Origin of the sequence: Paucibacter sp. M5-1 (assembly GCF_027498415.2) — a bacterium.
GTDB lineage: Bacteria > Pseudomonadota > Gammaproteobacteria > Burkholderiales > Burkholderiaceae_C > Roseateles_E.
In genome coordinates, this window is the sequence record NZ_JAPZLM020000001.1 from 3,861,451 (window position 1) to 3,914,780 (window position 53,330).

Below are 53,330 nucleotides of genomic sequence, written 5' to 3' on the forward strand. Positions count from 1 at the left end.
CCGGGCGGCCGCGTCGGTGGCGATCACCTCGCCGAAGGGGGCGAAGGCGGCGGCGGTCAGCGGCTGCGGTCTCAGCAGGAGGGGCGTGCTCATGGCCACGACTCTAGCGCCGGCGCCGATTTCGGCGATCATCAGGGCATTGATCTCATCGCTGCAAAGGCCCTCCATGATGATCCGCCGCCTGCTCCTTTGCGCCGCCCTGCTGGCGGGCCTGCCCGCCGCCCAGGCGGCACTCAAGCCCGGTGCGCCGGCGCCCGACTTCACGGCCGAGGCCGCCGTCGGCGGCCAGCCCTTTCGCTTCAGCCTGGCGGCCGAGTTGAAGAAGGGGCCGGTGGTGCTGTACTTCTATCCCAAGGCCTACACCGGCGGCTGCACGATAGAGGCGCATCAGTTTGCCGAGGCCAGTGATCGCTTCAAGGCGCTGGGCGCCACCGTGATCGGCATCTCCACCGACGATATCGAGACCTTGAAGAAGTTCTCGGTCGAGGCCTGCCGCAGCAAGTTCGCGGTGGCGGCCGATGCCGGCGGCAAGGTGATGAAGGACTATGACGCCGCGCTGCGCCTGCTGCCCGGCACGGCCGACCGCATTTCCTACCTGATCACGCCCGAGGGCCGTATCGGTGCGGTGTTCTCAAGCCTCAGCCCCGACGGCCATGTCGACGCGATGCTGACGGCCGCGCAGCAGTGGAAGGCCAGCGCCAAGTAGGCCACTGAGATGCCTGGCGCCCCGCTCCTGCTGGCCCTGCTGCTGCTGCACGGGGTCGGGCTGGCCGAGACGGCGCCGGCCCCGCCGCCGCGCTTTCTGCTCGGCGCCTCGCTGCTCAGCGCGCCCGAGTACTCGGGGGCTAGGCACAGCGAGGCCAGGCTGCGGCCTTTGTGGGCCTATCAGCATGGGCGTTTTCGCATCAGCACCTCGCGGGCCGGCGGCCTGCTGGGCTTTGGCGGTGAAGCCGGCGGCTCTGGCGCCAGCGCGGATCTGATCAGCGGCGAGCGCATCAAGCTGGGGCTGGCGCTGCGGGTCGATGGCGGCCGCAGCAGCGGCGATTCGCCGCGCCTGGCCGGCCTGCCCGATGTCCGGCGAACGCTGCGCGGCCGGCTGTATGCGGGCTATGCGCTGAACCCGCAGTGGTCGCTGTCGGTCGGCCTGTCGCAGGACCTGATGGGGCGCGGTGGCGGCGCGACGCTGGGTCTGGGCCTGGGCTACCGGGCCCGGCTGGGCGAGCGCAGCGAATGGAGCGCCGGCGCCGGCCTGAATGTCGGTGACCGCCGCCATCTGCGCAGCTATTACGGCATCAGCGCGCAGGCCGCCGAGTCCAGCGGGCTGGCGCTGTACCGCCCCGGCGCCGGCGCCACCGATCTGTATGCCGGCCTGGGGCTGACCACCGTGCTGGGGCCGCACTGGGTGGCCTTCGCCAGCCTGGGCATGTCCCGGCTGCTGGCCGACGCGGCCGCCAGCCCGCTGACCGAGCGGGAGCGTGGCGTGACGGCCGCGCTGGGGCTGGCCTATCGCTGGCGCTGAAACCCACCGGTAACCGGCCGCAGCGGCTAGCATGCCGGGCTCCCGCTACCGCCGCCGATGTCCACTCCCGCCGCCCCGCTTGCCCGCCCCCGCCTGTTCTCGCTCGCCTGGCCGCTGTTCATCGAATTGCTGCTGGGCATTGCGGTGGGCATGGTCGGCACCCTGCTTGCCGCGCGCGTGTCGGACGCCGCCGGTGCCGCCTTCGCGCTGGCCAACCATGTCTCGGCCACGCTCTTCATCCTGTTTCGCATCATCGGCGCCGGCGTCAGCGTGGTGGTCACGCAAAGCCTGGGCGGCGGGCGGCGCGACCAGGCCCAGGCCCTGTCGCGTGCGGCCCTGGGCGCCAGCAGCTGGATCGGCGGCATCGCCGGTGGCGCGGCCCTGGTCGGCGCCGGCCCGCTGCTGCGCCTGATGAATGCGCCGGCCGAAGTGCTGCCGCTGGCCCTGCCTTTCCTGATGGCGCTGGCACCGGCCCTGCTGCTCGATGCCTGGAATGCCTCGATGGCCAGCGTGATGCGCGCCCATCTGCGCACCCGCGACACACTGGCCGTGCTGGTGACCATGCAGCTGGCGCAGCTGGCGCTGGCGATCCCGCTGATGGGCTGGCTGGGCCTGCCGGGCTTTGCGCTGGCCCTGGTCCTGAGCCGTGCGCTGGCGCTGGGCCTGCATCTGTGGCTGTGGCGCGCGCGGCTGGACATCCATCCGGCCTGGGGCGACTGGTGGCGGCTGCCGCGCCGCGAGCTGGCGGCGGTGCTGCATATCGGCCTGCCCGGCGCGGCCGAGAACATCGCCTACCGGCTGGCCTTCATGGTCAGCGTCGCGGTGGCCGGTCAGCTGGGCGCGACGGCGCTGGCCACCCACTCCTATGCCTCGCAGCTGATGTACTTCGTGCTGCTGTTCGGCCTGGCTACCGGCTTCGCGGCCGAGATCGTGGTCGGCCACATGATTGGCGCCGGCCAGCTGCACGCGGCCCATCGCCTGGTGCGACGGGCGCTGGCGCGCGGCCTGGTGGTCAGCGTCGCGGTGGCCACCGCGGCGGCGCTGGCCGCGCCCTGGCTGCTGCGCCTGTTCACCGCCGACCCGGCCATCATCGCGGCCGGCACCACGCTGATGTGGCTCACCGTGATCCTGGAGCCGGGCCGCACCTTCAATCTGGTCGTCATCAATGCGCTGCGCGCGGCCGGCGATGCGCGCTACCCGGTGATGGTGGGCGCTGGCTCGATGCTCATCGTGTTGGCCGGCGGCAGCTGGCTGCTGGGCCAGGTGATGGGGCTGGGCCTGGTGGGCCTCTGGATCGCCTATGCGGCCGACGAATGGATACGCGGCCTCTTGATGTGGCGGCGCTGGGCCACCCACGGCTGGGTGCCCCATGCGCGCGGCGTGCACCGGCGGCTGCGCCAGGGCGGCGCTGCCTGAAAGCGATTCAGTCCGGCACCGCGCCCGGCAGCAGCGCCAGCCGGGCGGCCAGAAACTCGACCAGCACCCGCACCCGCAGCGGCTGGTGACGGCGCGCTGCATAGAGCAGGTGGGCGATCTGCTGCGGCCCGGTGTGCTGCGGCAGCACCCGTTGCAGGCGCCGCTCGCGCAGCAGCTCGGCCACCGCCCAGCTCGGCTGCAGCGAGAGGCCGGCTCCCTGCAGCACGCTGTCCAGCAACGCGACGGCGCTGTTGACGCGGTAGCGGCTGCGCAGCGGCAGGCTGATCGCGCCTTCGGGCCCTTGCAGCAACAGACCGTCGGCGTCGCCGGCAGCGTAGCGCAGATAGTCGTGGCTCAGCAGCTGCTGCGGTTCTTGCGGCTCGCCCCGGGCGGCGAGGTAGGCGGGCGAAGCCACCAGCAGCCGCGGCCAGCGCCCGGCCGGCCGCGCCACCAGATCGGGCGGCAGCGTGCCGCCCAGGCGCAGCGAGACATCGATGCGCGCCTCACGCGGGTCGACGAAGCGGTCGTCCAGCAGCAGATCGAGCTCGATATCGGGGTAGATCCGCAGGAATTCGATCATCCAGCCGTTCAGATGGCGCTCGCCCAGCGCCACCGGCGCGCTCAGCCGCAGCAGGCCGCGCGGCTGCTGGGTCTGCTCGCGCAGCTGGGCCACCGCATCGCCATAGTCCTCCAGCAGGCGCCGCGCCTGCTCGTGGAAGCGCTGGCCCTCATCGGTCAGGCTCAGACCGGTGGCGGAGCGTCGCAGCAGCCGCACGCCCAGCGAGCGCTCCAGCGCGGCCAGCAGCTTGCTGATGCTGGGCTGGCTGGTGCCCAGCGCCCGGGCCGCGCCCGACAGGCTGCCGAGCTCGACGCTGTGCACAAAGGCCGAGAGCGCGCGCAAGGTGTCCATTGATGTATGCCCATATGGAATTCTGTTGATGCAATTTTGCCGTCTACCCAATAAATATGGCATGAATAACAGTGAGGCCCGACACCACTTCAACGGAATCCATCACCATGCGCTCTGTGTTTCAAGGCCTCAAGCAAGGCGCGGCCGCCTGGATCCTGGCCGGCATTGCCGCCGCAGCCTCGGCCAGCCCGTCGGCCGCCCCGCCGCCTGCGCCGACGGTCAGCCCGTACTGGAGCCCCAGCTGGATGGCCAGCCCGCAGCCGCTGTGGGGCAGCGACTTCGTGCTGCCGACCGGCCTGCCCGCCCAGTTCCGGCAGCAGACGCTGCGCCAGGTGCTGCGCCTGAGCGTCGGCGGGGCGGGGCTGCGGGTCGTCATCAGCAATGAAGACAGCCCGGTGCCGCTACACATCGGCGCCGCCCATGTGGCCCGGCATGCTGGTGGATCGGCCATCGAGCCGGGCTCGGATCGGCCGCTGCGCTTCGGCGGCGCCAGCGCGGTGACGCTGCCGCCCGGCGCGCGCCTGGTCAGCGATCCGGTCGATCTGGCGCTGCCGGCGCTGAGCCGTGTGGCCGTCTCGCTCTATCTGCCGCAGCCGACCCGGCCGGCGGGCTTTCATTTCGATGCGCGCGAGACCGCCTATCTCGCCGCCGGCGAGCTCGGTGCCGCGCCGCAATGGCCGGCCTCGGCCGCTTTGCTGGGGCCGCGGGTCTTTGTCAGCGCGGTGCTGGTGGCGACGCCCCGGCCACCGACGACCGTCGTCACGCTGGGCGATTCGATCACCGACGGCAATGGCGCGACCCCGGGTGCCGACCGACGCTGGCCCGACGCGCTGGCCGAGCGCCTGGCCGGCCGCGAGGTGGCGGTGCTGAACGCCGGCATCTCCGGCGGCCGCCTGCTGCGCGACGGCATGGGCCGCGCCGGTCTGACGCGGGCCGCCCGCGATGTGTTCGGCCAGCCCGGCGTGCGCGCGCTGCTGGTGCTGCTGGGCACCAACGACATCGGCTGGCCCGGCGGTCCGTTCGCGCCGCAGGAGGAGGCGGTCGATGCGGCGGCCTTGATCCAGGGCTTTCGCCAGCTGATCGCGCTGGCCCATGCCCACCAGGTGCGCATCGTCGGCGCCACGATCCCGCCCTTCGAGCGGGCGCTGCAGGGCACCCCGCTGGAGGGCCACTACAGCCCCGCCAAGGACCAGGTGCGCGGCGAGGTCAACCGCTGGATACGCGAGAGCGGGGCCTTCGATGCGGTGGTCGATTTCGATGCCTTGCTGCGCGACCCGGCCCAGCCCAGCCGCTTGCTGGCCCGCTTCGACTCCGGTGACCATCTGCACCCCGGCGATGCCGGCTACCGGGCGATGGCGGCGCTGATCGATCTGGAGCAGTTGCTGGGTCCGGAGCGTCGCTGAAAAGCAGGCGGCACTCGGGCGCGGGCATGGCACGCTTCATGCAAAACTCATGCATGGACCAACCCGCCGCTGCTATCGACGCCGATCCGAGCATCCGTACCCACACCCTGTTCGAGGACGCCCAGGCCATCTTCACCGGCGTGCTCTTCGTCTCGCTGGCGCTGATCCTGTTCGCCCAGGTCGGGCTGCTGACCGGCGGCACGGCCGGCGCGGCCTTTGTGCTGCACTACGCCACCGGCATCGGCCTGGGCAAGCTGTTCTTCGCGATCAACATCCCCTTCTACTGGTTCGCCTGGGTGCGCATGGGGCGGGAGTTCACGCTGAAGACCTTTGTCGCGATCAGCCTGCTGTCGGCGCTGACCGAGTGGTCGCCCCAGCTGTTCGCGATCGAGCGCCTGCACCCGGCTTATGCGGCCGTGCTGGGCGGGCTGCTGCTGGGCTCGGGCTGTCTGTTCCTGGCCCGGCACCGCGCCAGCCTGGGCGGTGCCACCATCGTCTCGCTCTATCTGCAGCAGGCCAGGGGCTGGCGGGCCGGCAAGGTGCAGATGGGCATCGACTGCGCCATCGTGCTGCTGGCGCTGACCGTGGTCGAGCCCTCGCGCGTTGCCTATTCGGTGCTGGCCGCCGTCGTGATGAATCTCTTCATCGCGGTCAACCACAAGCCGGGCCGCTACGCGGTGTTGTGATCGGCGCTTGCTTCAGACCGCCAGCAGCGGTGCCGGCGCGGTCTGCCAGGCCTGGGCGCGGGCTTGCAGAACGTCGGCCAGGATCTCGGGCAGCTCAAACACGGCGCGGTTGTCGATCAGGCGCAGATTGGCCTTGAACTCGTCGAGCCGCTCCAACAGCTCCAGCACCGCCGGCCGGATCTGGCGCGCCGAGCGGCTGACCACGCCCAGGCCCTGCTCCTGCACCCACTCGGCGTTGTAGCGCTCCTGCGGCAGGGTCCAGGCATTGCTGAAGGTGACGATGGGCAGGCCTTGCTGGGCCGCCTCGCTGAGGCAGCCGGGGCCGGGCTTGCCGATGAAGAAGTCGGCCAGCTGCAGATAGCGCCGCACCTCGGGCGTGAACTCCAAGACCGCGCGCGGGGCCGCGCCGGTCTGGCCGCGCAGCTGCGCGGCCAGGGCCTTGTTGTGGCCGCACAGCAGGATCAGCTGCACATCCGGGAGCTGGCGCTCGATGGCGGCCATCGCCATCGAGCCGTGGCCGCCGAACAGCACCACGCCGGTGGGCCGGTCCGGGTCGAGCCCGAGGCGGCGGCGCTCGGCGCGGCGGTCCAGCGCCAGAGGGCGGTAGAAGTCGGGCCGTATCAGCATGCCCGAGCTGCGGTGGATCTGCGCGTCCGGGTAGCCGGCGGCGCGGGCCTGGGCCACGGCCTTGGCCGTGCCGCAGACCAGATGGCCGCGGCCGCCGGGCTCGATCCAGAAATGCGGCGGCAGATCGGCCATATCGGTCAGCACGGTGACAAAGGGCGCACCCGGCATCACCTCGGCCAAGCCCTCGGCCAGCGCGCGGTTGAAGTTGGGCATCAGCGAGACGACCAGGTCGGGCGGTGCGTCCTGCCAGTGCCGGCGCAGGCGCTTGACGATGGCTCCGTGGCCCAGCCGTATCAGCGCCTGCAGCAGCCACAACTCCTGCGCCAGGCCCAGGGTCCAGCCCCGGGCCAGCCGCAGGTTGTAGAGGTCCTCGGGGGCGATGCCGGTGAGGCGCTGGAAGCGCTGCTGCGGGTCCAGCATATCGACCAGATTGACGCAGCGCACCTGCCAGGCGCGGCCTTGCTGCCGGATCACGGCCTCCAGGGCCTGGGCAGCGGCGCGGTGGCCGCCGCCGGCGTTGAGGTAGATCAGGTCAAGCGTTGTCGTCATCGTCGCTGCGGATCGGCCGGGCTGGGCCCATGCTCGCCGCAGGGAATGACCGGGCCGTGACAAGCAGCCCCGGCCGGCCTCAGCCGGTGCGCGCCGAACTGTCGCTGCGGGCCTGGGCAAACTCCTCCACCATCGACCGCCGCAGCTGATCCAGGGCCTGGATGCAGTCCAGCATCGCGTCCTCGAAGGACTCGGCGGGCGGCACATCGGCGGCCCGGCCGGCCAGCTGGGTCAGACGGGACTGCACCGCGCGGAACAGCACATCCCAATCCTCGATCGAGACATCCAACGCGGCCGGCGGCGGCTGGGCGGTGGCTGGCTGGGCGCCGGTCTGGGCCGGGGCGGAAGCTGGAACAAGTCGGATCATCGGGCGGCCCTCGGGGTGGCGAATGGTGGATGCTGGGATGTACGGTCTGCCGATGCAGCAGAATCCGGCCAGCGCAACGCAATGTAGGGTCACGCGCAAGCCGGGCCTGTGTCAAAAGATGTGTTGCACCGCCCCTGCCGTGGACACCCCCAAGAGAGGGATCAGCAAGAATGAGCGACCTGCCCTGCAGCCAATGTCCCTTGCGGCCACTGCCGCTGTTCCTGAGCCATAACGACGAGGAGCTGGAACTCGTGCAGTCGCTGAAGCGGCGCGAGCAGCGTCTGGGCCCCGACGAGACCCTGATCGACGAGGGCCAGACCGACGCGCCGCTCTACACGCTGCTGAGCGGCTGGGCCTACCGCTTCAAGACGCTCAGCGACGGCCGCCGCCAGATCCTGAACTTCCTGCTCGCCGGCGACTTCATCGGCGTGCAGCAGAAGATGAGCGATGCCGCCGCTCATGGCGTCGTGACCCTGACCGACGCGGTGTTCTGCGTGTTCCAGCGCGACTCGCTGTGGGAGCTGCACCGGCGCAGTCCGTCGATGGGCTTCAACATCACCTGGCTGACCGCGCACGAGGAGTCGATGGTGGACGACACCTTGCTGTCGGTCGGTCGGCGCAGCGCCGAGGAGCGCATCGCCAGCCTGTTGATCCTGCTGTTCAAGCGCGCCGCCGCGCTGCAGAGCGATGGCGGCGCCGACGGCGTGCCCTTCCCGCTGACCCAGCAGCATGTGGCCGACGGCCTGGGCCTGTCCCTGGTCCACACCAACCGCACGCTGCGCCGGCTCGAGCGCCGCGGCCTGCACCAGATCAAGGGCGGCCGCCTCTATCTGCGCGATGTGAAGTCGCTGGCGCGCATCGCCGATCTCTACGGCGACGGCCGGCCGCCGCAGCGGCCGCTGGTGTGAGGGCGGGACGGCAAGCGGTATCGATACCGCGAGACGAGGGAGCCAAGTGGGCTTGCGCAGCAGACCCTGTTCAGGCGAGCACTCGCTCTCGGCGGCCGGCCTCGAATGCCATCGCGGCCCGCGATAACGCCAGGCCAGGATTGCTGGCCTTGACGATGGCTCTACCCATCACCACATGGCTGGCCCCGAGCCGGGCCGCCATGTCCGGGGTCGCGACGCGCGTTTGCTCCGTGCGGCCCGAGTCTTGGAATTGGATACCCGGCGTGACGATGAGCAGCTCTGCCGGCAGCGCGTCACGCAGGTAAGCCGCCTCCTGTGCGGAGGCGACGAGGCCATGGCATCCGGCGTTTGCTGCCAGGTGTGCCAATCGCATCACCTGTTCCTTGACGGACGGCGCCAGCCCGATCTCCGGCAGGTCTTCATCACCCAGGCTGGTGATCACGGTCAGGGCCAGCACCTTCAACGCTCCAAAGGGCTTGGCGGCTTCCACGGCGGCCCGCAGCACGGCCGAACCCGCAGACGCATGCACGGTCACCATCGTGGCACCGAGCCTGCCGGCGGCGCTGACCCCGGCGGCGACGGAGCTGGGGATCTCATGCAGCTTGAGGTCGAGGAAGACCTGCTTGCCCTGAGCCACAAGCTCACGCACCAGCGACGGCCCCTCGGCCGTCAGCAACTGCAGGCCGACCTTGTAGGCCATGGCTTCTTGACCCAGCGTCTGCACGAGATGCAGCACCTCTTCTCTGCTGTCCAGATCCAGGGCAACGATAACGGAGGTGTTCATGTGGGGCTGCGGCAGCTGTGCTCGCGCCTCCTTGGTCAGATGCATCACGGTCACTCAATCGCCCCGCGCTTCAAAGAGTTCGACCGGGTTACCCGATGGGTCTTCGGCCAGTACCTGCTGGCCGCCAGGCCCTTGTATAGGCTCGCTGCGAAAGCGCGCGCCGGTGGCGCGCAGGGCCTGCATCGTGGCGGCCAGGTCCTCAACCTCGATCACCAAACGGTTCCAGCCGCCGGGCCTGGGCTGTGAGCCGTCGGCCAGGGGGCGCGATGCCGAGGTTCCCGGACCACTGAGCCAAAGCGTCAGTTGCTCGCGCGCCAGCATCACGAAAGGCGGCCCCCAGCGCTCGGTCTCGGTGAAGCCGAGCGCGGCATAAAAGGGCAGCGCGGCGTCGACATCGTCGACGAGGTAGCGAACGATAGCCATGGCTTCCTCCCCAGGAAAACGATGCACCGACCACAGCCGTCCCGGCTTGCAGCGGTGAACAGATCAGGATGCGCAGGATAAGCTCGAGGCTTGGTGACTGTCCATCTGCGGGCCGGGATCAGGCCGACTGGGTGCTCTGTTGCGCTCCTGTCCCCCGGCCTTCGGCCTCCTCCTTGACCTCGCGCCACAGAACACCCAGCCGTCCCGATCTGCAGGCACCGGTCTTCCTCGGCGAAGAACACAGCGCCAGTTGCAGAGTGCGTCGGGTGAGGGGCGCAGCGAGGTCAAGGAGGAGGATCGGGCGCAGCCCGGTCCGGGGGACAGGAGCGAAGTCCCTCGCCCGATGCGCTCTGCGCCCCCCGCCTCGTATTTCAGCCCGCGCTCGCGTGGATGTGCTCGCGCACTCGGGGATAGATCTGCTGCATCCATTTGCGGCCGCTGAACACGCCGTAATGGCCGACGCCGGTCTGGATGTGGTGGGTCTTCAGATAGGGGCGCACATTCGGGCAGAGGTCCTGCGCGGCGACGGTCTGGCCGACCGCGCAGATATCGTCGCGCTCGCCTTCGACCGTCATCAGCGCGGTGCGCCGGATCGCGGCCGGGCGTACCAGGCGGCCGCGGTACATCAGCTCGCCCTTGGCCAGGTCGTAGGTCTGGAACACTTTCTCGACGGTCTCTAGGTAGAACTCGGCGGGCAGGTCGTTGACGGCCAGATACTCCTCGTAGAAGTCCTGTATCACCTTGGCCTCCTCGCGCCGGCCCTCCAGCAGATGCTCGTACATCTGGCGGAACGAGGCCTTGTGGCGCTCCGGGTTCATGCTCATGAAAGCGGTCAGCTGCAGAAAACCGGGGTAGACGCGGCGGCCGAAGCCGGCGTGCGGCAGCGGCACATGGCTGAGCAGGTTCTGCGCGAACCACTCGATCGGTTTGCTGATCGCCAGGCGGTTGACCTCGGTGGGATTGACACGGCAGTCCACCGGCCCGGCCATCAGGGTCAGGCTGCGCGGCTGGGCGGGATGCATGTCCTCGGCCATCAGCGCGGTGGCGGCCAGCGCGGCCACGCAGGGCTGGCAGACCGCGATCACATGGGTGTCGGGGCCGATGGCGGCGATGAACTGCATCATGTAGTCGATGTAGTCGTCCAGGCTGAAGGCGCCGTGGCGCAGCGCGACATCGCGGGCGTTATGCCAGTCGGTGATGAAGACATCGTGGTCCTGCAGCAGGGTGCGGGCGGTCTCGCGCAGCAGCGTCGCGAAGTGGCCCGACAGCGGCGCCACCAGCAGCACGCGCGGCCGGGTCTCGGGCGCCGGACCGGTCTTGCGGAAATGCAGCAGGGTGCCGAAGGGCAGCTTCAGGATGGGCAGCTCGTCGACATCGGCGATCGCATAAGGCGGGCGCGTGTGGGTCAGGCGCATCCGCGAGATCACGTCGCTGGCGGCGGCGATGCTGCGCAGCGCCGATTTCTCGGTTCTCTGCAACCACAGCGATGCCGCCAGCTGCTGCGCCATCAGGCGCAGCGGCGACGTCAGGTCAGACTGCAGTTGATACGCCTGATACAGCATGGTGCTCGCCTCTCGGAGTCTGCTTGAGCTTGAGCAAGTAGCGGGCCAAGGCCTCGCGTCTTGGCACAGGGCTTGCGTCGCCTAATGCACAGCGGCAGGGGACGGCAATGAGCAAAGCGGTGTTGACGATCAGCAGCAAGAACTACGGCGCCTGGGCTCTGCGCGGCTGGCTGATGGCCAAGCTGGCCAAGCTGGAGTTCAGCGAGCGTGTGATCCCGCCCGACGATCCGGACATGAAGGCCGAGATGCTGCTGCTGTCGGCGTCGATGCGGGTGCCGACCCTGGAGCATGAGGGCGTCAAGGTCTGGGACACGCTGGCCATCGGCGAGTACCTCAACGAGATCAAGCCCAAGGCCGGCCTGCTGCCGGCCGATATCGCGGCGCGCGCGCACTGCCGCGCAATCTGTGGCGAGATGCACTCGGGCTTCAGCGCGCTGCGGTCTTCGCTGCCGATGAATATCAAGGCCTATTTCCCCAACTTCAAGCTCTGGTCGCGCGCGCAAAGCGATATCGACCGCGTCGTGATGATTTGGAACGAATGCTTGCAGCGCTACGGCGGCCCCTATCTGTTCGGTGCCAAGCCCTGCATCGCCGATGCGATGTTCGCGCCGGTCGTGACCCGCTTTCTCACTTACGACGTCAAGCTCGACCCCGCCTGCGCCGCCTACTGCCAGCTGATCATGGCGCTGCCGGCGATGCAGGAGTGGGTCAAGGCGGCGCGGGTCGAGCCCGACGAGATCGACGAACTGGATGCGGAGTTCTGAGGCTGGACCGAGGACCGTCCCTGCGGACGGTCCGACGCCAGGCGAAGGCCATGCTGCATGCAGGCAGCATGGCTGAAGCGCCGCCCGAGGGCCGCTGTCCGCCTTGGTGCGGCCGCGCTCACTTCCAGGGCGTCGGGTCCGGAATCGGGCAGACTGGGTCCACGTCGATGGACTTGAAGTCCGCCGGCGAGACGATTTCCAGGTACTCCATGTCCGGCGAGTAGTCGAACAGATAGTGGCGGATGCCTGGGCGCTGGTGCACGCAGTCGCCGGCCTCGACCAGGGTTTCCCGGTCCTCGTACATGAAGCGGGCCCAGCCCTTGAGCATGATGACGATCTGGAAGTCCGCCTCGTGGCGGTGCCAGCCCGTGCCTTTTTCGGGGGCCATATTGGCCTTGACCAGATGGGCGATCACCCGGCCGTGGGTGGCCTCGGCGATGCCGAGGTCGCGGTACAGGAAGAAATCGCGCAGGCCGCCGCTGACATAGCCGGTGTCGGCGGGTTTGACGTGCGAGAACAAGGTGTCCGTGCGATCCAGCATGGGAACTCCTTTCGAGGCATAGCGGCAAAACGCGCTAGGCTGCAGGCGTCGAGCAAGCATTTCCCGTTCCAGCCGCCGGGCTGGCCAGCAAGGCCGGGTATCCAGGAGTGGCCACGCCATGATCCGCATCGAGTTGCAAATCGACCTGAACTACACGATAGGCCCGCAGGGCGCCGACTTTGTCTTCAACATCCATGCCGCGCACACGGCCCACCAGCGCATCAGTGCCGAGAATTTGCGGCTGAGCCAGGCCATCGAGTCGCAGATCCACACCGACCCGCTGACCGGCAACCGCTATCTGCGCCTGCGCGCCGAGCCGGGGCCGCTGAGCCTCTCTTACGCGGCCACCGTCGACATCGTGCACCATCGCAGCGCGCCGGCGCAGATCGCCGAGGTGCCGGTGCGCAGCCTGCCGCCCGAGGTGATGGGCTATGTCTATCCGAGCCGCTACTGCCAGTCGGACCGGCTGCTGAAGCTGGCTAATGACGAGTTCGGCGGGCTCTGGCAGGGCTATAACCGCGTGCTGGCGATACGCGACTGGGTGCAGCGCCATGTGACCTTCGCGTCCAACACCTCCAACTCCAACACCTCGGCGGTGGACACCTTGATCGAGCGGGTCGGCATCTGCCGCGACTTCGCCCATCTGATGATCGCGCTGTGCCGCGCGCTCAATATCCCGGCCCGCTTCACCACCGGCACCGACTACGGCGCCGATCCGGCGCTCGGTCCGCCGGACTTCCATGCCTATGTCGAGGTCTATCTGGGCGACCGCTGGTACATCTTCGATCCCTCGGGCACGGCCATCCCGATGGGGCTGCTGCGCTTCGGCACCGGGCGGGATGCGGCCGATGTGGCCTTCGCCACCATCTTCGGCGGCGTGCAGTCGGGCCCGCCGGTGATCAGGGCGCAGGCGGTCGAGGATGCCAGCCGCGGCCTGCTGCGGCCGCAGCACTGCGCCGATGCGCTGTCCAGCGACGCCGGCGGGAGGCTGCAGCTGGCCTAGGGTAGGCCTAGGGCCGTGCCTTGGCCAGCTCCGCGTAGGCGTGGTGCAGCCACAGCTTCAGGCGCTGGCGCTCCATCAGGCCCAGGCCGGGGCCGTCGGCGCCGCCGTTCTTGGCGGCCCAGAAGCTGGCGTTGCGCGCGTCGATCTTCTGCACCACAGCATCCTGCAGATGCTTGATGTCGATCACCGTGGCGCCCAGGCCCAGCGCGCGCTCCAGCTGGCCCGATTTCTCCAACTGCGAGAAATCATTGCCACGCAGCTGGTTGCGCACCAGCACATAGCGCAGACGCTGGCCGAAGCGATCCAACAGCCGCGCCAGCAGGTCGACCGAGTCGCGGCCGGCGTCCATCACATGCCAGTAGTTCAGCGAGAAGCCCGAGATATCGGCCATGTCCAGCACGCCCGAATCGTCCATCCAGGTGACCAGCGGCTCATGGGTCTGCGCCGCCAGGTCCACCAGCACCCGCGTGCCCGGCTGCTCGACGGCGCGCTCGACGATATGGTCCAGCATCTCGTAGCGGTCCACCAGCACCGGCGAGGCGTAGTCGCCGTAAAAGCGCAGCAGGGCGCCATGCGAGCGGTCGGTGTCGAAGCCGATGAAGGGCAGCTGCTGGTCGATGAAGTGCTGGGCCAGCACCCGCGCCACCAGCGACTTGCCGACGCCGCCTTTCTCGCCGCCGATCAGGTGGATCTTGGAACTGGGGTTCTTGTCTAGCGTGGGCACATCCATGGTGGGTTCCGGGCAGAGCAGAGGGTGGGGCGATTGTGCGGCAGGGCGTCGCATCGGGGCATGACGGACAATCGCGGCTGTTTCCTATCCATAGCAGTAAGCGGGCCTGACCATGAGCATGAAGAAGACCGACCTCGAACGCCACGCGGCGATGAAGCTGGACGGCCAGATGCGCGGCGCTGCCGTGCCCGGACGTTTCGGCCAGGGCGCCGCCCAGCTGCCCGACCGCAAGGAGCGCCGCCGCCTCGATGCCGCGGCCGGCCTCGTGCCCTTTGCCTGCAAGCTGCCTTCCGAGCTGACCAAGACCTTGAGCGAGCGCGCCGCCGCCCACCCCGAGGGCATCAACGGCCTGGTGGCCGAGCTCTTGCGCAAGAGCCTGGCTTGATCTGACGGGATGAAGGGCGCGCGCAACGCTTCCTGAGTTCAGGGGACGCGCGGCCCTGGTCAGCGCCGGGGCTTTGCCTCAGTATGGCGGGCTTGCTTCCCGAGGAGCCGCGCCATGAGCGATACGCCTGCCCGCAGCGACAACCAGACGCCGTTCGACTACTGGAGCCGCGAGCATGTGCGTGAGCTCGCCAGCATCACGCGCGCGAGCCGCAGCGCGGCGCAGGGCGCCAGCGACTTCTCGGCCGAGGACTTTGCCGCAGCCGATGTGCTGAGCGTCGAGTGGGCCGACGGCTCGGTGCTGCACACCGATCCGCAGGCCTTTCTGGCCGGCCTGGACGAGCGGGGCGTGGCAGCGACGCGCTCGGCCGCCCGGCCCGGCCGGGTGCTGCTGCCCTTCGATCTGGTCGGCGCTGCGGCCCTGACCCGCGGCGCGCCGGGCACGAGCCGGGTGCAGAGCTATGCGCTGGCCCGCCTGACCGAGCCCAGCACCCTGGACCGGGTCTACCAGTTCGGCGCCCTGTTCGCCGACGGGCTGGACCGCTGGTTCGGCAGCAGCGATAGCGGCGCCGCCCGGCTGGTGGCAGCCAAGCTCTGCCGCGCTTTCGAGACCGCCCAGCTCGACGGCGTCGGCCCCGAGCGCAACGGCGCGCTGCTGCACTGGCGCGCCGGCCGCTGGCAGCCGGCCGAGGTTGGCCAGGCGGCCGGCGCGCGCGATGCCGTGCTGTTCCTGCATGGCACGGCCTCCAGCACGGCGGGCAGCTTCTCCGGCCTCTGGGAGGGCGAGACGGTGGGCGAAGCCGACTTCCAGGCGCTGGCGCAGCGCTGCGAGCTCTATGCCTGGGAACACCGCACGCTGACCGTCAGCCCGCTGCGCAATGCGGTGGAGCTGCTGCGTGCGCTGGCGCCGCTGCGCGCCGGCCAGCGCCTGCACCTGGTCTCGCATTCGCGCGGCGGCATGGTCGGCGATCTGCTGGCGCTGGGCCTGAGTCAGGGTGACAAGGCCAGGTTCCGCGCCGCCTTCGAGCAGGCCTATGCACCCGAGCACCCGGACCGCCCCGAGCTGGAGCGCCTGCTGCAGAACCCCGCCCCGGCGCTGGAGCTGGGCGTGTTCGTGCGGGTGGCCAGCCCCTCGCGCGGCACCCTGCTGGCGGACCGCCGCACCGACCTCTTCCTGTCGCTGCTGCTGCGCAGCGTCGGCCTGGCCTTCGGCACCAATGGCGTGCCTGTGTATGAGCGGCTCAACGGCTTTGTGCGCGCGCTGGTGGCGGCGCGCGCCGATGCGCGCAGCATCCCGGGGCTGGAGGCCATGATGCCCGGCTCGGCCCTGACCCTGGCGCTGAATGCGCCGGGCCTGCCCGCGCTGCCCGGGCGGCTGCGGGTGATCGCCGGCGACACCCAGGGCCTGGGCTGGGGCGGCATCCTGAGCCTGGTCGGCGATGTGTTCTACGGTCTGCACGACCATGATTTCGTCGTCCACACCCATTCGATGTTCGGCGGCTTCACCCGCGCCGATGCCAAAAGCCTGCGCCTGGCCGACAAGACGGTCACGCACCTGAGCTATTTCAAGAGCGCCGCGCTGTCGCGCCAGCCGCTGTTCCTGGCGCTGGACGGGCATGACGAGGGCTTTCGCGCGCTGCAGGAGGACGAAGCCATCACCCGCGGCCTGTTCCAGGCGCTCAAGCCCGACCCGCTGGCACGCCGCAGCGCCGCGCAGTGGCAGGAGTCGCTGAGCGACCCGGCGCAGCGCGGCAAGCCCATCCTGCTGGTCTTGCCGGGCATCATGGGCAGCGAGCTCGGCGAGGTCGGCGGCGCAGCGGTCTGGCTGTCGACCGCCGCGATGGTCAACGGCGCGCTGGCGGCGCTGGACATGGCCGGCCCGCGCCGGCTGGAGCCCACCGGGCTGACGCCGCTGGCCTATGAGCGTCTGCTGGTGGCGGCCGCCAAGGACTTCAATGTGCAGGCCTTCGCCTATGACTGGCGCGAGCCGATCCCGCGCAGCGCCGAGCGCCTGGGCGCGCGGCTCGACGCGCTGCTCCAGCATGCCCAGGCCCAGCAGCTGCCGCTGCATCTGCTGGCCCATTCGATGGGCGGTCTGGTGGCCCGGGCGGCGCTGTTCCACCGTGTCGACGAGCAGGGCATGCTGGCGGACGACGATGCGCGCTGGCAGCGCCTGTGCCGGCGCGGCGGCCGGCTGCTGATGCTGGGCACGCCCAATGCCGGCTCCTATGCGCCGCTGCTGCTGCTGCTGCGCCAGCACGGCCTGTCCAAGCTGGTGGCCGGCCTGTCGCGTGCGGTCACTGCGGCCGATCTGGCGCGCTGGGGCGCGGGTTTCGAGGGCCTGCTGCAGATGCTGCCGCTGGCGCCAGACCCGCAGTTCGGCGATCTGCTGCAGCCGGCCGCCTGGCAGGCGCTGCAGCAGTTCGATGCCGGGCTGCCGCTGCCCGAGCCGGCCCTGCTGGCGCGGGCGCGGGCGGTGCGCGGCGCGCTGCAGCGCTCGTTCGAGCGCTTGAGGAATGAGCGCACCGAGGGCGTGTTCTACGTTGCCGGCCATGGCCAGACGCCGAGCCGGCTGACCCTGTTAGGCGAAGGCGGCGCGGGGCAGCGCCTGGCGCTGCAGACCTCGCCGCAGGGCGATGGCACGGTGGGCTGGGACTCCTGCCTGAGCGGCGAGCGCTGCTGGTATGTGCGGGCCAGCCATGGCGATCTGGCCGACCACACGGCCTCGTTCAAGGCTTTCTTCGAACTGTTGCTGAGCGGGCGCAGCAGCGCGCTGTCGCGCCAGCCGCCGCAGTCGCGCGCCGGCGCCGAGCCGGCCTTTGTGACGGCCGATCCGCTGGCCCTGCCCAGCCTGCCCGAGGACCCGCTGGCCTATGTGCTGGGCATGACGCAGCGCCTGCCGGCCGCCGCGCTGACGCCGCGCCTGGAGCTGCGGGTCGTGCATGGCAGCCTCGACTACGCGCGCTTCCCGCTGATCGTCGGTCACTACCAGCACGACCGCCTGGCCGGCGGCAGCAAGCGGGTGGACGAGAAGCTGGGCGGCCAGCTGCAGCGCCTGATCGACACGCGACTCTTCGTCGGCGCCGACCGCACCGCGATGTATCTGCGCCCGCCCAGCGAGCAGGGCTGCCCCAGCGCCTATCCGGGCGCCCTGGTCGTCGGCCTGGGCGGGGTCGGCGAGCTGACGCCGGGCAGCCTGGCCGACACGGTGACCCGGGCCGTGCTGCGCTATGCCTTCGAGCATCTGACGCGCGACCCCTGGGTGCCGGCCCAGGGCAAGGTGGTGCTGCGGCTGTCGTCCCTGTTGATCGGCACCCATGTGCAGGCGGTCAGCATCCGCGACAGCCTGGCCGGCGTGCTCAACGGCATCTGGCGCGCCGCCCAGATCGTGCAGAACGAGCAGGCGCTGGGCCGCCAGATCGAGATCGCCGAGCTCGAGATCATCGAGATCGAGGAGCAGGCCGCGCTGGAGGCGGCCTACGAGCTCAAGCGCCTGCTCAACCGCGAGGAGTGGCGCGAGCGCGCCTTCTGGGTGGCCCAGCTGCTGGAGACCCGCGACGGTGGCCTGCGCGGCTTCAGGCCGGGCGACAACGAGGGCGTCTGGCAGCGCCTGGCGGTGCGCCAGGATGTCGGCGGTGGCCTGAAGTTCGAGCTGATCGCCGAGCGGGCCCGGGTCGAGTCGACCCGGGTCTATTCCGATGTGGCCAGCCTGAGCGACTACATCGCCCGCGTCAGCGACGAGGGCGCGGTCGGCCGCAGCGACCCCGAGGAAGAGGCGGCGATGGGCCGGGTGCTGTACCAGCTGCTGCTGCCGCAGAACCTGAAGGGACGGCTCAACAACTTCGACAACACCGTGCTGGTGCTGGACGACAAGACCGCCACCTACCCCTGGGAGCTGCTGACCCCGCCCGACGATGGCCTGCAGGGCGATCCGGCGCGGCCGCTGGCGGTACAGGCCGGCATGGTGCGCCAGCGCGTCACCGACGACTTCCGCAGCCTGCCGCCGCCCGGCCTGGTCGGCTGGCAGGCCCTGGTGGTGGGCGCGCCCTGCACGGCCGGCTGGCGCGATGCGCGCGGCGAGCCGCTGGACTTCATGCCGCTGGCCGGCGCCCGGGACGAGGCCGAGGGCGTGGCCGAATGGCTGGGCGGCGATGCCCGGCCCTGGCATGTGCACAAGCTGGTGGGCGAGACGGTGTCCTTCGAGCGGGTGCGCACCGCCTTGCTGGAGCGGCCCTACCGCATCGTCCATCTGGCCGGCCATGGCGTGGTCGACCAATGGGTGTCGGACATCGGCGCCGGCCAGGCCTTGCGCAAGACCGGCATGCTGCTGAGCCACCAGCAGGTGCTGGCGGCCGCCGATGTCGAGCAGATGGACCCGGTGCCGGAGTTCGTGTTCATCAACTGCTGCTATTCGGGCCGCGACGGCACCGAGGCCGAGGTGCTGGGCCAGCGCAACTATCCGCTGCTGGCCTCCAGCCTGGCGCTGCAGTTCATCAAGATGGGCGCCAAGGCGGTGGTCGCGGCCGGCTGGCAGGTCAACGATGCCGACGGCCTGCGCTTTGCCCAGACGCTCTACACCGCCTTGCTGCGTGACGGCGCCGATTTCGGCAGCGCGGTGCGCGACGCCCGGGCGGCCATCTACCAGCCCGGCGGCGGCAGCAACACCTGGGGCGCCTACCAATGCTATGGCGACCCGGCCTGGCGGCTGGAGGGCCTGGCCGGCAGCGGCTATGGCGACTTCAACGGCACCTCGCGGCTGCGCGGTGCCGAGGACTGCATGAGCCATATGGAGCTCTCCGAACGCATCCTGCAGGTGGTGGCGGTGGCCGGCGACAAGCGCTGCTCGGCGCTGTTGAGCCAGCTCAAGGCGCTGGAGCTGCGCCTGCGCGCCGATCCGCTGCGCCGGGCCTGGCTGCACAGCTCGCGGGTGCGCGCCGCCTTGGGCGAGGCTTACCGCGAGCTGGGCGCGCACGACGACGCAGTCAAGTGGCTGCAGCTGGGCGCCCGCACCGCCTACTCGCGGGTGCAGCTGCGCCATATCGAGCTGATGGTCAACTCGCTGGCCCGGCTCGGCGAAGAGCGCGCCCAGATCATGGGCCGCGACATCCTGGAGCGGCTGGAAGCCATCGACGACCCGCAGCTGCTCTGGCCCGAGCCCGGCGGCATCGGCGGCGCCGCCAGCGCGGCCTCGGAGCGGCGCTGCCTGCGCGGCAGCGTGCAGATGCGCCGCGCCGCGCCCGCGCCCGACCAGGCGCAGGACTGGAACATCGCGCTGCTGGCCGAGGCGGCGCAGTTCTTCGCCGCCGGCTATGTGGACAAGCTGGCGCCGCTGAACGGGCAGGGGCTGCAGGATGCGGCCGGCCGCGACCACGCCGACCGGCGCGCCTTCGCCCTCTCCAACGCGCTGCTGTGCTGGGGCCTGGCCCGGCTGGGCGGCATCGAGCCGCAGGGGGTGGACATGCTGCTGGAGCAGCACTGCGACTGGGAGCGCCAGGTGCAGGAGCTGCTCGATGAGATCGAGTCACTGGGTCTGTCGACCCGCTTCTGGCATTACACCAACACCTTCGAGCTGCTGGTGGCGCGCCAGCTGCTGCGCATCGCGCTGGCCCGGCCCGAGGCCGCGGCAAGTCCGCCGCCGACTCCGGCCGACGGCCGCGCGATCCGGCCCGATCTGCAGCGCGCGCTGCAGCTGCTGGAAGCGGCCCTGGTGCGCTGGCCCTCGCCCAGCGAGATCGAGAGCATCCAGCATCGCTTCCGCGCCATCCTGGCCGTCGGCCAGACGGCGCAGCGGACCGGTGATCATGGGCCGGCGCTGGACGAGCTGGTCGCGACCGCCGAGCGTGCGCTGGCCCTGCTGGCCGCGCACGAGCGCCGGCATGATGGCTGAGCGCTCAGCGCGCGGCGCTGTTCGCGTCCTGCTTGGCGGCCAGCGTGGTCTTGGCGGGGTAGAGCTGGGGGTGGCGCTGGCGCGGCGTCAGGCCGTCCTCGCCGACCGGCAGCGTGCCATTGAGCCGGGCCTCGGCCAGCTCGGCCTTGATCTGCTCGCGGCTCTTCTCGCCAGCATCGCGCGCGGCCAGCGCGGGGCCGGCGAGCAGCAGGGTGGCGCTGCACAGGGAGATCAGGGTGAGCTTGTTCATCGGGTGATCCTTTGCATGAAGTGGAGACCTCACTGTAGAAAGGCGTCGCTGGCCGGGCGCTGACGGCGCGATGACAAAGCTGTCATCCGCCGCTCCGGCGCTTCAGGCATGCTGGCGGCCTTGCAAACAGGAGAAGGTCTTGCGCATCCTGGTGGTCGAAGACGAGCCCAAGACGGGCGACTATCTGAAGAAGGGCCTGGGCGAGTCGGGCTTTGTGGTCGATGTCGCGAGCGACGGCATCACCGGTCTGCACCTGGCCCAGCAGCAGGGCTACGACCTGATCGTGCTCGATGTGATGCTGCCGGGCATGGACGGCTGGCGCGTGCTGCGCCGGCTGCGCGAGGGCCGCGACACGCGGGCCACGCCGGTGATCTTCCTGACCGCGCGCGACGCGCTGGAAGACCGGGTCCAGGGCCTCGAACAGGGCGCCGACGACTATCTGGTCAAGCCCTTTGCCTTCGCCGAGCTGCTGGCCCGCATCCGCACGCTGCTGAGGCGCGGGCCGCTGCGCGAGGAGGAGCTGCTGGCCGTCGACGATCTGCTGCTGAACGTGCCGGCGCGCGTCGTGACCCGGGCCGGCGAGCGCGTGCATCTGAGCGCGCGCGAGTTCGCGCTGCTGCATCTGCTGATGCGGCGCCAGGGCGAGGTGCTGTCGCGCAGCCAGATCGCGTCGCTGGTCTGGGACATGAATTTCGACAGCGACACCAATGTCGTCGATGTCGCGGTGCGGCGCCTGCGCCTGCGCATCAACGACCCGGTGCCGGGCCGGCTGATCCATGCGGTGCGCGGCATGGGCTATGTCTGCGAGCTGCGCCCATGAGCCGCCTGCCGCTGAGCTGGCGCCTGGGTCTGCTGTTCGCGGCGCTGGTGGCCTTGAGTTGTGGCTCGCTGGGCGTCTATCTCTACCAATCCTTCGCCCAGCAGCTGGAGCGCCGCGATGATCTGCAGCTGCTGGGTCAGCTGCGCCATCTGCGCCAGCTGCTGGCCCACACGGCCGCGCCCCGGCTGCTGCTGGACCAGCCGCAGTACCTGCGCGACACGATGAGTGCCGACAGCAATGTCTATGTGCTGGTGCACGACGAGGCGGGCCGCCTGCTGCTGGACGTGCATCCGGGCCACGAGCCGCTGCCGACGCCGGACCCGGTGCCGCTGGGACGGGCCGCCGGCCTCGGCGATATCCGCTACTGGACCACGGTTGCCGGCGTGCCGGCCGCCGCGGTGGGAGCGCTGTCGCCGCTGGGTTCGGGCCGCAATGTGCGCATCACGGTGGCGCGCATCTGCAATGAGCGCACCGAGCTGCTGGCCGACTACCGGCGCCGCATCTGGTTCAGCGTGCTGTTCTTCGCCGTCGCGGGCGGCGCGCTGGCGCTGGGGCTGATGTGGCAAGGCCTGGCCCCGCTGCGCCGCCTGGCCCGCGAAGCCGGCCGCATCACCGCCCAGCGGCTCTCGACCCGGCTGTCCGAGCGGGCGGCCCCGGCCGAGATGCGCGGCCTGATCGCCGCCTTCAATGCGATGCTGCTGCGCCTGGAGCAGGGCTTTGCCCAGGTCAACCAGTTCGCCGCCGATCTGGCTCATGAGCTGCGCACGCCGGTCGGCAATCTGCTGGGCCAGAGCCAGGTGATGCTGGCGCGCCCGCGCAGCGCCGAGGATTACCAGGCCCTGCTGGGCTCGAACATCGAGGAGCTGGAGCGGCTGAACCGCATGATAGACAGCATGCTGTTCCTGGCCCGCGCCGAGCACAGCGCGGTGGCGCTGCAGCGCCAGGCGCTGGACCCGGCCGCGGAGCTGGCGCGCCAGGCCGACTACTTCCAGGACCTGGCCGAGGAGCGCGGGCTGCGCCTGCTCACGAGCGTCGTCGGCAGCGAGCCGCTGCAGGCCGACACCATGCTGCTGCGCCGCGCGCTGGCGAACCTGCTGGCCAATGCCGTGCAGCATGCCAAGCCCGGCAGCGAGGTCCGGCTGAGCGCACGGCGGCGGCCCGGTGCCTGGGAGCTCAGCGTCGACAACAGCGGCGAGCCGCTGCCGGCCGAACTGCTGGAGCGGCTGTTCGAGCGCTTCTACCGCGCCGATCCGGCGCGCGCCGACTCGGCCCGCTCCAGCGGCCTGGGTCTGGCCATCGTGCGCTCCATCATGACCTTGCACGGCGGCAGTGCGACGGTGGTCCAGCCGGCCGCCGGCGATATCAGCTTCCGGCTGTGCTTCCCCGATGCAGCTCCTCCTGCAGCCAGTCCCGCAGCGCCAGCAGCGGGGGCCAGGTCTTGAGGGCAGGCGGATAGGTCAGGTGGTAGGGCTTGGCATGCACATAGTGGATGGCCAGCGGCGAGAGCCGCACCAGCTTGCCCTCGCGCAGCGCATCCATCGCCAGGATCTCGCGCGAGATCGCCAGCCCCAGGTCCTGCTCGGCCGCCTGCAGCATCAGGCCGGCATCGTTGAACAGCGCCACCGGCGTGACCGTGCGCTGCACGCCGGCGGCCGCGAACCATTGCTCCCAGGGCTCGGCATGGCCCAGCAGCGGCTCTTCGCCGAGCGCGCCGGCGTCCGCCGCGCTGCGCCGCCGGCCCAGGCCCAGGCGCTTGGCCGCTGCTGGTGAGCCGACCACGACCATCGGCACCTCGGTGCCTATCAGCTCCTCGGCCTCTAGCCCCGGCCAGGGGCCGCGGCCCTGGCGGATGCCGGCATGAAAACCCTCGCGCCCCAGATCGCTGAGCTGGGCTGTCGCGCTGATTTCCAGTGCCAGGTTCGGATGGCGGGCGCGCCAGCGCTGCATGCGCGGCAGCAGCCAGCGCTGCGCGAACGAGGGCAGCACCGACAGTCGCAGGCTCTGCGCCTCCAGCCCGGCCGCCGCAGCCGCCGCACTGACGCCGCGGTCCAGCTCGGCCAGGGCCTTGTTGACGCTGGCCAGCAAGGCCTCGCCGGCGTTGTTGAGCAGCAGGCGGCGGCCGCGCCGCTCGAACAGCGCATGGCCCAGCTGCGTCTCCAGCGCGCGCAGCTGGTGGCTCAGCGCGCTGTGCGTCAGGTGCAGGGTCTCGGCCGCCGCACGCAGATTCTGGGTCTGGGCGATGACGCGAAAGGTCGGCAGGGTGTTGAGCGGCAGGCGCGCCATGGCAGGCCCTCTGCTGGTTAGTTATTTCGACCATACCAGAGAAAAACAATCAATTCCATTGCCCAAGGCGGCGACCTATCCTGAGTTCACTCGATAGGAGATCCGCCATGCTTCACTCTGCCACCGGCGCTTGCGCCGACTCGCTCGCCCGCTCCGTCCCCGCATCCTTCGCTGACCGTTGGCATCGCTGGGGGCGGGGGCTGTGGTCGCTGCTTTTCGACACCGCCGCCCGCCCGAGCGAGCCCGAGCGGCTCGATGACCTGGATGCCCGCAGCTTGCGCGATATCGGCTGGTGGTGCGTCGGTAGTCGGCGTGCCGATCACGAGAACCTGGCAAGCCACCGCATCGATTTCTTTCTCTGAGCGGCGCCCCCGGATTGCGGGGGCGCCGCTTGCCAGTGCCGGTGCTTTGGGGACTAATGCACGAAGTCGTCAACTGCATGGCGCGAAGCAACAATGGCTTACAGACGCCGGTGTTGCCCCGTCCCTAAGCTGGGCGCCGGCCGGGATTGATCACCCCGGGCCGGCAGTAACAGGGAGTTTGCGAGAGCGATGATGCGGGCCACGGAGTCCGCGCAGGTCTCTCGTTCTGTACGGAGCAGCCACCATGGCGCTTACAGCAATTGCATTGGCCGCCAGTCTGGCCAGCAGCGGGACTTGTTCCTGGGACCCCGCCTCCCAGCAGACTTTCGATGGCGATGTCGCCACCGTGGTGGATCGCTTCCAGGATCTCTCGCCCGAACTCCGCGCCAAGCTGCGTCAGCGCATGGACCGGCAGCGCTTCGACGAGCTGGTCTGGATCCGGCGCGACGGCGTGTTCGGCGCCCAGAGCTATGGACAGGAACTGCAGGGATTGCAGATGTCCGCCGACGCAGTCTGCGCGCAACCGGATCGCTCGCAGTGGAGCGCGGTCATGGCGGAGCCGGCGCTGAGCTATTGCGAGGCGCGCCACTGCCTGCTGGTCACACTCAATGGCCGTCATGTGCTGCGCGTGGCACGCACCGGGCTCTCGACCGAGGCGACCCTGGCCGGTCTGGACCCACAGCAGGTGCTCAAGGAACAGCCGCCGGCCGCCGGCGTGCCGCAGCACGCGCCCGGCCGTTTGATCGTCGGCGCACGGGCCGGGCTGGCCGAGGGCGAGCTCGGCAAGATCAGCGGCCTGCATGGCGGCAAGGCGCGGCGCCTGGGGCGCAGCGATCTCTATGTCGTCGATCTGCCCGGCAATGCCTCGGAGAAGGCCGTGCAGGCCCTGCTTAGCAAGCATCCGCAGCTGCGCTTTGCCGAACTGGACCAGCGCGTCGCGCCGGCATTGGCCGTCAACGATCCCTATGCCGGCAGCCAGTGGCATCTCGGCAAGATCGGTGCACATCAGGCCTGGGATATCACGCAGGGAGCGGGCATCACGATTGCCGTGCTGGACTCCGGTATCGACGCCGCCCATCCGGACCTGGCCGCGCGCCTGGTGCCGGGCTGGAACGTCATCGACGGCAACTCGAACACCGCCGATGTCAATGGCCACGGCACGGCCGTCGCTGGCGCTGCGGTGGCCACGCTGAACAATGGCACCGGCGTTGCGGCCGTGGCCGGCCTGGCCCGGCTGATGCCGGTGCGCATCGCCGACGCCAATGCCTATGCCTACTGGAGCACGGTGGCTCAGGGTCTGATCTGGGCCGCCGACAACGGAGCGCGCGTGGCCAATATCAGCTATGGCGGCGTGACCGGCAGTTCCTCGGTGCGCAGCGCCGCCCAGTACATGAAGAGCAAGGGCGGCCTGGTGGTGGTGTCGGCCGGCAATACCGGCATCGAGGAAACCACCGGGGCGAGCACCAGCATGATCACGGTCTCGGCCACCGACGCGAATGACCAGCGCAGCAGCTGGTCCAGCTACGGCAGCTATGTGACCCTGGCCGCGCCCGGCCAGGACATCTGGACCACCACCCGCGGCGGTGGCTATCAGGCCTGGTGGGGCACCTCGCTGTCCAGCCCGGTGGTGGCCGGCGTGGTCGGGCTGATGATGGCGGCCAAGCCCTCGCTGGCCAGCGACCAGATCGAAAGCCTGCTCTACTCGACCGCGCTGGATCTGGGCACGGCCGGCCGCGACAAGCTCTACGGCCATGGTCGGGTCAATGCAGCGGCGGCGGTCCAGGCCAGCCTGGCGGCGCAGGCGCCTGACACCCAGGCACCGACGGTGGCGATCGGCGGCCCGCAGGGCGGCAGCACGGTCGGCGGCCTGGTGGCGGTGGATGTCAATGCCAGCGACAACGTCGGCGTCGTGCGGGTTGAGCTGCGCGCCAACGGCAGCCTGGTGGCCAGCGACACCAGCGCGCCCTATGCCTTCAGCTGGGATTCCAGCAAGGTGGCCAACGGTTCGGCAAGCCTGAGCGCTCAGGCCTTCGATGCGGCCGGCAACAGCGCTGCCTCGGCGGCGCTGACCGTCATGGTGTCGAACGCACCGGCCGTGACCGTGGTCGACAGCACGCCCCCGGTGGTGGCCATCAGCAACCCTGCCAACGGCGCCAAGGTGTCGGGCACGGTCGGCATTACGGTGCAGGCCTCCGATGATTCTGGTGCGGCCGGCATCACGCAGACCTTGTTGATCGATGGCAAGGTGGTCGCCACGGCCAACGGTGGCACGCTCAGCTACAGCTGGAATACCCGCAAGCTCAAGGCCGGCGCCCACAGCATCAGTGCTACCGCCAAGGATGCCGCCGGCAACACCCGCAGCATCAGCATCCAGGTCAGCCTCTGAAAGCAAAGAAACCCGCCTGCCGGCGGGTTTCTTGATCGAAGAAGCTGAGACTTCAGGCGACGACTTTGCGACGACGACCGGCTGCCGCGCCCAGCAGGGCCAATCCTGCCAAGGCCAGGCTGCCCGGCTCCGGCACGGTGGAACCACCGCCGCCGCCGCTGCCACCGCCGCCGCCATCGTCACCCTCGCGACCCCAGATCGATACATGCGAGATGGCTCCACCATTGGGCCAGAAACCGTCGAGGAAGATGCTCTCGGTACCGTCCCAGGCGCTCAGGTCGTAGAAGTAGTAGGACGGGGCATGATTGCCATCCTTGATGGCCATATAGCAGTCGGGGCAGGCGATGCTGGCGCCGCTGAGGTACTCGATCAAGGCATCGGCCGGGTCGTTGGCCGGATTCGAGAATGTCGTCTTGTAGCTGCCTGCAAAGGTTCCGGAGTCTGAACCCAGGCCTGATCCGCCCGAGACATCCGATTTGTAGAGCAGGCTCAAGGAGCCGTCCGGTGCGCCAAGACCGAACTGTGAATAGACGCAGTCGGGTTCGCAGTTCGAGTTGCCAAGATTGGCGCCGATCATGCCGACCGAGCTGGGTGTCAAAGTCAGGGTGGCCTGAGCAGGCATGCTGGTCGCCGCCAGGGCCAGGCCAAGGGCCGCAAGCAGTGACGAGGGGCTGGACAAGGCTTTGGAAAGGACCTGGGACTTCATGGCTGTTCTCCTTGGCTGGCTTTGGGCTGGCTGGTGAAGCAAGAAAAGCAAACTTGATGCCATTTACCTAAGTCATTGTTTTGTAATCTGTTTGTAACTTGGCCTGGCGCCGAGTGGCGGAATTTGTAAAGTCAACCGACAAACATGGGGGCAGGTGACAGGTCTGCTTGATGCCGGCACGCCGGTTGCTCATCCATCATGGTCATTGGTTTTCTGGCCAGCCTGGGGCAAACCCCTGTCTGTACTTTGTATCCAAAGTCCATCGCGCGACCGAGGCGCCGGCCGACTAGCGTCAGAATGGCGGCTGTTGTAGGCAGAGCCAGCGGTGCGGTCGATGAATCTTGTGAGTGGTGGGGAAGCCCCGGAAGCGTTTGAATGGCAGAGCCGCGTGCGTCTGGTCGACGAGGTAGCGCGGGTGCTGCGCCAGCGCATCTATACCGGCTTCTACCCGCCCGGCGAGCTGCTGCGCCAGGTGCAGCTGTCGGAAGACCTGAAGGTCAGCCGCACGCCGCTGCGCGAGGCGCTGCGCATGCTGCAGAGCGAGGGCCTGGTCGAGGCCGACGGGGTGCGCGGCGTCAGCGTCGCGCGGGCCGACCGGCGCCGGCTGCTGGACGCCTACACGATGCGCGAGATGCTGGACGGCCTGGCCGCACGCCAGGCGGCCGAGCGCGGCGCCGAGCGCGCGCATGCGCTGCTCGACCCGATGATCGCGGCCCAGCGCCGCACCTTGGAGCCCTGGTCGCCGGCCGACTACACCCGCTTCAATGTGGACTTCCACTCGGCCATCATCGCGCTGGCCGACAATGAGTTTCTCAACGCCCAGCTGGCCCTGGTGCGCAAGACCTCGCAGGTGTTTGCGCCGGCCGTGCTGATCAGCCATGAGCGCGCCGGCCCCGCCATCGCGGAGCATGAGCGCATCGTCGCGGCGATTGCCTCGGGCGATGGCGACGCCGCCGAGCGCCTGGGCCGCGCCCATATCCACGAGACGATTCTGTGCCTGCGGCGCGAGCTGGATGGCGGCGCGCCCCACGGCGCGACGGTGCCGCCTGCCGTGATCGGGCGTCGGCGCCCGGCCGCATGAGCCTGTTCCTGCTCAAGCGCTTTGCCACGCTGATCGCCACGCTGCTGGCGGCCTCCTTGCTGGTGTTTGGCGTGCTGGAGGTGCTGCCCGGCAATGCGGCCCAGCTCTTGATGGGGCCGGATGCCGCGCCCGAGGCGGTGGCCGCACTGGCCGAAAAACTGGGCCTCAACGACAGCGCCTGGACCCGCTACGGGGCCTGGCTGGCGGGGCTGCTGCTGCGCGGCGATATGGGCTTGTCTTACGCCTACAGCACGCCGGTGGCCGAGCTGATTGCCGAGCGCCTGGCGTTGACCGTGCCGCTGGCGCTGATCGCGATGGCGCTGACCACGGTGATCGCGCTGTCGGCCGGCGTCTATGCGGCCTCGCGCCACAACCAGGCCGGCGATGTCGGCATCATGGGCCTGAGCCAGCTGGGCATCGCGGTGCCGAATTTCTGGTTCGCGATCCTGCTGATCCTGCTGTTCGCGGTGCATCTGCAATGGCTGCCGGCCGGTGGCTTCCCGGGCTGGCGCGAGGACGATGGTGGCGGCATCTGGCCGGCGCTGCAGGCCCTGCTGCTGCCGGCCGTCTCGCTGGCCGTGGTGCAGGCGGCCATCCTGGCCCGCATCACCCGCTCGGCGATGCTGGAGGTCTTGCGCGAGGATTTCGTCCGCAGCGCGCGTGCCAAGGGCCTGAGCCGGCGCGGCGCGCTGTGGGGCCATGCGCTGCGCAACGCGATGATTCCGGTGCTGACCGTGATGGGCCTGCAGTTCGCCAATCTGCTGGCCGGCACCATCGTGGTCGAGAACGTGTTCTATCTGCCGGGCCTGGGCCGGCTGATCTTCCAGGCCATCGCCAACCGCGATCTGATCGTGGTGCGCAATGCGGTGCTGCTGCTGGCGGTCATGGTGATCGTCGTCAACTTCGTCGTCGATGTGCTCTATGCCTGGATCGATCCGCGCATCAAGGCGGCGGATCTATGAGGCGCGCGCTGAAACACCCCAGCTTTGTTCTTGGCGCCGCGCTGACCGCGCTGCTGCTGCTGGCGGCCCTGCTGTCCCTGCTCTGGACCCCCTGGCCGCCCTACGAGATCGACATCCCGGCCAAGCTGCAGGCGCCCAGCGCGGCCCACTGGCTGGGCACCGACGCGCTGGGCCGCGACATCGCCAGCCTGCTGCTGCTGGGCGCGCGCAACTCCATCCTGGTCGGCGTGATCGCCGTGGGCATCGGTCTTGGCATCGGTACCCTGCTGGGCCTGTGGGCGGCGGCGCGGCGCGGCTGGGTCGAGGAGGCGGTGATGCGCTTCTCGGACTTCAGCTTCGCCTTCCCGGCCATCCTGCTGGCCATCATGATGACGGCGGTGTTCGGCCCCGGCATCGTCAACGCCATCATCGCGATCGGCATCCACAACATCCCGACCTTCGCCCGCATCAGCCGCGCCAGCGCCAAGGCGCAATGGGCGCGCGACTATGTGCTGGCCGCGCGGGCCTGCGGCAAGGGCGCCTGGCGCATCAGCGTCGAGCATGTGCTGCCGAACATCGCCTCGGTGCTGATCGTGCAGGCGACGATCCAGTTCGCGCTGGCGATACTCGCCGAGGCCGCGCTGTCCTATCTGGGCCTGGGCACCCAGCCGCCCGAGCCCAGCTGGGGCCGCATGCTGGCCGAGGCGCAGACGCTGATGTTCCAGGCGCCGCTGCTGGCGGTTTTCCCCGGTCTGGCCATCATGGCCGCGGTGCTGGGACTGAATCTGCTGGGAGATGGCTTGCGCGACCTGCTCGACCCCAAGCTGGCGAGGGCGCGCTGATGCTGGAAGTCAAGGACCTGCGCGTGCAGCTGCAGACCCGGCGCGGCCCGGCCGAGGCGGTGCGCGGCCTGAGCTTCGAGCTGGCGCGCGGAGAGACGCTGGGCCTGATCGGCGAATCGGGCTGCGGCAAGTCGCTGACTGCGCTGGCGCTGATGGGCTTGCTGCCCGACAGCGCCCAGGTCAGCGGCGAAATCCGCTTCCAGGGTCAGGACTTGCTGGCGCTGAGTGACCGCGAGCGCAGCGCGCTGCGCGGCAACCGCATGGCCATGGTGTTCCAGGAGCCGATGACGGCGCTGAACCCGCTGCACCGTGTCGGCGCCCAGGTGGCCGAGGCGCTGCGCCTGCACCGGGGCTGGGGCGCGGCGCCGGCGCTGGAGGAGGCGGTGCGCCTGCTGGACCGCGTCGGCCTGCCCGACGCGAGGCGGCGTGCCTTGGCCTATCCGCACGAGCTGTCCGGTGGTCAGCGCCAGCGGGTGAGCATCGCGATGGCGCTGGCCTGCGAGCCCGATCTGCTGATCGCCGACGAACCGACCACCGCGCTGGATGTGACGATACAGGGCCAGATCCTGGACCTGCTGGCCGAGCTGGTCGAGGAGCGTGGCATGGGCCTGATCCTGATCTCGCACGACCTCGGCGTGATCGCCGAGAACGTGGGGCAGATGCTGGTGATGTACGGCGGCAGCGTGGTTGAGCGCGGGCCGACCGCAGCCGTGTTCGAGCGCATCGGCCATCCCTACACCCAAGGCCTGTTCGCCGCCCGGCCACGGCTGGGCATGGCGCGCGGCGCGCGGCTGCAGACGATTGCCGGCAGCGTGCCCGAGCTTGCGGACCTGCCCGCTGGCTGCCCCTTCAGCGCGCGTTGCCGGCTGGCGACGGCCGAATGCGCTGACACGCGCCCGCCGGCGCTGGCCATGCCGCAGCCGGGGCATGAGGTCAGCTGCCTGCATCTGGAGGAGGCGTTGCGTGGCCGATGATGCGCTGCTGAAGGTCGAGAACCTGCATCGCCACTACCGGCTGCCGCGCGAGCGCCTGTTCGCGCCGGCGCCGAGTTTGCAGGCGCTGCGCGGTGTCGATCTCGAGCTGCGGGCCGGCCAGTCGCTGGGCGTGGTCGGCGAGTCGGGTTCGGGCAAGAGCACCCTGGCGCGGGCGGTGATGGCGCTGGAGACGCCGGACCAGGGTCGGGTCTTGCTGAAGGGGCAGGACCTGCATGCGCTGCCGCCGGCCGCGCTGAGGGCGGCGCGGCGCGACTTCCAGATGGTGTTCCAGGACCCTTATGGCTCGCTGGACCCGCGCCGCAAGGTCGGCCGCATCGTCGCCGAACCCCTGGTGTCGCTGACCTCCGCAGGGCCGGCCGAGCAGCGCGAGCGGGTGCTCGACAGCCTGCTGGCCGTGGGCCTGCGCGAGGCCGATCTGGACAAGTATCCGCATGAATTCTCCGGCGGCCAGCGCCAGCGCATCGCGATCGCGCGCGCGCTGGTGACGCGGCCGCAGCTGATCGTCGCCGACGAGCCGGTCAGCGCGCTGGATGTCTCGGTGCAGGCCCAGGTGCTGAACCTGCTGCAGGACCTGCGCGAGCGCTATGGGCTCTCCTATTTGCTGATCAGCCATGACCTGGCCGTGGTCGACCATGTCTGCGACCAGCTCATCGTGCTCTACCAGGGCCGGGTGGTGGAGCAGGGCAGCCCCGAGGCGCTGTTCCGCCTGGCCGCCCATCCCTACACCCAGGCCTTGCTGGACGCGGTGCCGCGTGCGCGGCCGACGGGCCAGCGGCGGCGCGGCAGGCCTGCCGTAGTGCCGATACAGTCACGGCCGATGGCAAGACCTGGCACCGGCTGCGACTTCGCGCCGCGCTGCCCGCATGCGAGCCCGCGCTGCGCGGCCGAGGCGCCGCTGCTGCGCGAGCTGGGGGCGGGGCAGCGCGCGGCATGCCATCATGCCGAGAAGATTTTGCAAACCCGGATTGCAGCGGAGGATTCCAGATGTTGATGAAGCAATTGATACTGGCCACGAGTCTGGCCGCACTGGGGCTGCTGAGTGCGGGCGTCCAGGCGCAGGCCAGGAAGGACAGCCTGGTGCTGGCGATGACGCTGGAGCCGCCGGGCCTGGACCCGACCGCCGGCGCGGCCTCGGCGATTGCCGAGATCGTCCAGTACAACATCTTCGAGACCCTGAGCAAGATCGGCCCGGACGGCAAGGTCAGCCCGCTGCTGGCCGAGAGCTGGGAGGTCTCGCCGGACCTGAAGACCTATACCTTCAAGCTGCGCAAGGGCGTCAAGTTCCAGAACGGCGAGCCCTTCGATGCAGCGGCGGTGAAGTTCAGCTTCGAGCGTGCGGCCGCCGAGAAAAGCGTCAACAAGGACAAGCGCCTGTTCGCCGCGATGGACTTCATCGCGACGCCCGATCCGCACACCGTGGTGATCGGCCTGAAGACCATAGAGCCGGATTTCCTGTTCCTGATCGGCCAGGCCACGGCCATCATCGTCGAGCCCAAGAGTGCCGAGAGCAATGCCACCCGGCCGGTCGGCACCGGGCCCTACAAGCTGGAGAGCTGGGCCAAGGGCTCGGCCGTCACGCTGACCCGCTGGGACGGCTACCGCGCCGCGCCGCAGCTGAAGATACGCCGCGTCAGCTTCCGCTTCATCAGCGACCCGGCGGCCCAGGTGGCGGCCCTGCTGTCGGGCGATGTCGACGCCTTCCCACGTGTGGCCGCGGCGCGCAGCCTGGGCCAGTTCAGCAGCGACAAGCGTTTCCAGGTCATCAAGGCCGGTTCGCGGGCCAAGACCATCCTGGCGATCAACAACAAGAAAAAACCGCTGGACGATGTGCGGGTGCGCCGCGCGATCGCCGCCGCGCTGGACCGCAAGTCCATCATCGAGGCGGCGGCCGATGGCTTCGGTGTGCCCATCGGCAGCCACTACGTGCCCGGCGCGCTGGGCTATCTGGACACGACCGCCCTCAACCCCTTCGACCCCAACAAGGCCCGCGCGCTGCTGAAGGAGGCGGGCGTGGCAACGCCGCTGGAGCTGAGCCTGAAGCTTCCGCCCACACCCTATGCGCGCCAGGGGGGTGAGGTGGTCGCGGCCCAGCTGGCCAAGGTGGGCATCGTCGCGAAGATAGAGAACGTCGAGTGGGCGCAGTGGTTGTCGGGTGTCTACACCAACAAGCAGTACGACCTGAGCCTGATCAGCCATGTCGAACCCTTTGATCTGAACAACTACGCCAAGCCCGGCTATTACTGGGGCTATGAGAACCCGGCGTTTGCCAAGCTGCTGGAGCGCATCAACAACACGCCGCGCGAGGCCGAACGCGCCAAGCTGCTGGGCGAGGCGCAGCGTCTGCTGGCGCAGGACGCGGTCAACGCCTATCTCTACCAGCCGGTCTGGCTGACGGTGGCCAAGCGTCAGCTCAAGGGCTTGTGGACGGATATGCCGGTCTTTGTCAACGACATCTCGGCGTTGAGCTGGGAATGAGCGCGCCGCTGTTCTCGCTCAGCGCCGTCGAGCTGCTGGACGGCTACCGCCGCCGCGCCTTCTCGCCGGTCGAGGTCACGCAAGCGGTGCTGGCCCATATCGGGCAGTGGGAACCGCAGCTTTGCGCGCTCTATGCGCCGGACCCGGAGGCCGCACTGGCCCAGGCCCGTGCGTCCGAGGCGCGCTGGTTGAAGGGCGAGGCGCTGGCGCTGGACGGTGTGCCGCTGACCTTGAAGGAAAACATTGCGACGCGCGGCACGCCGATGCCGCTGGGCACGGCCGCCACGGTGCTGAGCCCGGCCACCGAGGATGCGCCGCCGGCGGCCCGCATGCGCGAGGCCGGCGCCGTGCTGCTGGCCAAGACCACGATGCCGGACTACGGCATGCTCAGCTCCGGGCTGTCGAGTTTTCATCCGCTGACCCGCAATCCCTGGAACCTGGACCGCAACCCCGGCGGCTCCAGCGCCGGCGCGGCTGCAGCCGCGGCGGCCGGCTATGGACCGCTGCATCTGGGCACCGATATCGGCGGTTCGCTGCGCCTGCCGGCCTCCTGGTGCGGCATCTTCACCCTGAAGCCCAGCCTCGGCCGCATCCCGATCAAGCCGCCGTTCGCCGGCCGCGTTGCCGGCCCGATGACGCGTACGGTGACCGACGCCGCGCTGATGATGGCTGCGCTGTCCCGTCCCGATTGGCGCGACACGATGAGCCTGCCCGCCCAGGACATCGATTGGCTGAGCCTGGACCGCGATGTCAAAGGCCTGCGCATCGGCCTGATGCTGGACGCCGGCTGGGGCCTGGATGTCGAGCCCGAGACCCGCGCCGCCGTCGAGGCCGCCGCGCGCCTCTTCGAGGCTGCCGGCGCCCGGGTCCAGCCGCTGCCTGCATTCAGCACGCGCGCGATGATCGACGGCCTCGACAAGTTCTGGCGCATGCGCTCCTGGCTGGACATCTCGGCCCTGCCGCCGGAGCGCCAGGTGCTGGTCCTGCCCTATATCCGCGACTGGGTGTCCACCGGCGGGAGCTTGAGCGCGGCCGAGCTGTTCCATGGCTACAGCCAGATGGCGGCCTTCCGCGAGGCGGCGGTCGCGGCCTGCCAGCCCTATGACTATGTGCTGTCGCCGGTCAGCCCTGTGCCGGCCTTCCCGGCCGAATGGGCCAGCCCGATCAACGACCCGCAGCGCCCCTTCGAGCACATCGCCTTCACGCTGCCCTACAACATGAGCGAGCAGCCGGCCGCTTCCATCAACTGCGGCTACACCAAGTCCGGCCTGCCTATCGGCCTGCAGATCATCGGCCAGCGCTTCGACGATCTGGGCGTGCTGCAAGTGGCGCGGGCCTATGAGCAGATGCGGCCCGCGCAGCGCGACTGGCCGCAGCCGCCCGAGGCGCTGGCTGACGATGAGGCCGACGCAGATGCTGACGACGTACCGCTGATCCGCCGTTCCAAGCCGATGGCGAATCGGGGCAGGGCGGGGTATTGATGTGGCGCGGCACCGCCGCATGATCGGGTTCAACAACGATGGATCTGCAACTCAAAGGCCTGCGGGCCGTGGTCACCGGCGGCTCCTCGGGCATAGGCGTGGCCATCGTGCGCACCTTGGCCGCCGAGGGCTGCGAGGTGATGTTTTGCGCGCGTGATCCGGGCCGCATCGAGGCCGCGCTGCGAGCGCTGGAGTGCCTGCCCGGCCGGGTCAGCGCCCGCGCGCTCGATGTCACTGACACGCCAGCACTGCGCGACTGGCTGGGCTCGCTGGGCGGCTTTGACATCTTTGTGCCCAATGTCAGCGCGCTCAGCGGCGACTGGGAGCAGGCGATACGCAGCGATATCCGCGCCACGGTGGAGGCCACCGAGGCCGCCGTGCCTTGGTTGCAGCGCTCGCCGCATGCGGCCATCACCTATATCGGCTCCAAGGCCGGCTCGCTGGCGGCGCCCAACTCGGCGGCCTATGGCGCGGCCAAGGCGGCGCTGGCTCACTACATGAAGTCGCTGTCGGCCCGGTTGCTGCCCGGCGTGCGCGTCAACACCGTGTCGCCCGGCGATACCCTGGTGGTCGATGGTTTCTGGGACCGGGTGCGGCGCGAGGAGCCGGGTCAATTCGCCAAGGTCGTGCAGCGCAACCCGCTGCAGCGCCTGGCCACGCCCGAGGAGATCGCCCGTGTCGTGGCCTTTGTCTCGAGCCCGGCGGCCAGCTTTGTCGCGGGGGCGAACTGGTATGTCGATGGCGGGTCGACGGCGCATGTGCAGATATGAGTCTTGACGACGCGGAGGACCCGGCAAACAAGGCTGCGGCAAGGCCTGTAGCTGTGCTGCTCTATCCGGGCTGTATCTTCTTCGAGATCGCGTTGGCGGCCGAACTGCTGGCGAGTCTTGGTAGCGTATTGCGTTACTACACACCAGATGGCAAGCCGCATCTGGCCTCGATGGGCGCTTGCATCCTGCCGCAGGGTAGTTATGCAGATCTTGCGCGCGATACGGGCGGGCTGGCGGCGGTGCTGGTGCCGGGCGGCGACCCGGGTTCCATCATTCCGCAGCGGCTAGCGACGCCCTGCCTGCGTTCCGCCGCCGAGCGCGGTGTCTTGCTGGCCGGCATCTGCGCCGGCAATCTGGTGCTGGCCAGTGCCGGTCTGTTGCGGGGCCGGCGCGGCACGCACAACTACACGCGGGAGCATGCCAGTCCGGAGGCCGTGGCCTTCACCGCGCCGTTCTGGGAGGGCTTGGTCTTCGAGCGCGCCGATCTGGTGACGGATGAGGGCGCTCGGCTGACTACCGCACAGCCCTGGGCCTATGTGAGCTATGCCGCAGCGGTGGCTCGCGGGCTGGGCCTGCTGAATGAAGCCGAAGCCCAGGCTTTCAGGGCTGGCCACCAAAAGTCCTATGCTGATCCAGACATTGACCGCTGACGGTCAGTACCAAGCCATGCACCTTTCATCACCCCTGTCCCTGTTGTCATTCGAGTGGGCCTGGCGCGAGATCGGCGCCCGGCCCGATAGCGCGGCCGAGCTGCACCGGACCCTGCTGGCCGCTTACGCCGAGCCGCATCGCCACTACCACTCGCAGCAGCATCTCGCTGAGTGCCTGCAGAGCTTCGAGAAGGTGCAGGCGCTGGCGCAGCGGCCGGCCGAGGTCGCGCTGGCGTTGTGGTTTCACGATGCCGTCTATGAGGTCAAGCGTGGTGACAACGAGGAGCAGAGCGCGCTGTGGGCACGCCGAGCCTTGCAGGAGGCGGCGGTGCCGGCCGAGGCTGTCCAGCGTGTGTTTGAGCTCGTGATGGTGACGCGCCATAGCCAACTGCCCGCCGCCGGCGACCCGCAGCTGCTGGTAGACATCGATCTATCTATCCTCGGTGCGCCCGAACCACGTTTTTAGCAGTACGAGCAGCAGATCCGCGCGGAGTACGCTTTCGTGCCCGGCCTGGTGTTCCGATTCAAGCGCCGCGCCATCCTGCGCTCCTTCATTGAGCGGCCACGCATCTACGGCAGCGAGCATTTCCATCAATTGCTGGAGCAGCGCGCCCGCGAGAACCTGGTGCGGGCGGTAGGTGCGGGCCTGCTGAGCCGGTGACTGGCGGCCGACTCAGTTCACCAGCAGCGCACGTACATTGGCGTCCAGCGGGATCGCGTAGTCATGAGCGGCCAGCACCAAGTTTCCTTGCTCGCCGCCGACCAGCTTCAGACTCAGATAGAGGAACTGGGTGGACGCCGTATAGGTGCCCACCACCACAGCCTGGGCCTGGTGCTTGCGGCTGATGTCGCGCAGCTCGCGCGAGAGCAGCAGCGCTCCCTCGCTGTGCTTCATGAACAACTTGTCACGCAGCTTCAGTTCGATGACCGGATAGCCGCGATTGACTAAACGGCCCGAGACCTGCTCCGAGAAGAGCCGGCCCAGACGCGAGGACTCGGTCAACACATCCAGATTCACGAAGGAGGCGACCAGCATCGGCAGACTGGGGTCCAGGGGCGCACTCTGCAGCAGCGCGTCGACGGCCTGCTGGTTGATGGTGATCAGGTCGGCCGGCGGTGCCTTTGTTGCAGCCGGAGGCGCTGCACATGCGCTCAGCAGCAATACCGTTGCGAACAGTACACAGCGGCGCAGCCATCTCGGCAGAGTCGTCTTCATCATCGATCCCCCACCACTTTCCAGGTCTTCAGCAGCGGCACGGCCGGCAACGGCGTAGGGAGATAGAGAGCCGCGTTGTCGGCCTCGACATAGTAGATATCGGTGGTGCGGGCCAGATAGGCACCCTCGGCGCTGATGGCTGTGGAGATCAGTACCTCGCTGCCGGTCGGGCCACCGGCGGCATTGCCTTCACGTGCCAGCCTGGCGCCGTCGGCCAGCGCGCCCAAGGCCAGCGTGCTGCCGACCGCCGAGAAACTGCTGTGCTCATGGCGTACCAGGTCGCGCAGCACATGGACGCCGGCGGCCAGTGTCGTGAAGGGCAGAGGATTGGAGTTGGGTGTGCGCTCACTATGACGCACCACCTGGACCTCAATGCTCATTTGCAGCGCTGCTGTGCCGGGCTCACTGGCCACACGAATGCCTTGTTCCAGCAGCCTTGCCATCAGCAGCTTGCGAAAGCTCTGGTGAAAGCTGGTGGGCTCGACCGCCTGCAATAGATAGACCGGTGGTAGCGGGGCCTGCGGCGTCTGCGTGTCGCCGCGCAGCCTGGTAGCGACGCGTTGAGCCACATCCCCGGCCAGCACATCCCAATGATGGATGGCGCGGGCTTTCTTCTGACTGCTGGCTGGATAGTTCTCGGCCTTGGGTACGTCGAGGCTGGTGCAGCCGCCGAGCAGTGACGCCAAAGCGATCAGCGTCCCCGCTGCAACGCATGTCTTGGAACTCATAGGTGGCGCCATCCTTTCTTTGCTTGAAAGGGGTTGGCGACGACTTGCTCGCTGCACTTAAGCCTTGTGTGGTGAGGATCGTGCATATTTCGCTCATTGGCCAAGCGTTCTCAAGCGCTCAAAGGGAGAAGACAAGATATGGACTCGATATCTGAGAAGGTGCCGCCGGCGCCAATGCTGGCTTATCCGGTCTCGATCAAGGCCGTGCTGCGTGCGCCGAACGGCGAGCTGGTGCTGATGCTCAATGAGCGCGATGAATGGGAGCTGCCCGGCGGCCGCATCGAGCCCGGCGAGCTGCCGCGCGAATGCCTGGCGCGCGAGATCGAGGAAGAGCTGGGGCTGCGGGTGGCGGTCGATGCGTCGCCGCTGGATGCCTATCTCTTCGAGGTGATTCCGGGCAAACAGGTGTTCATCTGCACCTACCGGGCTCGCTTGTCGGTCGGCGCAGAATTTCTGCCCCGGCTGAGCCATGAGCACTTGCAGATGGGCCTGTTTGCGCCCGAGTCCTTGCCGGCGAACCTGCCGGCCGGCTATCGGGCCTCTGTTCACAAGGCTTGGGCGGCCGAGGAGGGCGGCGGCGATGAGTGAAGCACAGCAGAACAGCAGCGCTGGCATCGCGCTGGCCGAGCATATCCGCAGCCTCGAACGCAGCCGCCTGCGCGCGCTGGTGGCCGCCGACATGGCGACCGCAGGCCCGCTCCATGCCGACGACTTCCAGCTGATCACACCGGGTGGCGTGGCCTTCAGCCGCGATCAATACCTGGGCAAGATAGCGCAGGGCACGCTGCGCTACCTGCGCTGGGAGCCGGATGCCGAGATGGCGGTGCGCGTCAGCGGTCAGGACAGCGCGGCGATACGCTATCAGGCCACGCTGGCCTTCGAGGGCGGCGCGCCGTTTCGCTGCTGGCATATCGACACTTACGAGCGCAATACCCAGGGTCAGTGGCAGGTCGTGTGGTCGCAGGCCACGGCGATCAAGCCGGCCAGCTGAACCCGATCTGACGCTGCCGACGCATGCGCCACAATCACCACCAGACATCCATGTTCCGGAGACTTTCGCCATGAATCACGCCCACACCCTTGCCGCCGAATCCGCGCCCAGCGCCGGCGATCGCCCCGACCGCCTGGAGGAGCAGCTGTCCTTCAAGTCGCGCTTCGTGCTGCTGTTCGGCGAGATCAGCGACACGGTTGCCCATGCCACCTGCCGCCGCCTGCTGGCGCTGGCGGCCGAGTCCGATGCGCCGATCACCTTGCTGATCTCCTCGCCGGGCGGTCATGTGGAATCGGGCGACGCGATCCACGACATGATCAATTTCGTGCGTGCCCCGGTCACCACGGTGGGCACCGGCTGGGTGGCCAGCGCCGGCGCCCATATCTTCCTGGCGCCACCCAAGGAGCGCCGCGTCTGTCTGCCCAACACCCGCTTCATGATCCACCAGCCGGCCGGCGGCGCCGGCGGCCAGGCCTCGGACATCGCGATCCAGGCGCGCGAGATCCTGCGCACCCGCGAGCGCATCGCCCAGGTCATCGCCAAGCAGACCGGCCAGAAGCTCGAGCGCGTGCAGACCGATATGGAACGCGATCACTGGATGAGCGCCGCCGAAGCGATCGACTACGGCATCGTCTCGCGCGTCATCGAGCGCCAGCAAGAGCTGGGCTGATCTTGCATTCGGCACTGCTGCCGGCCGGCGACCGGCTGCTGCTGCGTCCCTTCGACGACGGCGATGCGTCGGCCTTCGCGGCCGCTGCGCGCGAGTCGGTCGCGACGGTGGGGCGCTGGATGCCCTGGTGCAGCGAGGTCTACAGTGAGCAAGATGCGCTCGACTGGTTCGCCGCCTGCCGGGCCGGCGCGGCGGCGGGCACGGCCCATGAGTTCGGCATTTTCGACCGCGAGACCGGCGCCTTCATCGGTGGCACCGGCCTGAATCTGATCAACCACCAGCATCTCTACTGCAATCTGGGCTACTGGGTGCGCCAGTCGCGGCAAGGGCAGGGGGTCGCTGGCCGCTGCGTCCAGGCGCTAGCGGCCCATGCTTTCGGCGTGCTGGGCCTGCGGCGTGTCGAAATCATCGTCGCCGAGGGCAATCGGCCCAGCGAGGCGGTGGCCCGCAAGTCCGGCGCGCTGCTGGAATGCGTGGCCCGCCAGCGCCTGAACATCCGCGGCGTGTCGGTGCCGGCCTCGGTGTTCTCGCTGGTGGCCGGATCGGATCGCTGACCAGCAAGACCTGGCCCCTGCCCAGGGGACATTCCGAGATTGCCTTGTCACGAGGCTTGCATCATGATGCGGCGCAGCCGCCGGCGGCAACTTGGACTGGCCGGCGTGTTGAACCCTTTGGTGGAGGAAGAAACGATGACAACAAAGCAATATGGTGCCGAATTCCTGGGCACGTTCTGGTTGGTGCTGGGTGGCTGCGGCAGCGCGGTGCTGGCGGCTGCGTTTCCGGGCCTGGGCATCGGCTTTGTCGGCGTGTCGCTGGCCTTCGGCCTGACGGTGCTGACGATGGCTTATGCGGTGGGCCATATCTCGGGCGGGCATTTCAACCCGGCCGTCTCGGTGGGCCTGTGGGCCGGCGGCCGCTTCCCGGCCTCGCAACTGCTGCCCTACATCGTTGCCCAGGTGCTGGGCGGTCTGGCGGCCGGCGGCGTGCTCTATCTGATCGCCAGCGGCAAGGCCGGCTTTGATGTGTCGGCCGGTTTCGCGTCGAACGGCTTCGGCGAGCATTCGCCCGGCGGCTACTCGATGCAGGCGGCGCTGATCACCGAGGTGGTGCTGACGGCCTTCTTCCTGATCATCATCCTGGGCGCCACCGACGGCCGCGCGCCGGCCGGCTTTGCGCCGATCGCGATCGGCCTGGCCCTGACCCTGATCCACCTGATCAGCATCCCGGTCACCAACACCTCGGTCAACCCGGCGCGCAGCACCGGCGTGGCGATCTATGTCGGCGGCTGGGCGGTGCAGCAGCTGTGGCTGTTCTGGCTGGCCCCCATCGTCGGCGCGCTGCTGGGTGCGGCCGCCTACCGCGTGGTCGGCGCCAAGTCCTGATCGATCGCAGCAAGACCTGACCCTTCGATGACGAAAGCCGGCCTGCGCAGTCCGTGTCAAAACGGCTGCGAAGGGCGCCAAGAGCAAAGCGCTCCGAGTTTCTCGGAGCGCTTTTGTTTGGGCGCGCGCGAGGTGTCCATTGGAGCGTATTGCGTGACGGTGGGCTGAACAGCCGAAGCCTTGTGTCGGACCGCAACAAACACTGGCACCGGCATCACATAGCTAGCTTTTGCAACATTTGCTGCCCACCCAGCACCGCCAGTGCCCGTTTGACGTTGTAGGCCAGTGTCGCCAACGCGATCTCCGCGCCGGCCCCCGTCAGGCCTCGCATCAGGAAGCGGGGCTTCTCGAAGATGTGGAACTTCAGGGCCGCAAACGGGTGTTCGACGGTGCAGCGGCGCAGCCTCATCGCCTGGGGTGTAGCGCGCTGGTGGATGCGCTGCAATGCCTCTTCGTAGAGATGGCGACTGAGCGTGCGCCGTGGGGCCTGCGTGCAGCGCGCCTTCATCGCGCAAGCGCCGCAATCGCCGGGCTGCGCTGCATAGATCACGACCTTACCCGCCCGATGCAACTGCTTGCGCTGCAGCAGTTTGTCTGCCGGGCAGACGTAGGCGTCAGCCTGTGCGTCGTAGGTGAAGCGGCCTTGGTCGAACAAGTCCCCCTCGCCCTGGTTGTTGACCGCGCGCTTGACGGGGACATGCACCCGCACGCCTTGATCCTCCAGCGCCTGCGCCTGTTCGCCATTGGCATAGCCCGCATCCGCCACCAGCTTGAGCTCCGTGCCGCCCAGGGTCTGCTGCGCCGATTCGCCCATGCGCTGCAGGCAGCCGTTGTCACCCGCCTGCGCGTTGACCTCGTGGGCCACGATCAGGGCATGCTCGGCGTCGACGGCGGTCTGTACGTTGTAGCCCGGGCCCTTGCCCTTGAGCACTACAGCCTCGGGCTCGGTGCTCACGTAGCGCTGCTTGTCGCTGTCCACCTTCGCCAGCTCGGCCTGCTGTAGCTGCAGCCGCGCCAGCGCCTGGCGCAGCGCCTGAGCGTCCAGCTCCGCCTCGCCTTGCTGCTGGTCGGCCGCCTCCAACTCCTGCAGGTACTGCGCAATGCGCTGCTCCAGCTTGGCCTGCAGTTCGGCCCGCTGGACCTCGTCCAGGATGGCCTTGCCGCTGGCCACGGCCTGGAACTTCGTCCCGTCCACGGCCACCCACTCTCCGCGGATCAGACCGGCTTCGGCGCAAAAGCGCACGAACTCGGCCCCGGCTCGGCGTAGCGGCTGCGCGTTGCAGCGACGGAACTCGGCAATGGTCTTGTGGTCGGGCGTGAGCCGGTGCAGCAGCCACATCAGTTCGATGTTGCGCTGGCACTCCCGCTCCAGACGCCTCGATGAGCGCAACCGATTGAGGTAGCCGTACAGGTACAACATCAGCAGGTCCGCCGGGTCGTACGGCGGGCGGCCTGTGGCCTTGCTGTGGGCTCGAGCAAAACCCAGCGCCTTCAGGTCCAGCCGCGCCACGAACGCCGCGATCACCCGGCACACATGCTCCGGTCCGATCAACTCGTCCAGCGACACCGGAAACAGGCTGCCCTGGTCTCGACTCTGTCCTTGCACGTAGCCCATAAGAACAATGCCCTGCAACTTGCGTTGCAGGGCATTGTCTTCAGGCCTTCAGCTTAGCGTCAGAGTATTGACACGGACTGTGCGGGCCGGCTTTTTCATGGGCGTCGCATCGGCATTCTTGTGAAATCCTGAATGCTCAGTTGCGGCGCTGCCGGTTTTTCTTCAGCGGCCCGAGGTTCAAAGTTCGATCCATGGACACGGCGATACCGACAACAAGGATCGCTGGCTCCAGAGCCTCAAACCCAATCCAACCGCAAGCTGAAAAGGAACTATCGATCATGAACAAGCTGACCGCCGTCATCGCCCTTGCCCTGCTGTCGACCACCGGTGCCGCGATGGCCCGGGGCGGGGCCTTCAACGAACTGGGTCGCGACAGCGATGTGAGCGTGAGCGCCGCGGCGCCGCAGACCCGCGCCGCCGTGCTGGCGGAGCTGCACTCCGCTCGCCAGAGCGGCGCGCTGGATCGCCTCAACAGCGAGTCCTATGCACCGCAGATCTCGACCGTGTCGACCAAGAGCCGCGCCGAGGTGCTGGCCGAGCTGCAGCAAGCGCGCGCCAGCGGTGAGCTGGCCTTGCTGAACAGCGAGCATGCCGACTATGCCTATGGCCCGCAGATCCGTCCGCTGCCGCAGACGCTCGCCGGCCAGCCGCGCAGCGCGCAGTAAGCGCGAGCGGATGCACAGGCCGGGTCGCCGCAGGCTCGGCTGATTGCGTCAGCATCACGACAAAGGCGACCTTGTGTCGCCTTTTCTATTGCTTGAATCGGATCCGACAGTGGGAGAATGAGCGGCCTCAGCGGGCCGTGGAGGGCTGGCCGAGCTCAGGAGAACCCCGTCATGCCTTTTGAAGTCCCGGAATTGCTCGGTCCCTATCTGCTGCCGCTGTTGATCGCGGTGCCGCTGGCCATTGTGGTGCTGGTCATCAGCCGCCGCCGTGGCGACGATCTGGACAACACCCGGGCGGCCCCAAGCACGATGCTGCCGCCGACCCAGCCGATGACCTTGGCCGAGCAGGGCCAGCCGGCCTCGCTGCTGCTGGTCGACGACTCGGCGGTGGCGCGCGCCAAGCTGGGCAAGCTGTTCGAGAGCGCCGGCTACCGCGTCACCCTGGCCAAGGACGGCGTCGACGCGCTGGAGCAACTGGCCCAGCAGCATTTCAATGTGATGGTCACCGACCTGGAAATGCCCAACAAGGACGGCTTTGAGCTGATCGCCGATGTGCAGGGCAGTCTGGAGACTGAGGATCTGCCCATCATCGCGATCACCGGCCACGACGAGCTGCACACCCGGGTGCACGACGTGCAGGGGATCTACGGTCTGTTCAAGAAGCCCTGGAACGACCGCGAGCTGCTCAAGCGGGTCGAGGCCCTGGTCTCGATGCGCAAGCCGCGCAAGGCCTGACCCCCGGCCCTGGACCGAGCTAGCGCAACAAGGCCCAGGCCAGCAGCGCCGCAGCCAGTGCTGCCAGCCCCGCGAAGCCGTACAGCAGCAGCCGGCTGCGCAGGCGCAGCATCTCCACCGCCTCGACCAGGCGCGCATTCTGCTCGGCCAGCGACTGCAGCAGGGCCGCGCTCTCGGCCTGCTGCCGGCTCAAGCCGCCCAGCTCGGTCTCCATCTTCTGCAGGCGCTCCAGCGCCTCGGGCAAGGACTGGGGCGGCGGGCTGGGCTGCTCGGCGATCTCGGCCGCCTCGTCCTGGCTGCGCTTGAACAGTTTGCGCGCGCCCTTGACCAGGGCCGGCGTGGCCTCGATCACATCGGCCCAGGGAATCACTTTCAGTGCCAGCAGCCAGGGAATGGCCATCGATACAGCTCCTTGTTGTGCATGAGGTGATTGTGAACCGCTACGCTGGGTTCACCCGCCGTCGCCATTTTGCTAGGCTGCGGGCATTGCCATGTTTGTGAGCCATGCCCATGCGCTGCCGCCATCTCCCGCTCGTTCTCGCCCTGCTCGCCGCCCCGGCGCTGTGGGCCCAGGCCCTGCCGACACCGGCCGTGCTGCAGGCCAGTCTGGCTGCGCCGCCGCAGCCGGTCACGGTGATCGAGCCGCATCTGAGCGTCGGTGGCAAGCAGGTGCGCCTGAGCTATCTGGGCTATCCGATCGCCCAGGTGCTGAGCGCCCATCTGGGGCCCGACTGGCAGAAGACGCCCGGCAAGGAGATCGAGTTCCGCGCGCTGGACGGCTATGTCTCGCGCATTCCGGTCGAGCGCTTCGCCAAGCATCGTGCCTGGCTGGTGCTGGCTCGCCAGGACGGCAGCGAGTTCGTGGTCGACAATCTGGAGCAGAACCAGAAGCGCGTGCCCCTCGGGCCCTACTACCTGGTCTGGGACAATATCGCCGCGCCCGAGTTGCAGGCCGAGGGCGCCAGCGGCTGGCCCTATCAGGTCGCCCAGATCGCGCTGCGCACCAGCAGCAAGACGGCCCTGCTGCCGCCCGGGCTGGCGCCGGGGTTCGAGGTCCAGGCCGGCCTGGCGCAGAAGTTCTGTCTGAACTGCCACCAGGTCAACGGCTTTGGCGGCGACAAGATGCCCATCAATCTGGCGGCCCGTGCCAAGCAGATCGATGCCGCCACCTGGCAGCGCTGGCTGCTCAATCCCAGCGCGGTGAGACCGGGCACGGCCATGCCGCCGCTGCCCGAGGGCCTGGCCGACCGCGAGGCGGTGGCGCGCCAGCTGCACGACTATCTGAAGGCCTTGCCGGTCAGCGAGTAGGCGTCGCCACGGCGATGCGTTCACAATCGGCTCGGCCCGCATGCAGCAGGAGCCCGCGATGAACGACAGCGTCACGAAGTACATCGGCAGCGACACCGCCCGGCTCTACCAGGCGGCCAGCGGCAGCCAGGTCCGGCTGGAGTTGCTCTGGGGTGACCGGGCCCAGTTGCTGGAGGCGGGACCGAGCCGCTCCAAGGTGCGTGCGCGCGGCAAGACAGGCTGGGTCGACAACGCGGCGCTGGGCGGAAAGTCGCTGCTGGAGGTCTACATCATCGATGTGGGTCAGGGCGACGGCATCCTGATACGCACGCCCGACGACCGGCATCTGATGATCGACGGCGGCTATGCGCGCAGCAAGCAGCCCAGCGGCAAGAACGCGGCCGACTTCGTCGACTGGAAATTCGCCAAGGACTATGGCCGCGACACCATCAAGCTCGACGCGATGATCGCCTCGCACTGCGATGCCGACCATTACGGCGGCCTGGCCGATCTGCTCGATGTGGCGCAGACCGCCGAGCTTGATGCCAAGAAGCTGCAGGTCGAGGCCTTCTATCACGCCGGTGTGGCCTGGTGGACCAACCCGGCCAACGGCCAGCGCTGGCTGGGCCCGAGCTCGGCCGACAAGCGCTGGCTGACCCAACTGATGGGCAGCCGCAACGAGGTGCTGGCCGCGCTGAAGCCCGGCGCCGAGCCGCGACTGCAGGGCGAGTGGGCCGGCTTCATGGCCCATGTGTGCAAGGCCCGCACCGCCGCCGGCCGCATCACGCCGGTGCGCCGCCTGAGCCAGAAGGACGGCTTCCTGCCCGGTTTCGATGGCGCCGGCGGCGGCGTCGCGATCAAGGTGCTGGGGCCCTGGGAGCAGACCCTGGCCGGCAAACCCGCCTTGCACAGCTATGCCTCGGCGCCCAGCCAGAACACCAACGGCAATAGCGTGCTGCTGCGCCTGGACCATGGCCGCGCCCGCATCCTCTTGACCGGCGATCTCAACACCGCCAGCCAGCGCGCGCTGCTGGACGACTATGCGGGCCGGCGCATCGAGTTCCAGTGCGATGTGGCCAAGGCCTGCCACCATGGCAGCGACGATGTGAGCTACGAGTTCCTGGCCGCGCTGCGGCCGGCCGTCACGGTGATCTCATCGGGCGACAGCGAGGGCCACGACCACCCGCGCCCGGCCATCGTCGCGGCCAGCGCCACCACCGGTCACCTGCAGGTCGAGCAGGACCGCATCGTCACGCCGCTGGTCTACTCAACCGAGATCGCCCGCAGCGTGCAGCTGGGCAAGCCGCTGCGCCTGATCACGCCCGATCACGCGCACGAACAGGCCGAGCTGGCCAAGATCCGCATCGAGGCCGCCGTCACCAAGGCCGGTGACCTGAATCCCAGCAAGACCACGCGCACGCTGGGCAGCACCCTGGTGGTGGCCGGTCTGGTCTATGGCCTGGTCAATATCCGCACGGATGGCGAGACCATCATCTGCGCGACGCTCAACGAGAAGGATCACAGCTGGAGCGTGCGCAAGATCAGGTCGAGGTTCTAGCTAGCCCGCCAGATCCCGCACATGCTCGTCATCGGCCCAGCCGAGGATCTCGAAGCCGCCGCCGTCCTTGAGCTGCACGCGGTTGATGCCGGTGTTCGGAATTGCGCATTCGCGCGCGCCATGCAGGCTCAGGCCCTTGGCCGTGCGCCAGACCATGTCGAGCACGCCGCCATGGGTCACGACGGCCAGGCGCTGGCCGCTGTGCTGGGTGGCCAGCTGCTGCAGCGCGCCGATCACGCGGCGGTGGAACAGCGTGCGGCTCTCGGCACCGCCGGGCAGCGCGTAGTCGGGCTCGTGCTTGGCCCAGAGCGCGAACTCGGCCGGATGCTGGACGCGGATGTCCTCGAAGCTCAGGCCTTCGAGGATGCCGAAGGCCTGCTCGCGCAAGGTCGGCGTGTAGCTAGGCACCAGCTTGGTCTGGCCGGCCAGCGGCGCGGCGGTCTGGCGGGTGCGCATCAGATCGCTGACCACCAGCGCGTCGATGCGCTCGGCCGCCAGCCGTGCGCCCAGGCGTTCGGCCTGGGCCAGGCCGCGCTCGTTGAGCGGCACATCGAGATGGCCCTGGAAGCACTGGCGGCGATTCCAGTCGGTTTCGCCATGGCGTATCAGTAGCAGTTCGGTCATGGCTTCAGATCCAGGGCTGGGGCAGCTGCTCGGTGGCGATGGCCTGCTGCACCGCCGGGCGCTCCAGCATGCGCTGCAGATAGACGCCCAGCAGCGGCAGGCTGCGTGCCGGCCGGGCGAAGCCGCGGGTCCAGCGGCACAGCATGAAGGCCAGCGCGTCGGCCACGCTGTAGCGCTCGCCCAGCAGCCAGGGGCCGTCATGGCTGGCCAGCTGGGCCTCCAGCTGGTCCAGCAGCGGCGCGATGCGCGCCTCGCCCTGGGCCTTGACCTGGGCCACGCCCTCCGCATTGCCCTCGGCCACCCAGCGTTCGGGGTAGAAGTAGGCCAGGAGCAGGGGCTGGAAGGTATTGGTCAGCCAGATCAGCCATTTGTAGAACTGGGCCCGCTCGGCCGTGGCCAGCGGCGGCACGAGGCCGGCCTCGGGATGGGTGTCGGCCAGGTGCAAAAGGATGGCGGCGGTCTCATACAGCACCAGCTCGCCATCGACCAGCACCGGGATCAGCCCGTTGGGGTTGAGCTTCAGATAGTCGGCCGACTTGTGGGCGCCGGCGGCGCGGTCGACCAGCTTCAGCTCGAACGGCACGGCCAGTTCGTTCAGGACGATGTGGGGCGCGAAGCTGGCATTGCTCGGGTGGTAGTGCAGCTGGATCATGGGGTGGGGCCGGGCGTGATCGATGGTGGGCATCGTAGCGCCAGCTTGTGACGACGTGGGGGCGGCGGGGTGCGCCAGCGCACGGACGATGCGATCGGCTTCATGCAAGCTGGCTCACCGGCGGAATTCCGTCATTGCAGGAGAGATCAGCCATGTCCAAGGGCCAGCGCGGCAACAAGGAAGCCAAGAAACCGAAGAAGGACCCGCCGATCAGCAAGCCCGCCGATCCGGGCGCCTTGGCGCCGCCGGTGGCGGAGCGGGGGCGCAAGAAGTAGGCGAGGGCTGGTGCTCAGACCACGCAGCCGGCCTCGCTGCCTGAGCCCTGCTGCGAGCTCGCCAGGCTCACGCCATAACGCTCGGCCGTCATATGGGCCAGGATGGACAGCGCGATCTCCGGCGGCGTGCGGGCGCCGATGTTCAGGCCGACCGGGCCGTGCAGCCGCGCGAGTTGGGCCTCGCTCATGCCGAAATGCTCGGCCAGGCGGGCCTTGCGCTTGGCCTGGTTGACACGCGAACCGATCGCGCCGACATAAAAGGCCGGGCTGCCCAGCGCTTCCATCAGGGCCAGGTCATCGAGCTTGGGGTCGTGGGTCAGCGCGACGATGGCGCTGTGGCCATCGGGGGCAAAGCGCTGCACGACGTCGTCCGGCATCTCGCGCGTCAGGGTGGCGCCAGGGATGTCGGGCTGGTATTCGTCGCGCGGGTCGCAGACCAGCACCTGGTAGTCCAGCGCCAGCGCCATGCTGGCCAGGTACTGGGTCAGCTGGCCGGCGCCGATGATCAGCAAGCGCCATTGCGGGCCGTGATGGGTGATCAGCTGCGTCTCGCTCAGGCGCACCACATCGGCATGGGCCTGCGGGGCCAGCAGGCGCACCGCGCCGCTGGCCAGGTCCAGCTCGCGTTGCACCCGTTCGCCGGCCGCCAGACGGGCCAGCAGGGCCGGGATCTGCGAGGCTGCGCTCAGCGGCTCCAGCACCAGCTCCAGCGTGCCGCCGCAGGGCAGGCCAAAGCGGGTGGCCTCTTCGGCGCCGACGCCGTAGCGGATCAGATCGGGTCTGCTCAGGGTCAGCGCGCCCTCGCGCACCTTGGCGATCAGATCGTCCTCGATGCAGCCGCCCGAGACCGAGCCGGCGATCAGGCCGTCGTCGCGCACCGCCACCACCGAGCCCACCGGCCGGGGCGCCGAGCCCCAGGTGCGGGTGATGGTGCCCAGCACGACGCGCCGGCCCTCGCTCATCCAGGTCGATACCTGGCGCAGCACATTCAGATCAACATTGTCCATAAGCGTTCTTTGAGACTCTAGCCCGGCGCCCGGGCGATACAGGCGTCGAACATACCCGATAGCGGCCGGCCTTGCCTGAGCCGCGGTGAATCCGGGTTGACCCGCAGCTCTGGTGCAAGTGGGCACCAAGCTGGCACAGCTGTGCCAAGCCGGGGCAGCAAGCCCGGGCTGAAACGCCCCATGTATGGGCATACATGCGGGTAAACGGTAGATAGCGCCCGCGGCGGGCTGCCGCGACGATGGTCGCTGATGGATCGCTGACGACAACAAGGAGACAAGCCAATGAGCCACAAGATCACGCTCAAGGTCAACGGCAAGCCGGTCACGCGCGAGATCGCGCCGGACCGCCTGCTGGTGCAATTCCTGCGCGAGGACCTCGCGCTGACCGGCACCCATGTGGGCTGCGACACCAGCCAGTGCGGCGCTTGCACCGTGCACCTGGACGGGCGCGCGGTGAAGAGCTGTTCGATGCTGGCCGTGCAGGCGGTCGGCGCCGAGATCACCACCATCGAGGGCCTGTCACCGGCCGGCGGGGAGATGCACCCGATGCAGGCGGCGTTCAAGGAGTGCCACGGCCTGCAATGCGGCTTCTGCACGCCCGGCATGGTGATGAGCGCGGTCGACCTGGTGCAGCACCACCGCTGCAGCTCAGAGACCGAGATCCGCGAGGGGCTGGAGGGCAATATCTGCCGCTGTACCGGCTACCAGAACATCGTGCGGGCCGTCCAGATGGGCGCTCAGAACATGAAGGTCTAAGGAGCACACGACCATGAACGCACCCAAAGAAGGTTTCATCGGCCAGAGCGTCAAGCGCCGCGAGGACGCGCGCTTTCTGACCGGGCGGGGGCAGTACACCGATGACATCGTGCTGCCGCGCCAGACTTACGCCTACTTCCTGCGCTCGCCCTATGCCCATGCGCGCATCAAGAGCGTGGACACGGCCAGCGCGGCGGCGGCCGAGGGCGTGCTGGGCGTCTACACCGGCGAGCACTTCCGCGCGATCGGCGGCCTGCCCTGCGGCTGGCTGATCAACAGCCTGGACGGCAGCCCGATGAAGGAGCCCAAGCACCCGATCCTGGCCGACGGCAAGGTCCGCTATGTCGGCGATCCGGTGGCCCTGGTGGTGGCCGAGAGCTATGCCGAGGCCAAGGCCGCCGCCCAGCTGATAGCCATCGACTACGAGGAGTTGGTGCCGGCGGTCGACACCGCCGCCGCCAAGGGCCACGCGGGCCAGGTGCATGAGGAAGCGCCCGACAACGTCTGCTACACCTGGGGCTGCGGTGACAAGGCCGGCACCGATGCGGCCTTTGTCGGCGCCGCCCATGTGACGCGTCTGGAGTTCCGCAACAATCGGCTGATCCCCAATGCCATCGAGCCGCGCGCGGCCAACGCGGCCTACAACGCCAGCGACGACAGCTACACGCTCTACACGACCAGCCAGAACCCCCATGTGGCGCGGCTGCTGATGTGCGCCTTCGTGCTGGGCATTCCCGAGCACAAGCTGCGCGTCGTCGCGCCCGATGTCGGCGGCGGCTTCGGCTCCAAGATCTTTCTCTACAACGAGGAGACCGCGCTGACCTGGGCCAGCAAGCAGGTCGGCCGGCCGATCAAGTGGACGGCGGACCGCTCCGAGGCCTTTCTGAGCGATGCCCATGGCCGCGACCATGCGACCGTGGCCGAGCTGGCGCTGGACGCCGGCGGCAAGTTCCTGGCGATGCGGGTCCACACCACCGCAAACCTGGGCGCCTATCTGTCGACCTTCGCGTCCAGCGTGCCGACCATCCTCTACGCCACGCTCCTGGCCGGCCAGTACACGACCCCCAAGATCTACGCCGAAGTCACCGGCGTGTTCAGCAATACCGCGCCGGTCGATGCCTACCGCGGTGCCGGCCGGCCCGAGGCCACCTATGTGGTCGAGCGTCTGGTCGAGACGGCGGCCAAGGAACTGGGTCTGAACCCGGCCGAGATCCGCCGCCGCAACTTCATCCACAGCTTCCCCTACGCGACGCCGGTAGGCCTGACCTACGACACCGGCGACTACGACGCGACGCTCAAGGAAGTCATCGAGCTGGCCGATGTGGCCGGCTTCGCCGCGCGCAAGGCGGTGTCCGAGGCCAAGGGCTTGAAGCGCGGCATCGGCTACTCGACCTATATCGAGGCCTGCGGCCTGGCGCCGTCGAACATCGCCGGCGCTCTGGGCGCACGGGCCGGCCTGTTCGAGGCCGGCGAGGTGCGGGTGCACCCGACCGGCAAGGTGACCATCTTCACCGGCAGCCATTCGCATGGCCAGGGCCATGAGACGACGTTTGCCCAGGTGGTCGCGGACCGGCTCGGGATTCCGATCGATGATGTGAGCATCGAGCACGGCGACACCGCCAAGGTGCTGTTCGGCATGGGCACCTACGGCAGCCGTTCCCTCTCGGTCGGCGGCACGGCCATCATCAAGGCGGTCGACAAGGTGATTGCCAAGGGCAAGAAGATCGCCGCCCATTTGCTGGAAGCGGCCGACACCGACATCGAGTTCGAGAACGGTGTCTTCAAGGTGGCCGGCACCGACAAGAGCGTGCCCTTCGCCTCCGTCTCGCTGACCGCCTATGTGCCGCACAACTATCCGCTGGACAAGCTGGAGCCCGGCCTGAATGAAAACGCCTTCTATGACCCGACCAATTTCACCTATCCGGCCGGCTCCTATGTCTGCGAGGTCGAGGTCGATCCGGCCACCGGCGTCGTGCGGGTGGACCGTTTCAGCGCGGTGGATGACTTCGGCAATATCGTCAACCCGATGATTGTCGAAGGCCAGGTGCAGGGCGGCATCGCGCAAGGCATAGGCCAGGCGCTGCTGGAGCACGGCATCTATGACAAGGAGAGCGGCCAGCTCTTGACCGGCAGCTATATGGACTATGCGATGCCGCGCGCCGACGACCTGCCCAGCTTCAATATCCGCACGTCCAAGGGCACGCCCTGCACGCACAACCCGCTGGGCGTCAAGGGCTGCGGCGAGGCGGGCGCGATCGGCTCGCCGCCGGCGGTGATCAATGCGATCTGCGATGCGCTGGGCATCAAGGATCTGCCGATGCCGGCGACACCGCACACCGTCTGGCAAGCCATCCAGGCCAACCGTTGAACCGGGGAGCACAGCATGACATTCGCCTACCAACAAGCCACCAGCGTCGCCGACGCGGCCCAGGCCGTGCGGGCCAACAGCGAGGCCAAGATCCTGGCCGGCGGGCAGTCTTTGCTCGCCGCGATCAAGCAGGGCCTGGCCGCGCCCGAGGCCTTGATCGATCTGTCCGGCCTGGCCGATCTGAAGGGCATCAAGGTCGAGGCCGGCAAGGTCACGATCGGCGCGATGACCACGCACGCGGCAGTGGCCGCGTCCAAGGAGCTGGCCGCAGCCATTCCCGCGCTGGCCGATCTGGC

Annotated in this window: 58 protein-coding genes (2 of these 58 only partly in view); 38 read left to right on the top strand and 20 right to left on the bottom strand. The window is 68.9% G+C overall.

Annotated elements, in window-relative coordinates; genetic code table 11:
• Positions 1-93: the 5' portion of an ureidoglycolate lyase gene (locus O5M90_RS18180; protein WP_269839848.1), read on the bottom strand. The gene continues 411 nt to the left of window position 1, outside the view; only the first 93 of its 504 coding nucleotides appear in the window; its start codon is at positions 91-93; its stop codon lies off the left edge, out of view.
• A 76-nt stretch (positions 94-169) separates the two neighbouring features.
• Here O5M90_RS18180 and O5M90_RS18185 point away from each other — a divergent pair, with 76 nt between their 5' ends.
• The 3 genes from O5M90_RS18185 to O5M90_RS18195 are packed head-to-tail and all read left to right on the top strand — an operon-like array spanning position 170 to position 2,935.
• A complete protein-coding gene (locus tag O5M90_RS18185) occupies positions 170-706 on the top strand; it encodes a peroxiredoxin (RefSeq protein ID WP_269840097.1) in 537 nt (178 codons plus the stop codon).
• Between the two features lie 9 nt (positions 707-715).
• A complete protein-coding gene (locus O5M90_RS18190; RefSeq protein WP_269839849.1) occupies positions 716-1,519 on the top strand; it encodes a MipA/OmpV family protein in 804 nt (267 codons plus the stop codon).
• A gap of 57 nt (positions 1,520-1,576) precedes the next feature.
• Complete coding sequence (locus tag O5M90_RS18195; protein WP_269839850.1) at positions 1,577-2,935, top strand: MATE family efflux transporter; 1,359 nt, start codon at positions 1,577-1,579, stop codon at positions 2,933-2,935.
• Positions 2,936-2,942: 7 nt separating this feature from the next.
• On the opposite strand, the gene O5M90_RS18200 is transcribed toward O5M90_RS18195, so the two are convergent.
• Positions 2,943-3,845 (bottom strand): LysR family transcriptional regulator, encoded by a 903-nt coding sequence (locus O5M90_RS18200; RefSeq protein WP_269839851.1) that lies wholly within the window; start codon positions 3,843-3,845, stop codon positions 2,943-2,945.
• Between the two features lie 107 nt (positions 3,846-3,952).
• Between O5M90_RS18200 and O5M90_RS18205 the strand changes: the two genes are divergently transcribed.
• Positions 3,953-5,248, top strand: coding sequence for an SGNH/GDSL hydrolase family protein (locus tag O5M90_RS18205; protein ID WP_269839852.1), 1,296 nt, complete (start codon positions 3,953-3,955; stop codon positions 5,246-5,248).
• Positions 5,249-5,301: 53 nt separating this feature from the next.
• The gene (locus O5M90_RS18210) at positions 5,302-5,934 is read left to right on the top strand and encodes a YitT family protein (RefSeq protein ID WP_137943810.1); all 633 of its coding nucleotides are present in this window, start codon (positions 5,302-5,304) and stop codon (positions 5,932-5,934) included.
• Between the two features lie 12 nt (positions 5,935-5,946).
• Here O5M90_RS18210 and O5M90_RS18215 read toward each other — a convergent pair whose 3' ends face one another.
• Together O5M90_RS18215 and O5M90_RS18220 are read right to left on the bottom strand one after the other, a co-directional pair.
• Positions 5,947-7,110, bottom strand: coding sequence for a glycosyltransferase (locus tag O5M90_RS18215; protein ID WP_269839853.1), 1,164 nt, complete (start codon positions 7,108-7,110; stop codon positions 5,947-5,949).
• A 79-nt stretch (positions 7,111-7,189) separates the two neighbouring features.
• Positions 7,190-7,477, bottom strand: a complete 288-nt coding sequence (locus O5M90_RS18220) for a hypothetical protein (RefSeq protein WP_269839854.1) — start codon at positions 7,475-7,477, stop codon at positions 7,190-7,192.
• A 170-nt stretch (positions 7,478-7,647) separates the two neighbouring features.
• On the opposite strand from O5M90_RS18220, the gene O5M90_RS18225 reads away from it, so the two are divergent.
• The gene (locus O5M90_RS18225; RefSeq protein ID WP_137943813.1) at positions 7,648-8,385 is read left to right on the top strand and encodes a Crp/Fnr family transcriptional regulator; all 738 of its coding nucleotides are present in this window, start codon (positions 7,648-7,650) and stop codon (positions 8,383-8,385) included.
• Positions 8,386-8,455: 70 nt separating this feature from the next.
• Here the strand turns inward: O5M90_RS18225 and pyrF are convergent, their stop codons facing one another.
• The 3 genes from pyrF to O5M90_RS18240 all read right to left on the bottom strand — a co-directional run bounded on the left by pyrF (position 8,456) and on the right by O5M90_RS18240 (position 11,154).
• Entirely contained in the window at positions 8,456-9,214 is a 759-nt protein-coding gene (gene pyrF / locus O5M90_RS18230) for an orotidine-5'-phosphate decarboxylase (RefSeq protein ID WP_269839855.1), read from the bottom strand.
• Between the two features lie 9 nt (positions 9,215-9,223).
• On the bottom strand, positions 9,224-9,592 hold the full coding sequence (locus tag O5M90_RS18235) for a VOC family protein (RefSeq protein WP_269839856.1): 369 nt from the start codon (positions 9,590-9,592) through the stop codon (positions 9,224-9,226).
• Between the two features lie 371 nt (positions 9,593-9,963).
• Positions 9,964-11,154 (bottom strand): polyhydroxyalkanoate depolymerase, encoded by a 1,191-nt coding sequence (locus O5M90_RS18240; RefSeq protein WP_269839857.1) that lies wholly within the window; start codon positions 11,152-11,154, stop codon positions 9,964-9,966.
• Between the two features lie 107 nt (positions 11,155-11,261).
• Between O5M90_RS18240 and O5M90_RS18245 the strand changes: the two genes are divergently transcribed.
• A complete protein-coding gene (locus O5M90_RS18245; protein WP_262971942.1) occupies positions 11,262-11,918 on the top strand; it encodes a glutathione S-transferase in 657 nt (218 codons plus the stop codon).
• A gap of 118 nt (positions 11,919-12,036) precedes the next feature.
• Here the strand turns inward: O5M90_RS18245 and O5M90_RS18250 are convergent, their stop codons facing one another.
• Complete coding sequence (locus tag O5M90_RS18250) at positions 12,037-12,459, bottom strand: cupin domain-containing protein (RefSeq protein ID WP_137943818.1); 423 nt, start codon at positions 12,457-12,459, stop codon at positions 12,037-12,039.
• Between the two features lie 118 nt (positions 12,460-12,577).
• Between O5M90_RS18250 and O5M90_RS18255 the strand changes: the two genes are divergently transcribed.
• On the top strand, positions 12,578-13,462 hold the full coding sequence (locus O5M90_RS18255) for a transglutaminase-like domain-containing protein (RefSeq protein ID WP_269839858.1): 885 nt from the start codon (positions 12,578-12,580) through the stop codon (positions 13,460-13,462).
• A gap of 7 nt (positions 13,463-13,469) precedes the next feature.
• Here O5M90_RS18255 and O5M90_RS18260 read toward each other — a convergent pair whose 3' ends face one another.
• Entirely contained in the window at positions 13,470-14,192 is a 723-nt protein-coding gene (locus O5M90_RS18260; protein ID WP_269839859.1) for a mobilization protein, read from the bottom strand.
• A gap of 112 nt (positions 14,193-14,304) precedes the next feature.
• Between O5M90_RS18260 and O5M90_RS18265 the strand changes: the two genes are divergently transcribed.
• Together O5M90_RS18265 and O5M90_RS18270 are read left to right on the top strand one after the other, a co-directional pair.
• Positions 14,305-14,577: a hypothetical protein gene (locus O5M90_RS18265; protein WP_137943821.1), complete on the top strand. Its 273-nt coding sequence runs from the start codon at positions 14,305-14,307 to the stop codon at positions 14,575-14,577.
• A gap of 114 nt (positions 14,578-14,691) precedes the next feature.
• Complete coding sequence (locus O5M90_RS18270; RefSeq protein ID WP_269839860.1) at positions 14,692-20,463, top strand: CHAT domain-containing protein; 5,772 nt, start codon at positions 14,692-14,694, stop codon at positions 20,461-20,463.
• A gap of 4 nt (positions 20,464-20,467) precedes the next feature.
• Here O5M90_RS18270 and O5M90_RS18275 read toward each other — a convergent pair whose 3' ends face one another.
• Positions 20,468-20,713, bottom strand: a complete 246-nt coding sequence (locus O5M90_RS18275; RefSeq protein WP_269839861.1) for a DUF4148 domain-containing protein — start codon at positions 20,711-20,713, stop codon at positions 20,468-20,470.
• 139 nt (positions 20,714-20,852) lie between these two features.
• Here O5M90_RS18275 and O5M90_RS18280 point away from each other — a divergent pair, with 139 nt between their 5' ends.
• Together O5M90_RS18280 and O5M90_RS18285 are read left to right on the top strand one after the other, a co-directional pair.
• Complete coding sequence (locus O5M90_RS18280; protein WP_137943824.1) at positions 20,853-21,533, top strand: heavy metal response regulator transcription factor; 681 nt, start codon at positions 20,853-20,855, stop codon at positions 21,531-21,533.
• Positions 21,530-22,975 carry a heavy metal sensor histidine kinase gene (locus O5M90_RS18285; RefSeq protein WP_137943825.1) on the top strand — a complete coding sequence of 482 codons (1,446 nt, stop codon included), beginning with the start codon at positions 21,530-21,532 and terminating at the stop codon, positions 22,973-22,975. The genes O5M90_RS18280 and O5M90_RS18285 overlap by 4 nt, the downstream gene beginning before the upstream one ends.
• Here the strand turns inward: O5M90_RS18285 and O5M90_RS18290 are convergent.
• On the bottom strand, positions 22,896-23,816 hold the full coding sequence (locus O5M90_RS18290) for a LysR substrate-binding domain-containing protein (protein ID WP_440402233.1): 921 nt from the start codon (positions 23,814-23,816) through the stop codon (positions 22,896-22,898). The genes O5M90_RS18285 and O5M90_RS18290 overlap by 80 nt on opposite strands.
• 107 nt (positions 23,817-23,923) lie before the next feature.
• Between O5M90_RS18290 and O5M90_RS18295 the strand changes: the two genes are divergently transcribed.
• Both O5M90_RS18295 and O5M90_RS18300 read left to right on the top strand, forming a co-directional pair.
• On the top strand, positions 23,924-24,178 hold the full coding sequence (locus O5M90_RS18295) for a hypothetical protein (RefSeq protein ID WP_137943827.1): 255 nt from the start codon (positions 23,924-23,926) through the stop codon (positions 24,176-24,178).
• A 244-nt stretch (positions 24,179-24,422) separates the two neighbouring features.
• Positions 24,423-26,564 carry an MHFG family PEP-CTERM protein gene (locus tag O5M90_RS18300; protein ID WP_269839862.1) on the top strand — a complete coding sequence of 714 codons (2,142 nt, stop codon included), beginning with the start codon at positions 24,423-24,425 and terminating at the stop codon, positions 26,562-26,564.
• A gap of 52 nt (positions 26,565-26,616) precedes the next feature.
• On the opposite strand, the gene O5M90_RS18305 is transcribed toward O5M90_RS18300, so the two are convergent.
• Positions 26,617-27,270, bottom strand: a complete 654-nt coding sequence (locus tag O5M90_RS18305) for a PEP-CTERM sorting domain-containing protein (RefSeq protein WP_137943828.1) — start codon at positions 27,268-27,270, stop codon at positions 26,617-26,619.
• A gap of 334 nt (positions 27,271-27,604) precedes the next feature.
• On the opposite strand from O5M90_RS18305, the gene O5M90_RS18310 reads away from it, so the two are divergent.
• Genes O5M90_RS18310 through O5M90_RS18360 form a run of 11 tightly spaced genes read left to right on the top strand, consistent with a single transcriptional unit; the run spans position 27,605 to position 37,166 of the window.
• Complete coding sequence (locus tag O5M90_RS18310) at positions 27,605-28,351, top strand: GntR family transcriptional regulator (RefSeq protein ID WP_262971934.1); 747 nt, start codon at positions 27,605-27,607, stop codon at positions 28,349-28,351.
• On the top strand, positions 28,348-29,313 hold the full coding sequence (locus tag O5M90_RS18315) for an ABC transporter permease (RefSeq protein ID WP_262971933.1): 966 nt from the start codon (positions 28,348-28,350) through the stop codon (positions 29,311-29,313). Before O5M90_RS18310 ends, O5M90_RS18315 begins: the two co-directional genes overlap by 4 nt.
• A complete protein-coding gene (locus O5M90_RS18320) occupies positions 29,310-30,134 on the top strand; it encodes an ABC transporter permease (protein WP_269839864.1) in 825 nt (274 codons plus the stop codon). The genes O5M90_RS18315 and O5M90_RS18320 overlap by 4 nt, the downstream gene beginning before the upstream one ends.
• A complete protein-coding gene (locus tag O5M90_RS18325) occupies positions 30,134-31,108 on the top strand; it encodes an ABC transporter ATP-binding protein (RefSeq protein ID WP_269839865.1) in 975 nt (324 codons plus the stop codon). The genes O5M90_RS18320 and O5M90_RS18325 overlap by 1 nt, the downstream gene beginning before the upstream one ends.
• Positions 31,062-32,120, top strand: a complete 1,059-nt coding sequence (locus O5M90_RS18330; RefSeq protein WP_269839866.1) for an ABC transporter ATP-binding protein — start codon at positions 31,062-31,064, stop codon at positions 32,118-32,120. The genes O5M90_RS18325 and O5M90_RS18330 overlap by 47 nt, the downstream gene beginning before the upstream one ends.
• Positions 32,114-33,604 carry an ABC transporter substrate-binding protein gene (locus O5M90_RS18335; RefSeq protein ID WP_269839867.1) on the top strand — a complete coding sequence of 497 codons (1,491 nt, stop codon included), beginning with the start codon at positions 32,114-32,116 and terminating at the stop codon, positions 33,602-33,604. The genes O5M90_RS18330 and O5M90_RS18335 overlap by 7 nt, the downstream gene beginning before the upstream one ends.
• A complete protein-coding gene (locus tag O5M90_RS18340; protein ID WP_269839868.1) occupies positions 33,601-35,085 on the top strand; it encodes an amidase in 1,485 nt (494 codons plus the stop codon). Before O5M90_RS18335 ends, O5M90_RS18340 begins: the two co-directional genes overlap by 4 nt.
• A gap of 38 nt (positions 35,086-35,123) precedes the next feature.
• Entirely contained in the window at positions 35,124-35,855 is a 732-nt protein-coding gene (locus O5M90_RS18345; RefSeq protein ID WP_269839869.1) for an SDR family NAD(P)-dependent oxidoreductase, read from the top strand.
• 53 nt (positions 35,856-35,908) lie between these two features.
• Positions 35,909-36,505: a DJ-1/PfpI family protein gene (locus O5M90_RS18350; RefSeq protein ID WP_269839870.1), complete on the top strand. Its 597-nt coding sequence runs from the start codon at positions 35,909-35,911 to the stop codon at positions 36,503-36,505.
• 16 nt (positions 36,506-36,521) lie between these two features.
• Entirely contained in the window at positions 36,522-36,971 is a 450-nt protein-coding gene (locus O5M90_RS18355) for an HD domain-containing protein (RefSeq protein WP_332909471.1), read from the top strand.
• Between the two features lie 36 nt (positions 36,972-37,007).
• Complete coding sequence (locus O5M90_RS18360; protein ID WP_332909472.1) at positions 37,008-37,166, top strand: hypothetical protein; 159 nt, start codon at positions 37,008-37,010, stop codon at positions 37,164-37,166.
• 12 nt (positions 37,167-37,178) lie between these two features.
• Here O5M90_RS18360 and O5M90_RS18365 read toward each other — a convergent pair whose 3' ends face one another.
• Both O5M90_RS18365 and O5M90_RS18370 read right to left on the bottom strand, forming a co-directional pair.
• Positions 37,179-37,724: a FlgO family outer membrane protein gene (locus O5M90_RS18365; RefSeq protein WP_440402236.1), complete on the bottom strand. Its 546-nt coding sequence runs from the start codon at positions 37,722-37,724 to the stop codon at positions 37,179-37,181.
• Positions 37,721-38,449: a hypothetical protein gene (locus O5M90_RS18370; protein WP_269839872.1), complete on the bottom strand. Its 729-nt coding sequence runs from the start codon at positions 38,447-38,449 to the stop codon at positions 37,721-37,723. Before O5M90_RS18370 ends, O5M90_RS18365 begins: the two co-directional genes overlap by 4 nt.
• Positions 38,450-38,587: 138 nt before the next feature.
• Here O5M90_RS18370 and O5M90_RS18375 point away from each other — a divergent pair, with 138 nt between their 5' ends.
• The 5 genes from O5M90_RS18375 to aqpZ all read left to right on the top strand — a co-directional run bounded on the left by O5M90_RS18375 (position 38,588) and on the right by aqpZ (position 41,492).
• The gene (locus O5M90_RS18375; protein ID WP_269839873.1) at positions 38,588-39,037 is read left to right on the top strand and encodes an NUDIX hydrolase; all 450 of its coding nucleotides are present in this window, start codon (positions 38,588-38,590) and stop codon (positions 39,035-39,037) included.
• Entirely contained in the window at positions 39,030-39,440 is a 411-nt protein-coding gene (locus tag O5M90_RS18380) for a nuclear transport factor 2 family protein (RefSeq protein ID WP_269839874.1), read from the top strand. Before O5M90_RS18375 ends, O5M90_RS18380 begins: the two co-directional genes overlap by 8 nt.
• 70 nt (positions 39,441-39,510) lie before the next feature.
• The gene (locus O5M90_RS18385; protein WP_262971923.1) at positions 39,511-40,110 is read left to right on the top strand and encodes a ClpP family protease; all 600 of its coding nucleotides are present in this window, start codon (positions 39,511-39,513) and stop codon (positions 40,108-40,110) included.
• 2 nt (positions 40,111-40,112) lie between these two features.
• Positions 40,113-40,664, top strand: coding sequence for a GNAT family N-acetyltransferase (locus O5M90_RS18390; RefSeq protein ID WP_269839875.1), 552 nt, complete (start codon positions 40,113-40,115; stop codon positions 40,662-40,664).
• 135 nt (positions 40,665-40,799) lie between these two features.
• Positions 40,800-41,492, top strand: a complete 693-nt coding sequence (gene aqpZ / locus O5M90_RS18395) for an aquaporin Z (RefSeq protein WP_269839876.1) — start codon at positions 40,800-40,802, stop codon at positions 41,490-41,492.
• Between the two features lie 214 nt (positions 41,493-41,706).
• Here aqpZ and O5M90_RS18400 read toward each other — a convergent pair whose 3' ends face one another.
• Together O5M90_RS18400 and O5M90_RS18405 are read right to left on the bottom strand one after the other, a co-directional pair.
• Complete coding sequence (locus tag O5M90_RS18400) at positions 41,707-43,107, bottom strand: IS1182 family transposase (RefSeq protein ID WP_262968893.1); 1,401 nt, start codon at positions 43,105-43,107, stop codon at positions 41,707-41,709.
• Between the two features lie 136 nt (positions 43,108-43,243).
• On the bottom strand, positions 43,244-43,387 hold the full coding sequence (locus O5M90_RS18405; RefSeq protein ID WP_269839877.1) for a hypothetical protein: 144 nt from the start codon (positions 43,385-43,387) through the stop codon (positions 43,244-43,246).
• On the opposite strand from O5M90_RS18405, the gene O5M90_RS18410 reads away from it, so the two are divergent.
• Together O5M90_RS18410 and O5M90_RS18415 are read left to right on the top strand one after the other, a co-directional pair.
• Complete coding sequence (locus O5M90_RS18410) at positions 43,386-43,772, top strand: DUF4148 domain-containing protein (protein ID WP_171018323.1); 387 nt, start codon at positions 43,386-43,388, stop codon at positions 43,770-43,772. The two genes, O5M90_RS18405 and O5M90_RS18410, sit on opposite strands and share 2 nt — an antisense overlap.
• Before the next feature lie 171 nt (positions 43,773-43,943).
• Positions 43,944-44,507: a response regulator gene (locus tag O5M90_RS18415; protein WP_171018324.1), complete on the top strand. Its 564-nt coding sequence runs from the start codon at positions 43,944-43,946 to the stop codon at positions 44,505-44,507.
• 19 nt (positions 44,508-44,526) lie between these two features.
• Here the strand turns inward: O5M90_RS18415 and O5M90_RS18420 are convergent, their stop codons facing one another.
• Positions 44,527-44,907 (bottom strand): hypothetical protein, encoded by a 381-nt coding sequence (locus tag O5M90_RS18420; protein ID WP_269839878.1) that lies wholly within the window; start codon positions 44,905-44,907, stop codon positions 44,527-44,529.
• A 110-nt stretch (positions 44,908-45,017) separates the two neighbouring features.
• On the opposite strand from O5M90_RS18420, the gene O5M90_RS18425 reads away from it, so the two are divergent.
• Together O5M90_RS18425 and O5M90_RS18430 are read left to right on the top strand one after the other, a co-directional pair.
• Positions 45,018-45,815, top strand: a complete 798-nt coding sequence (locus tag O5M90_RS18425) for a hypothetical protein (protein ID WP_262971919.1) — start codon at positions 45,018-45,020, stop codon at positions 45,813-45,815.
• A 58-nt stretch (positions 45,816-45,873) separates the two neighbouring features.
• Entirely contained in the window at positions 45,874-47,352 is a 1,479-nt protein-coding gene (locus O5M90_RS18430) for a ComEC/Rec2 family competence protein (RefSeq protein WP_269839879.1), read from the top strand.
• On the opposite strand, the gene O5M90_RS18435 is transcribed toward O5M90_RS18430, so the two are convergent.
• The gene (locus O5M90_RS18435) at positions 47,353-47,976 is read right to left on the bottom strand and encodes a histidine phosphatase family protein (RefSeq protein WP_269839880.1); all 624 of its coding nucleotides are present in this window, start codon (positions 47,974-47,976) and stop codon (positions 47,353-47,355) included.
• Positions 47,977-47,980: 4 nt separating this feature from the next.
• The gene (locus O5M90_RS18440; protein WP_262972405.1) at positions 47,981-48,628 is read right to left on the bottom strand and encodes a glutathione S-transferase family protein; all 648 of its coding nucleotides are present in this window, start codon (positions 48,626-48,628) and stop codon (positions 47,981-47,983) included.
• Between the two features lie 152 nt (positions 48,629-48,780).
• Between O5M90_RS18440 and O5M90_RS18445 the strand changes: the two genes are divergently transcribed.
• Positions 48,781-48,903 (top strand): hypothetical protein, encoded by a 123-nt coding sequence (locus O5M90_RS18445; RefSeq protein ID WP_262971916.1) that lies wholly within the window; start codon positions 48,781-48,783, stop codon positions 48,901-48,903.
• Between the two features lie 14 nt (positions 48,904-48,917).
• Here the strand turns inward: O5M90_RS18445 and O5M90_RS18450 are convergent, their stop codons facing one another.
• Positions 48,918-49,910: an XdhC family protein gene (locus O5M90_RS18450; RefSeq protein WP_269839881.1), complete on the bottom strand. Its 993-nt coding sequence runs from the start codon at positions 49,908-49,910 to the stop codon at positions 48,918-48,920.
• Between the two features lie 282 nt (positions 49,911-50,192).
• On the opposite strand from O5M90_RS18450, the gene O5M90_RS18455 reads away from it, so the two are divergent.
• The 3 genes in view from O5M90_RS18455 to O5M90_RS18465 are tightly spaced (at most 15 nt apart) and all read left to right on the top strand, a layout consistent with a single transcriptional unit that may run on beyond the window.
• A complete protein-coding gene (locus tag O5M90_RS18455) occupies positions 50,193-50,666 on the top strand; it encodes a (2Fe-2S)-binding protein (RefSeq protein ID WP_137943849.1) in 474 nt (157 codons plus the stop codon).
• 13 nt (positions 50,667-50,679) lie between these two features.
• Entirely contained in the window at positions 50,680-53,034 is a 2,355-nt protein-coding gene (locus O5M90_RS18460; RefSeq protein WP_269839882.1) for a xanthine dehydrogenase family protein molybdopterin-binding subunit, read from the top strand.
• A 15-nt stretch (positions 53,035-53,049) separates the two neighbouring features.
• Positions 53,050-53,330, top strand: partial view of an FAD binding domain-containing protein gene (locus tag O5M90_RS18465; protein ID WP_269839883.1) — the beginning only. 508 nt of this gene lie beyond the right edge of the window; only the first 281 of its 789 coding nucleotides appear in the window; it begins with the start codon at positions 53,050-53,052; the stop codon falls past the right edge of the window.

What these genes read in the sequence shown, in the direction of transcription:
- O5M90_RS18185 (WP_269840097.1), top strand. Translation starts at nt 170, where the DNA reads ATGATCCGCCGCCTGCTCCTTTGCGCCGCCCTGCTGGCGGGCCTGCCC.
- O5M90_RS18190 (WP_269839849.1), top strand. Translation starts at nt 716, where the DNA reads ATGCCTGGCGCCCCGCTCCTGCTGGCCCTGCTGCTGCTGCACGGGGTC.
- O5M90_RS18195 (WP_269839850.1), top strand. Translation starts at nt 1,577, where the DNA reads ATGTCCACTCCCGCCGCCCCGCTTGCCCGCCCCCGCCTGTTCTCGCTC.
- O5M90_RS18200 (WP_269839851.1), bottom strand. Translation starts at nt 3,845, where the DNA reads ATGGACACCTTGCGCGCGCTCTCGGCCTTTGTGCACAGCGTCGAGCTC.
- O5M90_RS18205 (WP_269839852.1), top strand. Translation starts at nt 3,953, where the DNA reads ATGCGCTCTGTGTTTCAAGGCCTCAAGCAAGGCGCGGCCGCCTGGATC.
- O5M90_RS18210 (WP_137943810.1), top strand. Translation starts at nt 5,302, where the DNA reads ATGGACCAACCCGCCGCTGCTATCGACGCCGATCCGAGCATCCGTACC.
- O5M90_RS18215 (WP_269839853.1), bottom strand. Translation starts at nt 7,110, where the DNA reads ATGACGACAACGCTTGACCTGATCTACCTCAACGCCGGCGGCGGCCAC.
- O5M90_RS18220 (WP_269839854.1), bottom strand. Translation starts at nt 7,477, where the DNA reads ATGATCCGACTTGTTCCAGCTTCCGCCCCGGCCCAGACCGGCGCCCAG.
- O5M90_RS18225 (WP_137943813.1), top strand. Translation starts at nt 7,648, where the DNA reads ATGAGCGACCTGCCCTGCAGCCAATGTCCCTTGCGGCCACTGCCGCTG.
- pyrF (WP_269839855.1), bottom strand. Translation starts at nt 9,214, where the DNA reads ATGCATCTGACCAAGGAGGCGCGAGCACAGCTGCCGCAGCCCCACATG.
- O5M90_RS18235 (WP_269839856.1), bottom strand. Translation starts at nt 9,592, where the DNA reads ATGGCTATCGTTCGCTACCTCGTCGACGATGTCGACGCCGCGCTGCCC.
- O5M90_RS18240 (WP_269839857.1), bottom strand. Translation starts at nt 11,154, where the DNA reads ATGCTGTATCAGGCGTATCAACTGCAGTCTGACCTGACGTCGCCGCTG.
- O5M90_RS18245 (WP_262971942.1), top strand. Translation starts at nt 11,262, where the DNA reads ATGAGCAAAGCGGTGTTGACGATCAGCAGCAAGAACTACGGCGCCTGG.
- O5M90_RS18250 (WP_137943818.1), bottom strand. Translation starts at nt 12,459, where the DNA reads ATGCTGGATCGCACGGACACCTTGTTCTCGCACGTCAAACCCGCCGAC.
- O5M90_RS18255 (WP_269839858.1), top strand. Translation starts at nt 12,578, where the DNA reads ATGATCCGCATCGAGTTGCAAATCGACCTGAACTACACGATAGGCCCG.
- O5M90_RS18260 (WP_269839859.1), bottom strand. Translation starts at nt 14,192, where the DNA reads ATGGATGTGCCCACGCTAGACAAGAACCCCAGTTCCAAGATCCACCTG.
- O5M90_RS18265 (WP_137943821.1), top strand. Translation starts at nt 14,305, where the DNA reads ATGAGCATGAAGAAGACCGACCTCGAACGCCACGCGGCGATGAAGCTG.
- O5M90_RS18270 (WP_269839860.1), top strand. Translation starts at nt 14,692, where the DNA reads ATGAGCGATACGCCTGCCCGCAGCGACAACCAGACGCCGTTCGACTAC.
- O5M90_RS18275 (WP_269839861.1), bottom strand. Translation starts at nt 20,713, where the DNA reads ATGAACAAGCTCACCCTGATCTCCCTGTGCAGCGCCACCCTGCTGCTC.
- O5M90_RS18285 (WP_137943825.1), top strand. Translation starts at nt 21,530, where the DNA reads ATGAGCCGCCTGCCGCTGAGCTGGCGCCTGGGTCTGCTGTTCGCGGCG.
- O5M90_RS18290 (WP_440402233.1), bottom strand. Translation starts at nt 23,816, where the DNA reads ATGGCGCGCCTGCCGCTCAACACCCTGCCGACCTTTCGCGTCATCGCC.
- O5M90_RS18295 (WP_137943827.1), top strand. Translation starts at nt 23,924, where the DNA reads ATGCTTCACTCTGCCACCGGCGCTTGCGCCGACTCGCTCGCCCGCTCC.
- O5M90_RS18300 (WP_269839862.1), top strand. Translation starts at nt 24,423, where the DNA reads ATGGCGCTTACAGCAATTGCATTGGCCGCCAGTCTGGCCAGCAGCGGG.
- O5M90_RS18305 (WP_137943828.1), bottom strand. Translation starts at nt 27,270, where the DNA reads ATGAAGTCCCAGGTCCTTTCCAAAGCCTTGTCCAGCCCCTCGTCACTG.
- O5M90_RS18310 (WP_262971934.1), top strand. Translation starts at nt 27,605, where the DNA reads ATGAATCTTGTGAGTGGTGGGGAAGCCCCGGAAGCGTTTGAATGGCAG.
- O5M90_RS18315 (WP_262971933.1), top strand. Translation starts at nt 28,348, where the DNA reads ATGAGCCTGTTCCTGCTCAAGCGCTTTGCCACGCTGATCGCCACGCTG.
- O5M90_RS18320 (WP_269839864.1), top strand. Translation starts at nt 29,310, where the DNA reads ATGAGGCGCGCGCTGAAACACCCCAGCTTTGTTCTTGGCGCCGCGCTG.
- O5M90_RS18325 (WP_269839865.1), top strand. Translation starts at nt 30,134, where the DNA reads ATGCTGGAAGTCAAGGACCTGCGCGTGCAGCTGCAGACCCGGCGCGGC.
- O5M90_RS18330 (WP_269839866.1), top strand. Translation starts at nt 31,062, where the DNA reads ATGAGGTCAGCTGCCTGCATCTGGAGGAGGCGTTGCGTGGCCGATGAT.
- O5M90_RS18335 (WP_269839867.1), top strand. Translation starts at nt 32,114, where the DNA reads ATGTTGATGAAGCAATTGATACTGGCCACGAGTCTGGCCGCACTGGGG.
- O5M90_RS18340 (WP_269839868.1), top strand. Translation starts at nt 33,601, where the DNA reads ATGAGCGCGCCGCTGTTCTCGCTCAGCGCCGTCGAGCTGCTGGACGGC.
- O5M90_RS18345 (WP_269839869.1), top strand. Translation starts at nt 35,124, where the DNA reads ATGGATCTGCAACTCAAAGGCCTGCGGGCCGTGGTCACCGGCGGCTCC.
- O5M90_RS18355 (WP_332909471.1), top strand. Translation starts at nt 36,522, where the DNA reads ATGCACCTTTCATCACCCCTGTCCCTGTTGTCATTCGAGTGGGCCTGG.
- O5M90_RS18365 (WP_440402236.1), bottom strand. Translation starts at nt 37,724, where the DNA reads ATGATGAAGACGACTCTGCCGAGATGGCTGCGCCGCTGTGTACTGTTC.
- O5M90_RS18370 (WP_269839872.1), bottom strand. Translation starts at nt 38,449, where the DNA reads ATGAGTTCCAAGACATGCGTTGCAGCGGGGACGCTGATCGCTTTGGCG.
- O5M90_RS18375 (WP_269839873.1), top strand. Translation starts at nt 38,588, where the DNA reads ATGGACTCGATATCTGAGAAGGTGCCGCCGGCGCCAATGCTGGCTTAT.
- O5M90_RS18380 (WP_269839874.1), top strand. Translation starts at nt 39,030, where the DNA reads ATGAGTGAAGCACAGCAGAACAGCAGCGCTGGCATCGCGCTGGCCGAG.
- O5M90_RS18385 (WP_262971923.1), top strand. Translation starts at nt 39,511, where the DNA reads ATGAATCACGCCCACACCCTTGCCGCCGAATCCGCGCCCAGCGCCGGC.
- aqpZ (WP_269839876.1), top strand. Translation starts at nt 40,800, where the DNA reads ATGACAACAAAGCAATATGGTGCCGAATTCCTGGGCACGTTCTGGTTG.
- O5M90_RS18400 (WP_262968893.1), bottom strand. Translation starts at nt 43,107, where the DNA reads ATGGGCTACGTGCAAGGACAGAGTCGAGACCAGGGCAGCCTGTTTCCG.
- O5M90_RS18410 (WP_171018323.1), top strand. Translation starts at nt 43,386, where the DNA reads ATGAACAAGCTGACCGCCGTCATCGCCCTTGCCCTGCTGTCGACCACC.
- O5M90_RS18405 (WP_269839877.1), bottom strand. Translation starts at nt 43,387, where the DNA reads ATGATCGATAGTTCCTTTTCAGCTTGCGGTTGGATTGGGTTTGAGGCT.
- O5M90_RS18415 (WP_171018324.1), top strand. Translation starts at nt 43,944, where the DNA reads ATGCCTTTTGAAGTCCCGGAATTGCTCGGTCCCTATCTGCTGCCGCTG.
- O5M90_RS18420 (WP_269839878.1), bottom strand. Translation starts at nt 44,907, where the DNA reads ATGGCCATTCCCTGGCTGCTGGCACTGAAAGTGATTCCCTGGGCCGAT.
- O5M90_RS18425 (WP_262971919.1), top strand. Translation starts at nt 45,018, where the DNA reads ATGCGCTGCCGCCATCTCCCGCTCGTTCTCGCCCTGCTCGCCGCCCCG.
- O5M90_RS18430 (WP_269839879.1), top strand. Translation starts at nt 45,874, where the DNA reads ATGAACGACAGCGTCACGAAGTACATCGGCAGCGACACCGCCCGGCTC.
- O5M90_RS18435 (WP_269839880.1), bottom strand. Translation starts at nt 47,976, where the DNA reads ATGACCGAACTGCTACTGATACGCCATGGCGAAACCGACTGGAATCGC.
- O5M90_RS18440 (WP_262972405.1), bottom strand. Translation starts at nt 48,628, where the DNA reads ATGATCCAGCTGCACTACCACCCGAGCAATGCCAGCTTCGCGCCCCAC.
- O5M90_RS18445 (WP_262971916.1), top strand. Translation starts at nt 48,781, where the DNA reads ATGTCCAAGGGCCAGCGCGGCAACAAGGAAGCCAAGAAACCGAAGAAG.
- O5M90_RS18450 (WP_269839881.1), bottom strand. Translation starts at nt 49,910, where the DNA reads ATGGACAATGTTGATCTGAATGTGCTGCGCCAGGTATCGACCTGGATG.
- O5M90_RS18455 (WP_137943849.1), top strand. Translation starts at nt 50,193, where the DNA reads ATGAGCCACAAGATCACGCTCAAGGTCAACGGCAAGCCGGTCACGCGC.
- O5M90_RS18460 (WP_269839882.1), top strand. Translation starts at nt 50,680, where the DNA reads ATGAACGCACCCAAAGAAGGTTTCATCGGCCAGAGCGTCAAGCGCCGC.